Consider the following 54,201-nt stretch of genomic DNA (forward strand, 5'->3'; position numbering starts at 1 on the left):
GCTCAGCCGCCGAAATAGCGGTTCATCTTCCTGGCCAGATCGAAATCCAGCGCCGTCAGGCCGCCGGCGTCGTGCGTGTTGAGGGTCACGTTTACCGTCTTGTAGACGTTCGACCAGTCGGGATGGTGGTCCATCTTCTCCGCCGCCAGGGCGACGCGGGTCATGAAGGCAAAGGCTTCGGAGAAATTCTTGAAGGTGAAGGTGCGGGTGATCGAGCCGCCATCCTTGGCCAGCGACCAGCCTTCGAGGCCGGCAAGTTCGGCGCGGATCGCCTCTTTTGCTAGTTTCTCCCTGGCCATATCCGCCTACCGCATGATCCGCGAAGCGTCGGCGACGCCGACCAAACGGCTGGCGATGCGGTTGTCGGCACCTGAAAGCGGCCAGGCCTCCTCGACGACGTAAGGCCCGCCGCCGACCGAATCGCGCGACGACATCAGCACGAAGCGGCCGACCCGGAACGGCAGCGTCGAAAAATTGCCGCGTGCCGACAGGTACTGGGCGACATCGAGCGGGCTCGAATTGCGCAGGCGGGCCAGCGTCACATGCGGCATGAACTTGCGCGGGTCGGCCGGGATGCCGAGCCGCTGGCAGATGCGCTCGATCTCGGCCTGCAATGCGGAAAGATCGGGCGAAGCGGCGACCCCGGCCCACACCGCATGCGGCTTCTTCTGGCCGAAGGCGCCGACGCCGGACAGCGTCAGCGGGAAGGACGGGCGGTGAACACGGTCAAGCGCATTGGCGATGTCGTCGGCGACATGGCCCTCGACATCGCCGATGAAGCGCAGCGTCAGATGATAGTTTTCGACGTCGATCCAGCGGGCTCCCGGCAGGCCGCCCCTGAGCAGGGACAGCGAAAGAGCGGCATCACGCGGTATCTCGAGGGCGGTAAAAAGACGCGGCATGGGAAGCCTCCTGTCCTCGAATCGAACTCTTGCCCCTAGCGAATCATCGATATCCAAACGGGGCAAGGGGTTTGTTGGTCGCAGGCCTGCCTAAAAGCTTCCCCTGCGGAAGGTGGTGCGACGGCGAACCCTCGCCTTCAGGAATTGCCCCGGACCGCTTCAATGGTCTTCTCCACACTGGGCAGGATACCCTCGACGATGCGGTCGACGCCTCGGGCGTTTGGATGAAGGCCGTCCTCGAGTTGCAGGACGGATTGACCGGCGATGCCCTCGAGAAAGAAAGGATAGAGCGGCACGCCATATTTTTCAGCCAGTCGCGGAAAGGTCGCGTCGAAGGCGTTCTGGTAGTCGGCGCCGAGATTGGGCGCCGCGCGCATTCCGGCAAGCAAAACGGCGATCTTGCGCTGCTTCAGCTTTGCCAGCATGGCGTCCAGGTTCTTTTCCGCTATGGCGGGCGAAACGCCGCGCAGCATGTCGTTGGCGCCGAGCTCCAGGATGACCAGTTGCGTGCCGTCCGGCACCGACCAGTCGAGCCGCGACAGACCGCCGCTCGTCGTATCGCCGGAGACGCCGGCGTTGGCGACCGTGACATCGTAGCCCTTGGCGCGCAGCGCCGCCTGCAGCTTCTCGGTGAAGCCCTGACCTGGCCCGAGGCCATAACCCGCCATCAGGCTGTCGCCGAAACCGACAATGGTGAATGGTTCGGCACGCGCCGACGAAATGGCGCCGCAAATGGCGAGGAAAAGGGCGAAGGCTGCGGCAAAGGTGTGTTTGAAAGCCATGCGGCAGGCCCCATATGACCAGGAACATCTGTTGGCGAAGGCAGGTTTTCGTCTTTGTCGAGCATCGGATGCACTAGCCTTCATCCCCCATATAGGACGATTTGATTTTGGAAGAAGCCGTCATTTCGCTGCAAGACGTATCGCTGACGCTCGGTGAAGGTGGCTCCTCGGTCCATGTGCTGAAGGGCGTCAGCCTCGATATGGCGGGCGGCGAAGCGACCGGCATCGTTGGACCCTCAGGTTCGGGAAAGTCGACATTGCTGATGGTTTTGGCTGGACTTGAAAGGGTCGATTCGGGTACGGTCCGAATTGCCGGCGAGCAGCTCAACGGCAAAAGCGAAGACGAGATCGCATCGTTTCGAGGACGAAACATCGGCATCGTGTTCCAGTCGTTCCATCTCATCCCCAATATGACGGCGCTGGAAAACGTTGCCGTCCCGCTGGAGCTTGCCGGCCATGTCGATCCGTTCGACGTAGCGGCACGCGAGCTGGCGGCGGTGGGCTTGAGCGATCGCGTCACCCATTACCCCGGCGAATTGTCTGGCGGCGAGCAGCAGCGCGTGGCGATCGCCCGGGCGCTGGCGCCGTCGCCGCGCATCCTGATCGCCGACGAGCCGACCGGCAATCTCGACCAGGCAACGGGGCGGCACGTCGCCGACCTGCTGTTTGCCAAGGCGGCCGAACGCGGCATGACGCTGGTGCTGGTCACGCATGACCCGGTACTCGCGGCGCGCTGCTCGCGCCAGGTGTCGATGCGGTCGGGGCTGATCGAAGACGCGCCTAAGCCGGCCACCAGGGCTGGCAGGGTGACCGCATGATGCCGCTGGCGCGCACGCTGAGGCTCGCCTTTCGGTTTTCGCTGCGAGAAATGCGTGGCGGGCTGTCCGGCTTCCTGATCTTCCTTGCCTGCATCGCGCTCGGCGTCGCTGCGATCGGCGGCGTCAATTCGGTGGCGCAGGCTATTTCCGCCGGTGTTGCCGACCAGGGCCAGACGCTGCTCGGCGGTGATCTCCGCTTCCAGCTCAACCAACGCGATCCGACCAGAGCCGAACGCAGCTTCCTCGACCGGCTTGGCACGGTTTCGCACAGTGCCAATATGCGCTCGATGGCGAGGCTCGAGGACGGCTCCGACCAGGCGCTGGTCGAGGCCAAGGCGGTCGACGGCGCCTATCCGCTCTACGGCGCGCTGGAGACCGAGCCGGTGCTGTCGCGAGAAGATCTGTTCGGCGAAAAATCCGGGGTCTTCGGCGCCGCCGCGCCGGACCTCTTGTTCGAGCGGCTGAACCTTGGCATCGGTGACCGGCTGAAGCTCGGCAGCGCGACGTTCGAGCTGCGTGCCAGGCTGGTCAACGAGCCGGATGCAGTGTCGGATGGCTTCGGTTTTGCGCCGCGGCTGATGGTGTCGACCGACGGGCTTGCCGCTTCCGGCCTGATCCAGCCGGGCAGCCTGGTCGAGAACGCCTATAAGGTCCGCCTGCCCGGCGGCACCACTGAGGCACTGATCAAGGCGATCCAGGAGCAGGCGGCAAACCAGTTCCCGCAGGCCGGCTGGTCGATCCGCACCCGCAGCAACGCAGCACCGGCGCTGTCCTCGAATATCGAACGGTTTTCGCAATTCCTGACTCTGGTTGGGTTGACGGCGCTGGTGGTCGGCGGCGTCGGCGTGGCCAATGCGGTGCGTGCCTATCTCGACGGCAAGCGCGGCGTCATCGCCACCTTCAAGAGCCTGGGGGCTTCGGGCGGCTTCGTCTTTGCCGTCTATCTGGTGCAGATCCTGATGATCGCCGCCCTCGGCATCACGCTAGGCCTTGTGCTTGGCGCGCTGATGCCGTTCGCGGCCAGCGCCGCACTCCAATCGGTCATTCCAGTGCCGGCGGAAGGTGGGTTCTATCCCGGCGCCCTCGGCATGGCAGCGCTGTTCGGGCTGCTGGTGACGCTGGCTTTCGCCTTGCTGCCGCTCGGCCGCGCCCGCGACGTGCCGGCAACGGCGCTGTTTCGCGAAATGGGTTTCGAGGGCCGCGGTTTTCCCCGCCCGCTCTATATCGCCGCGGCATTGGGCATCGCGCTGTTGCTCGCGGTACTGGCGATCCTGTTTTCCGGCGACCGCCGTATTGCCTCGATCTTCGTTGGCGCCACGATCTTTTCGTTCCTGGTGCTGCGTGTGGTCGGCTCGCTGGTGCAGTGGGCGGCGAAGAAAAGCCCGCGCGTGCGCTCGACCGCGCTCAGGCTCGCCATCGGCAACATCCATCGGCCAGGCGCCTTGACGCCATCGGTGGTTCTGTCACTTGGCCTCGGGCTGACGTTGCTGGTGACGCTGGCGCTGATCGACGGCAATCTCAGGCGGCAGATCTCGGGCAGCCTGCCGGAACGGGCGCCGAACTTCTTCTTCGTCGATATCCAGAGCAGTGACGTCGATGCCTTCTCCGCGCTGGTCGGCAAAGAGGCACCGCAAGGCAGGCTGATCAAGGTGCCGATGTTGCGCGGCCGGGTGATGGCGCTCAACGGCGTCAATGTCGACAAGGTCAAGGTTCCGGCCGAAGGCGCCTGGGTACTGCGCGGCGACCGTGGCCTGACCTATGACGCAAAGCTGCCGGAGAATGCGACGCTGACCGAGGGCAGCTGGTGGCCGGAGAACTATGCCGGCGAGCCGCTGGTCTCGTTTTCCGCCGAGGAAGGCAAAGAGATCGGGCTGAAGCTCGGCGACACCATCACCGTCAACGTGCTCGGCCGCAACATCACGGCCAAGATCGCCAATTTCCGCCAGGTCGAATGGGAAACCATAGGCATCAATTTCGTCATGGTGTTCTCGCCCAACACGTTCGCCGGTGCGCCGCATGGCTGGTTGGCGACGCTGACCGAGACGAATGCGTCGGCAGCCGACGATGCGCATCTTCTCAACGCCGTCACGCGTGCCTTTCCCGCGGTGACGACGGTCAGGGTCAAGGACGCGCTCGAAATCGTCAACCGGCTGGTGGCGCAGCTCGGCACAGCAATCAGGGCAGCAGCGGGGGTGGCGTTGATCGCCTCGGTGCTGGTGCTGGCCGGGGCGCTCGCCGCCGGCAACCGGGCTCGCATTCACGACGCGGTGGTGCTGAAGACCCTGGGTGCGACCAGAAAAACGCTGATCGCCGCGTTTTCGCTGGAATACATGCTGATCGGCCTTGCTACCGCGATCTTCGCGCTGGCGGCGGGCGCTGTGGCGGCATGGTTCGTCGTCGCGCGCATCATGACGCTGCCATCGCACTTCATGCCCGAGGTGGCGGTGGCGACCATCGGCTTTTCGCTGGTGGTCACGGTCGGCATCGGCCTTGCCGGCACGTGGCGGGTGCTGGGCCACAAGGCGGCGCCGGTGCTGCGGAATCTTTGAGCCAGAGCCGGTTTCGATTAAATCTCGGTAATGTTCCGGGCGGGAAGGCCAATAAAACCGTATCTCCGGCACTTCACGGAGCATTACGCTTGGTTACGGTCTTGTCCTTTACGCCAAGAACCATCATATTTCGGCGCAGGCATGCTGGAGCCCCGCCAGCGGCGCCTGGGTTCAAAAGGACCTGACACCGGACGGGGCAGAAGCAATATGAGGATTTCCATGGCTGATCCCGTTCGCAATTATCAGACGCGCGCCGTGCCCGGCGCCGGCGTCGATGCTGCCATCGACCAGGGCCTGCGGGCCTACATGATTAAGGTCTACAATCTGATGGGGCTTGGCCTCCTCATCACCGGCCTTGCCGCGGTCGGCACAATCATGCTGGCCACTACCAGCGATCCCGCCTCGGCGGTCGCGACGTTGCCAAGCGGCGAGATGCTGACCTCGTTCGGCTACGCGATCTTCGGCTCGCCGCTGAAATGGCTGGTGATCTTCGCCCCGCTGGCAGCGGTGATGTTCCTGTCGTTCCGCGTCCAGTCGATGAGCGTTTCGGCCGCGCAGACGACATTCTGGGTCTACGCCGGCCTCGTCGGCCTGTCGCTGTCGTCGATCTTCCTGGTCTACACCACCGCCAGCATCTCGCAGACCTTCTTCGCCACCGCCGCCGCCTTTGGCGGGCTGTCGCTCTACGGCTACACGACCAAGCGCGATCTCTCGGCGTTCGGGTCGTTCCTGGTCATGGGCCTGGTCGGCCTGATCATCGCGATGGTGATCAACATCTTCCTGCAGTCGTCGGCGCTTTCCTTCGCCGTTTCGGCGATCGGCGTGCTGATCTTCGCTGGCCTCACCGCCTACGACACGCAGAACATCAAGGAGATGTACTTCGAGGGCGACGAGACCGATGTCGCCGGCCGCAAGGCGATCATGGGCGCATTGAGGCTCTATCTCGACTTCATCAACCTGTTTATGTTTCTGCTGCAGTTCATGGGCGACCGTCGCTAAGTACGGTTTTCCTGGACCAGCGAGTTTGGAAAGGGCGGCCCAATGGCCGCCCTTTTCTTTTGTCCCGGCTTTTGCTGTGATATAGGGCAGATGAACGACGTGCCTAAATTATGAGCAGCATCACGATACGCGCCGCGACATTGGCCGACCTTGACCAGATCACGGAAATCTATGCCGACGCGGTGATAAACGGCACGGCGAGCTACGAACTCGAACCGCCGAGCCGCGCCGAGATGGGCACGCGCTTCGACACTCTGATGGCGGGCGGCTTTCCCTATCTCGTTGCGGAAAAGGCCGGCGCCGTGCTCGGCTATGCCTATGCCGGGGCGTTCCGGCCGCGCCCGGCCTACCGCTTCGTCGTCGAGGATTCCGTCTATGTCGCGCCCGAGGCCAAAGGGCAAGGCGTCGGGCTGCTCTTGATGCAAGGGCTGATCGAAGCGGCCAAGGCGGCGGGTTTTCGCCAGATCATCGCGGTGATCGGCGACGGCCGGCCCGACAGCGCCTCGGTAAGGTTGCACGAGAAGCTCGGCTTTCGTCATTCCGGCCGCCTGGAAGGCTCAGGCTATAAGCACGGACGCTGGCTGGACACGGTTTTCATGCAGCTGCCGATCAACGGCGGTGCGTCCATCCCGCCTGATCCGCAATCGCTGCCCGAGCGCAAGTTCCGCCTGCAAAAATAAAGGGTTACGCTTCGACCAGCTTCAGTGTTCGGTCGAACACGCCAAGCACCCGGCCGAGTTCCTGGCCGCGCTTGAGGATGCGCCCGCCGGCGGCGATGACGGCGAACGCGCCTTGCCGGCGCGCCAGCTTCGGATCCTTGACGATCTGGAAAAGCGGCACTTCGCTGGTGCGGCGGAAGACGGAAAAAACGGCGCGGTCGGCGAGATGGTCGATGGCATAGTCGCGCCACTCATTGGCGGCAACCATACGGCCGTAGAGCCTGAGGATCTGGTCCAGTTCGCGCCGGTCGAACCGCACCGGCTGGTCGAGGCGTTCGCGTCTTGCCTCATGCAGCGGGATCAATATTGCGGATGCGTCCCCATCCTCCGTCCCGCTGCTGCGATCAGTCATGCCTGGATCCTCGCAATGAATCGTACGCCGACCAAAGTTGGCGCTTTCGTTGCCGAATTGCAAGGCCCGGCCGGGCAACGGCAGCACCGCGCGGTTTCTCCAGCGTCCAGTCACGTTTGCGAAACGCCTGTTGAAATTGGTGATGCTTTGCCACAATCCTGCCTTTTTTTATCCGTGCTCATGCCCCAATGTCCGACGAATTTACCGGCGTTGCCTGAGACGGTTCGGTCCGGCACCGGCTCGTAAACCCCAAGCCCCCCGCCCACGGGTCTGCGTCGGATCGAACCAACCTCGGTTTTTCCTTGGAAAGATCGGGTGCGACGATCCCAAAACCTAAATGACCGGCGTCAGAAGCAAGCTGACGCCGGTTTTTTATTAGCCGTGGCGATGCGATCCATCCAGATAGGCTGTCGTCGGAGGCTTGAGCGCGGTTATCCCTTCTCCCACAACAAGGGGAGAACGGGGGGCGCCCTATCTAAGGCTTGCGGATAAAGGCTGCGCCCAGGATCGGCCCGGGCATGCCGTCCTTGCCGACCGACTGCAGCAGCACGGCGCAGCCGCCCTTCTTGGCGATCTCGCTCATCGGCAGTTCGTAGCGCTGCGCCTTGCCGTGCCACATGCCGGCGGTCTGGATGCTGGAGACGGCGTTCCAGTAGGTCATGCTGCGGCCGCTGTTTTCGCCCTTGCCGATCTTTATCGTCTGCGGCGGATTGAAATAGACGATGACGACATGCGCGTCGGTTGGGCCGGTCACAGCGTCGCCGGCATCGATCATGACGCGATCGCTGGTCCGGCTGACCTTGATGCCGACGCGCATGCCTTCGCCGACCCTCTCCATGCGGGCCAGCGCGCCGTCGACTTCCTTGCGGCTGGCGCCGTTGACATGGCTGCGGCCGTTTATGACGGCTTGCGGGGTGTAGACGGAACGACTGCCGAAGGCGCGCATATACTCGTATTGCCGCTCGGTATTTTCCTTGCGGCTCAGCGTGTCCTGCCAGCCGAGGTAATCCCAATAATCGACATGATAGGCGAGCGCGACGATGTCCTCTTTGGCGGCGAGCTCGGCGAAGAATTCATCTGCCGGCGGACAGGAGTTGCATCCCTGGCTGGTGAAGAGCTCGACGACGCCTAATGGCTTGTCGGTTGGCTCGGCAAGGGCCCTGCCGGCAAACGCCGAGAGGGCCAGCGCAAGGGCCGCAAGCCGCAATGGTCTTCGAGATGGCATAGCCGTTCCGATCCCGCCGGTGACGCCGGCTTTGTTCTGGTTGTCGAAATATGTGGCAGAAGCGGCAGTCAACGGGAAGTCACGTTGCGGTGAAATTTTGCCGTTGCAACCGCTGGCAAGGGCGCAATAGGTGGACTTGCACTTTACGATGGAAGCGATTCGGGCGGCAATCAGCATGTGGCAATCTCTCCTGGCGCCGGTCGACCTCTATTGCGAACGGACGGGGCCGGAATTCTGGGCCGAGCCGCTCAATGCGCTGAGCAATCTGGCTTTTTTTGCCGCCGGGCTATGGGGTGTCTGGCAGGTGCGCAAGCGCGGCACCGGCACCTTCGCCGAAGTGCTGGCCTGGTGGGTGGTGGCGATCGGCGTCGGCTCGTCGCTGTTCCACACCTTTGCCAACCGTGGCACGGTCTGGGCCGACGTGCTGCCGATCGCCGGGTTCACGCTGGCCTACACGCTGTTCAACCTGCGGCGTTTTCTCGGCATGAAATGGGGCAAGGCGATGGCCATTTTCGTCGCCTTCTATGCCGTCGCCGGGCTGGTGACCTTTGCCGTGCCCGACTGGCTGCGCCAGGCGTCGAACGGGACGACCGGCTATCTGCCGCCCTTCCTGGCGCTCGCCTTCTTCGGCGCCATGGTGGCGGCCAGCGGCAACCGTGCCGGCTGGTACAATCTGGCGGGCTCGGCGATCTTCGTCGTGTCGGTCATCTGCCGGATGATCGATCCGCTGGTCTGCGGCGGCTTTCCGCTCGGCACGCATTTCCTGTGGCACATATTCAACGGGCTGATGCTCGGCGTGCTGCTGGCGGCGACAGCGCGGTTCGGAAAGCCGGGAATTAGGGCAGTAGGGCAGTAGGGCAGTAGGGCAGTAGGGCAGTAGGGCAGTAGGGGATAAGTCGCTTCTCCTTGCTTCACCCTACTGCCCTACTCCCTTATTGCCCTACTCCCTTAAGCGGCCAGATCGCGCAGCACGTATTGCAGGATGCCGCCATTCTTGAAGTAGTCGAGCTCGTCCAGCGTATCGATGCGGCAGATGATCGGAACCTCTTTGACGCTGCCGTCGCCGTAGGTGATCCTGGCGATCATCTTCTGCCGCGGCTTGATGTTGCCCAGTCCGTCGATCTCGACCAGTTCGTCGCCCTTGAGGTTGAGCGAGGCCCATGAGGTGCCTTCCTCGAAGACGAAGGGGATCACGCCCATGCCGACCAAATTGGAGCGGTGGATGCGCTCGAAGGACTGGGCGATGACCGCGCGGACGCCCAGCAAATTGGTGCCCTTGGCCGCCCAGTCACGCGACGAGCCGTTGCCATATTCGACGCCGGCGAAGATGACCAGCGGCACGCCTTCCTTCTTGTATCGCATGGCGGCGTCGTAGATCGATTCCTCTTCTTTCGACGGGTAATGGATGGTGTAGCCGCCCTCGCGGCCGTTCTCGCCCAGCATGTGGTTGCGGATGCGGATGTTGGCGAAGGTGCCGCGCATCATTACCTCATGATTGCCGCGGCGCGTGCCGTACTGGTTGAAATCGGCGACGCCGACGCCGTGGTCGGTGAGGTACTTGCCGGCCGGCGAGGCCGCCTTGATCGAACCGGCCGGCGAAATGTGGTCGGTGGTGATCTTGTCGCCGAACAGACCGAGCACACGCGCGCCCTTGATATCGCCGATCTTGCCGAAGCCCGACGTCATGCCGGCGAAATAGGGCGGGTTCTGCACATAGGTGGAATTGTCGTCCCAGGCATAGGTCTGGCCTTCCGGCGCCTTGACGTTCTGCCAGTACTCGTCGCCCTTGAAGACGTCTGCATATTTGCGGGCGAACAATTCGCGCGTGACGTTCTTCTCGATGAATTCCTGGATCTCGACCGAACTCGGCCAGATATCCTTGAGATAGACCGGATTGCCGTTGCGATCCTCGCCGAGCGGTTCGGTGGTCAGATCCTTGGTCACGGTCCCGGCCAGCGCGTGGGCGACGACCAGTGGCGGCGAGGCGAGATAGTTCGCTTGCACGTCGGGCGAGACGCGGCCTTCGAAATTGCGGTTGCCGGACAAGACTGCCGCAGCAATCAAGCCCTTATCGTTGATGGTCTTGGAGATCGGCGCCGGCAATGGGCCGGAATTGCCGATGCAGGTGGTGCAGCCGAAGCCGACCAGGTTGAAGCCGATCTGGTCGAGCTCCTTCTGCAGGCCGGATTTCTCGAGATATTCGGCGACGACCTGGCTGCCCGGCGCCAATGAGGTCTTGACCCACGGCTTCTGCTTGAGGCCGAGCCGGTTGGCATTGCGCGCCAACAGCCCGGCGCCGATCAGCACGCTCGGGTTCGATGTGTTGGTGCAGGAGGTGATGGCGGCGATGACCACATCGCCATGGCCAAGATCGTAGCTCGTGCCCTCGACGGCATAGCGCTTGTCGATTTCGGCGGCCTTCCTGTATTCGGACTCCATGGCCTTGGCGAAGCCAGCCGGAATGTCTTCAAGTGCGACCCGGCCTTCCGGCCGCTTCGGGCCGGCCATCGACGGGACGACACTGCCGAGATCGAGCTCCAGCAGGTCGGTGAAGACCGGATCGGCCGAGCCGGCATCGCGCCACAAGCCTTGCGCCTTCGAATAAGCCTCGACCAGGGCGATGCGGCCTTCGTCGCGACCGGACATGGTCAGATAGCGGAGGGTTTCGCTGTCGACCGGGAAGAAGCCGCAGGTGGCACCATATTCCGGCGCCATGTTGCCGATGGTGGCGCGATCGGCCAGCGTCATGTTGGACAGGCCCGGACCGAAGAATTCGACGAACTTGCCGACGACGCCCTTCTTGCGCAGCATCTGGGTGACTGTGAGCACCAGGTCGGTGGCGGTGACGCCTTCCCTCAGCCTGCCGGTGAGGCGAAAGCCGATGACTTCCGGCAGCAGCATGGAAACCGGCTGGCCGAGCATCGCGGCCTCCGCCTCGATGCCGCCGACGCCCCAGCCGAGCACGCCAAGACCGTTGATCATGGTGGTGTGCGAATCGGTGCCGACGCAGGTGTCGGGATAGGCGGTGGTCTCGCCGTCTTCGCTGTTGGTCCACACCACCTGGCCGAGGTACTCGAGATTGACCTGATGGCAGATGCCGGTGCCGGGCGGCACCACGCGGAAATTGCGGAACGCCTGCTGGCCCCATTTCAGGAATTTATAGCGTTCCTCGTTGCGCTCATATTCAAGCTCGACATTGCGGGCGAAAGCCAGCGGTGTACCGAATTCGTCGACGATGACCGAATGGTCGATGACCAGATCGACCGGCACCAGCGGATTGATCTTTTGCGGGTCGCCGCCGAGCGAGGCCATGGCGTCGCGCATGGCGGCAAGGTCGACCACAGCCGGAACGCCGGTGAAATCCTGCATCAGAACGCGGGCCGGGCGATAGGCGATCTCGACGCCGGCAGTGCCCCGGTCGGTCAGCCAGCCGGCGACCGCCTGGATGCTCTCCTTGGTAACGGAACGGCCGTCCTCGTTGCGCAACAGGTTCTCCAGCAGCACCTTCATCGAATAGGGCAATTGGGCAATGCCTGTGAGGCCGTTCTTTTCGGCCTCGACAAGGTCATAGTAGATGTACTCGGTGCCGCTGGCGGTCAGCGTGCGGCGGCAATTGAAGCTGTCGAGTGATTTGGACACGTGCGATCCCTAACTGTCGGTTGCCGGGAGGGAACGGACGCCAGTGGGCATGCAAATCACGCGCAAAGGTGCGGGTACGGCCATTTCCGCTGTCCGTTCCCAAGCGTCCGGGCCGTTCAAGGCGGCACGCGCGCTGGTTCGGCGCAAATTCGGTTCCCGCGCCGACCGCTGGCACGGATGATGCGGATATAGAGAATTTTCTGGAATAGTTCTAGACACGGAATCGCCATTTTTGCTGCGGCGCACCGAAGCCGCATTTGTACTTTTCGGCGAAGGGGAACGGATGCGGCTGATCGCCGAAAATCTGGGCGGCGAACGCGGCGGCGAGTCGGTATTTTCCGCCATCGAATTCGCGCTGGGGGATGGCCAGGCGCTGGTCGTCACCGGGGCGAACGGCGCCGGCAAATCGACGCTGCTCAGGATCATCGCCGGTCTGTTGCCGGTGGCGGCAGGCCGTGTGCGGTTCGAAGGTGGTGGCGAAGACTTCCCGTCGGTCGCCTCGGCCTGTCACTATCTCGGCCACCTCAACGCGATGAAGACGGCGCTGAGCGTCAAGGAGAATCTGTGCTTTTGGCGCGATTTTTCGGGCGCGGGCTCTGCGGGTGTCGAAGAGGCGCTGGAAACCGTCGGCCTGGGCCGCATCGGCCATCTGCCGTTCGGCTATCTCTCGACCGGCCAGCGCCGGCGCGCGGCGATTGCAAAACTGCTGGTCAGCCATCGGCCATTGTGGCTGCTTGATGAGCCGACCGCAGGACTGGACAAGGTTTCGGAGGAGAGAGTCGGCGAATTGATGGAGAAGCACCTCGAGAGTGGTGGGATCGTGGTCGCGGCGACGCATTTGCCGCTGGGGATCGAGCGGGCACAAGGGCTGGTGATGGGCGAGGCCGTTTGATGTTGGTGCTCTACGGCGCCCCCCTCTGTCCTGCGACGGAACTCCATCCTTTGCTTGGCCTTCACGCCTGCATCGGGACCAAACCATAATGTGGTCCCTCTTCCTGCGCGACATCCGCCTGAGCATCCGCGCCGGCGGCGGAGCGCTGACTGGAGTGATTTTCTTTCTCGCCGTCATCGCGACCATCCCCTTCGGCGTCGGTCCCGACCTGAGGCTGCTGGCCCGCATCGGCCCGGCGATCCTGTGGATTGCCGCCTTGCTTGCCTGCCTGCTCGGCCTCGACCGGCTGTTCCAGGCTGATCGGGAAGACGGCTCTCTCGATCTTCTGGTGCTTGGCAACGACCGGCAAATGCTGGTCTTGACCGTGCTGACGAAATGCCTGGCGCATTGGGCGGGAAGCGTGCTGCCGCTGGTCGTCGCCGCTCCCCTGCTTGGCCTGTTCATGAACATGGAGCCGGCCGGCATCGGCGCCACGGCGCTGACGCTGCTGGTCGGCACGCCGGCGATTACTTTCATCGGTGCCGCCGGTGCTGCGGTGGCGGTAGCGTTGCCGCGCGGCGGGCTGCTGATCTCGGTGTTGGTACTGCCGCTGACCATTCCCGTGCTGATCTTCGGCGTATCGGCAAGCTATGGCGCGGTAGCGGACCCCGATCCGTTCCTGCAGCCCTTCCTCATTCTTGCCGCGCTGACCCTGTTCCTTGCCGTGCTCGGGCCGGTGGCGGCGGCGCTGGCGCTGCGGCACGGAACGGATTGATGTGTTGGCTTCAGCTCATCCCTGCGGCGCGGCGAACAATTGCGGAGCCGATGGCGCGGCGTTAAGAGAAGACATGTCGGAACAAGGCGAGACGGACCGTTTGGAAAGCGCCGCGGAGCGAAAAGCATGAGCGTACACGCGCTTTATGTCACCGCCGCCTATGCGATCACGGCCGTGGTGCTGGGCGGGCTGATCGGCTGGATCCTGCTGGACCAGCGCGGCCGCAAGCGAGAACTCGCCGAGCTGGAAGCATCCGGCGTGCGCCGGCGCTCCGATAGGGCAGTCAAGCCATGAGCACGGAAACGGAAACACCGGCGCGCCGCCGCCTGATCGTGCTGCTGCCGCTGCTGGTCTTTCTCGGGCTGGCGGGATTGTTCCTGGCGCAGCTCTTGTCCGGGCGCGACGTGTCGGAAGTGCCGTCGGCGCTGATCGGCCTGCCGGCGCCGCAGACCAACCTGCCGGCGCTCGAGGGCACCAATTTGCCGGGCCTCGATTCAAAACAGTTCGCCGGCAAGGTGACGCTGGTCAACGTCTTCGCGTCGTGGTGCGCGCCGTGCCGCGAAGAGCACCCGGTGCTGCTGGCGCTGTCGCAGGACAGACGCTTCGTCATGGCAGCGTTGAACTACAAGGACCAGCCGGAAAACGCCCGTCGGTTCCTTGGCGATCTCGGCAATCCGTTCCAGGCGATCGGCGTCGACCAGGCCGGGCGCACGGCGATCGACTGGGGTGTCTACGGTGTGCCGGAGACCTTCGTCATCGGCAAGGATGGCAAGATCGCCTACAAGCATGTCGGGCCGCTGACGCCGGACTCGGCGCAGACGCTGCTGCTGCCGGAGATCGAGAAGGCGCTGGCCGTGCCGGGCTGATTGCCCGCCGTTTGTGATAGGTCGACCGAAGACTCAGCCGTAGATCTGCTTGTGGACCTGGTAGAGCATTTCTGAGCGGTCGGCGCGCATGTCGGCGAGGTCGCGGCTGGTGAAGCTGTCGATTTCGGCGACGAGGCGGTTGTAATGCCGGCGCTTGGCGATGCTGGCGCGAGCGCGGCTCATGAGGCTGTCGATGATCATAGCGAGTCTCCTTTTGCGCCGCATTTGCGGCCAGTTGTTCCTCCCTTGATCGATACGAAGCATGACATAGTTATGGTGCGTTGCAAAAATAAGATGTTGCAATGCACCATTGCGCTGGGCGCATAGCCGGTTAACCGGATGTCACCTGCCGTCCGGGCCAGCATTCGCTTCCACAATGCTTCTGACGCATCATCGATCTTGCCATATCGATCGCAGGCTGGCTTGATCGCGCCTCGCCAAGCGACTGCTACCGGGAGGAACCATGGCCAGCGAATTCTACGAAGTTCTCGATCCGCGCTTTTCGCGGCTGTTCAACGGCAATGCACAGGTCGACAGGCTGTTTACCGGCTGCCGATGGGCGGAAGGACCGGCCTGGTTTGCAGCCGGGCGCTATGTGGTATGGTCCGACATCCCGAACAATCGCATGCTGCGTTACGACGAGACCGACGGCAGTGTCAGCGTGTTCCGTCAGCCGTCGGGCAATTCCAACGGCAACACCGTCGACCGGCAAGGCCGGCTGGTTACTTGCGAGCATTCCGGCCGCCGTGTCAGCCGCACCGAGCATGACGGCTCGGTCATCACCATCACCGACAAATGGCGCGGCAAGCGGCTGAACTCGCCCAATGACGCGGTGGTCAAGTCCGATGGCTCGATCTGGTTCACCGATCCGAGCTACGGCATCGATACCGATTACGAGGGCGACAAGGCCGAAAGCGAGATCGGCGCCTGCCATGTCTATCGGGTCGATCCCGGCACCGGCGAGACCGAGGCGGTGATCACCGACATGGTCAGGCCCAACGGGCTCGCCTTCTCGCTCGACGAGCGCCAGCTCTATGTCGCGGACACCGGCCGCACGCATGGTGCGCAAAACCCGGCGCACATCCGGGTGTTCAATGTCGGCCAGGGCGGCAAGACGGTCTCAGGCGGAAAGGTCTTTGCCGACTGCACCGCCGGCCTGTTCGACGGTTTCAGGCTGGATGCGGACGGCCGCATCTGGACCAGCGCCGCCGACGGCATCCACTGCTACGATCCAGACGGGACGCTGATCGGCAAGGTCAAGGTACCGGAAGTCGTTGCCAATTGCGTGTTCGGCGGCAACAAGCTGAACTGCCTCTATATCGCCGGCACGACTTCGCTCTACATGGTCCGGCTCATGGTCAACGGCGCCAAAACCTACTGAGCGGCCGCCAAGCATATCCAAGGGAGGGACCCATGCCATTCGTGAACATCCGCCTGGTCAAGGAGGTGATTGCCGATGACCCGGCCGGCAAAAAGGCCGCGATCGCCGCCCAGGTGACAGCGGCCATAACCGGCGTCACCGGCCTGACCAACAACGATGTCTGGGTGGTCTTCGAGGAGGTCGCTGCACGCGACTGGTTCGTCGGCGAGACCGACGTCGAGACGCGGAGAGGCAAGGGTTGAGCGCCGCTCAGCCGACGCGGATGAACTCGGCGAAATCCGAAACGGCGCCGCGCATCGCCAGCCGGTTTTCCGGTTCCGCCAGGATTTTCTCCACCTCCGGCCGCCTCTTGCCGAGCAGCGCGATTTCGAGCGCTGCTTCCTCATAGAGCGCGAAAGACATTGTCCGCATGACCTCGACCAGTGCGGCGCGGGCAAACAGCGAGCGCGGCGAGGCATGCACCAGCATGGCTGGCTTGCCGACGGCGGCATCGCGCGACACCAGCCAGTCGAGCGCGTTCTTCAGGCCGCCTGGCACGCCGTGTGCGTATTCCGGGCAGGAGACGATGACGCCGTCAGTGGCGGTGACCGCATCGATCAGCGCCGCTGCTTGCGGCGGCGTCCGCTCGCCTTCGTCGTCGGGGTTGAAGATCGGCAGCCGACCAAGCCCGTCATAAACGGAGACGTGACAGTCCGGCGGCGCGTTTTGCGTGAGGGCCGCGACCAGGGCCGAATTGGTCGAGGCGGCGCGCAGGCTGCCGGAAATGGCGAGAATGTTCAGCAAAGGGAGCGGCTCGGCGATTCGTTGCCGGGCACGCTACCACATGGTCTGCTTGTAATCCTCGTCAAGCCAGCGGTCGGTGGCCTCCGCCGTTTCGGCAAGCGCCAGCTGGTCGCGCAGGATCTGGCCGAGCGTCGGCAGCGTCGCGCGGTCGTACCAGGTTTCGGGCTTCCACAGTTCGGAGCGCATGAAGGCCTTGGCGCAATGCATATAGGCGGCCTTGACCGTCACCACGACGACGCTTTGCGGTGCCTTGCCGTCGACCGCCAGCCGCTCGCGCAATGCCGCATCGACGGTGATGCGGGCATCGCCGTTGACACGCAGCGTCTCGTTCATGCCGGGAATGAGGAAGAGCAGCCCGACCGAGGGATTGAGAAGAATGTTCTCCAGCGTGTCGAGCCGGTTGTTGCCCGGCCGGTCGGGGATGGCGATGGTCTTCTCGTCGAGCACTGCCACAAAGCCCGGCCTGTCGCCCTTGGGCGTCACATCGGCATTGCCGGCGCCGTCGGACGAGCCGATCAGCACGAACGGGCTCTTGCCGATGAAGGAACGGCAGTGGCCGTCCAATGTCTTCAATTCCTTGCGGATCGAGCCGTCGGTCGGCCGAGGCGTCTTGTAGATCGTCCTCAGCTCGTCGCGCGTGATGATGAATTCCATCCTCGTCCCCTCCTATTCTGACGCAATTCCCAGGGGAAACCGCTGCACAGACCTTTCCTGGAATTGCTACTTGCCGGCGTTTCCCGCTTTCTCGGTCTTGTCCTCGAGCGAATGGCGCAGGATCAGCGGCATCTGGCTGAAGGTGAACAGAAGCGTGATCGGCATGATGCCCCAAACCTTGAAGGTAACCCATGTATCGGTGGAAAAATTCCGCCAGACCACTTCGTTGACAAGGGCTAGGAACAGGAAGAACAGGCCCCAGCGGAAGGTGAGCTTGCGCCAACCCTCGGCGTCGAGATTGAAGGCCGATTCGAAGACATAGCCGAGCAGCGATTTGCCGAAGAACAGGCCGCCGAGCAACACGCCGCCGAACAGCGTGTTGACGATGGTCGGCTTCATCTTGATGAAGATATCGTCTTGCAGATAGAGCGTCAGCGCGCCGAAGATGAAGACGACGACGCCCGACACCATCGGCATGATCGGCAAGGTACGGGTCAGCAGCCAGGAAGCGATCAGCGCGATCGCGGTCGCGGCCATGAACAGGCCGGTCGCGACGAAGATCGGTCCGCCGAACTCGCCCAGCGCCGGGAATTTCTGCACCAGCCATGCGCCGCGCGCATTGGCGAAGAAGAATACCATCAGCGGGCCAAGCTCCAGCACCAGCTTGAGCAGCGGATTGACGGCTTCCTTCTTCTGCTTTTGCGGGTCGGATGGGTCGCGTTCGAGAATGGGTGGGCTCATAAGGTCCTTCTTACGCATGATTCAATCCAAAAAGCCTGCACCTTATTGGGATCATGCTCGTCAAGCCACGCCAGCGATCGCCCTGGCGAATTCGCTTGCGGAAAAGGGTTCGAGGTCGTCGACCTGTTCGCCGACGCCGATGAAATAGACCGGCAATTTATGCTTTGCCGCGATCGCCACCAGAATACCGCCGCGCGCCGTGCCGTCCAGCTTGGTCATCACCAGGCCGTTGACGCCGGCGACATTGCGGAAGATCTCGACCTGGTTGAGCGCGTTCTGGCCGGTGGTGGCATCGACCGTCTGCAGCACCGTGTGCGGCGCTTCCGCATCGAGCTTGCCCAGCACGCGGACGATCTTTTCCAGTTCCGCCATCAGCTCGGTCTTGTTCTGCAGCCGCCCGGCGGTGTCGATGATCAGCACGTCGGAGCCGGCCTCCTTCGCCCGCTCGAATGCGTCATAGGCGAGGCCAGCGGCGTCGGCGCCGAGCTTCGAGGCAATGACTGGCGAGTTGGTGCGCTCGCCCCAGATCTTCAGCTGCTCGATCGCGGCTGCGCGGAAAGTATCGCCGGCGGCGAGCATCACCGAAAGGCCGCCATCGGTGAGCTTTGCGGCGAGCTTGCCGATAGTCGTTGTTTTCCCGGTGCCGTTGACGCCGACCACCAGGATGACATGCGGCTTATGGCTGAGGTCGAGTTCCAGCGGCATGGCGACATGGGACAGCACCTTCTCCACCTCGGCCGCCATGATGGCGCGGACTTCGGTATCGGAGACGTCTTTGCCGTAGCGGCTGGCGGAGAGTGCATCGGTTACGCGCAAAGCCGTCTCCATGCCGAGATCGGCGCGGATCAGCACGTCCTCCAGGTCCTGCAGCGTGTCCTCGTCGAGTTTCCGCTTGGTGAAGACGCCGGCGATGTTGCCCGACAACTCCCGGGAGGAGCGCGCAAGCCCGTCTCGCATGCGCTGGAACCAGGAGCGCCTCGGCGCCGGTTCGGGCGCCTTCTGCGGCTCGGCTTTCTGCTCGACCTTCTTGGTTACGGTGACTTTGCCGGAGGCGGGCTTTGGCTCCGGCGATGGTTGCGGGACGGCCTCCGGCTCGGGCGCGATCTCGGCGAGCGGCGGCTTCGTCTCGACGGGCGCTGGCTGGCGGATCGGCGGCGGGATTTCGGCCGGCGGCGGCGCTGGCGTGATTTCGGCAGCGGGTGCCGCGTCTTGCGCAGGTTGGCGCTGCCCCTCACCCCTACCCGTTCCGGGGCGAGCCGCTTGTCTCGCCCGTCCTTCGGACCCCCGTAAGGGACGGGGAGAGGGGGGCGTCAGCGCCGGAGCTTTTTCTTTGCCGCTTTCAAAACGAGGCTCGGCGTGACGATCAGCACCCTTCTCCCCGTCACTATAAGGGGAGAAGGTGCCTGCAGGCGGATGAGGGGCAGCGCCACGTTCGGATGGCGGAGGCTCAGTCTGGACGATTTCTGGCTGCGTCGGCTCTGCCTCAGGAATTTCCTCCGGCTCTGGCTCCGGGGCTGGCTCGGGAACGACGGGAGCGGCGTCTGACGCCGCCTGTTCGGCAGGCGCCTCTGGCTCCGGAGCGGGTTCTGGCTGGGTGTCCTGCTCGGGCGGAAGGGTCGGCGCAGGCTCGGGCTCGGCCTCTTCAACAGGCGCCGGCTGCGGCGCGGGCGCTTCCGCCTCGACCGGCGGTACGGCTTCGGTCTCGGAGCGAGGCTCTTCGCGTTTCAAAAACTCCGGAACGGTCTGCTCGGCGGCCGGCTTCAGCGCCTCCAGTTCGTCCCATTTGATCGGCGGCAGCGGTGCGGTCTCGTCGGGCCGCCCCTCGACCACTTCCTTCTTGCCGAACGAAAATATCTTCTTGAAAAAACCAGCCATGTCTTGCGCTCTCAGACGCCGCGGGCGGCAAGCGGCGCGGCGATCAGTCTGATACCGTCATGGCCGGCGATATCAGCCTCGACGATGTCGCCCGGCGCGCCCGCCGACAACACTGCCAGCGTAAACCCCTCGGTGCGGCCAAGGCCGTCACGCTCGACCAGGATCGACTGATGCGTTCCGGCGAGCGAGGCAAGATGGCGGCGATAGGCGGCCTCGCCGGCGGTGCGCAGGCGTGCCGCGCGTTGCTTGACGACGTCGCGGCGGAGCTGCGGCATGCGCGCGGCGGGCGTGCCTTCGCGCGGCGAAAACGGGAAGACATGAAGATGCGTCAGGCCGCATTCCTCGACGATCTCCAGCGAGTTTTCGAACATTGCGTCCGTCTCGGTCGGGAAGCCGGCGATGATGTCTGCGCCGAAAACGATACCGGGGCGCAGTTTGCGCACATCCTCGCAAAAGCGGATCGACTGGTCGCGGCTGTGCCGGCGCTTCATCCGCTTCAGGATCATCTCGTCACCCGATTGCAGCGACAGATGCAGATGCGGCATCAGCCTCGGCTCGGTGGCGATGGCGTCCAGCAGATCGTCGTCGGCCTCGATCGAATCGATGGAGGAAAGCCGCAGGCGTTTCATGTCGGGCGCCTGCCTCAGGATGGTCTTGACCAATTTGCCGAGCTTCGGTGCGCCAGGCAGGTTGGCGCCGAAACTGGTCATGTCGACGCCGGTCAGCACGATCTCGGCATAACCATTGCCGACGAGTCGCTTGACCTGCTCGACCACGGCGCCCATCGGCACCGAGCGCGAATTGCCGCGACCGTAGGGAATGATGCAGAAGGTGCAGCGGTGGTCGCAGCCGTTCTGCACCTGGACGAAAGCGCGTGCCCGGCCCTCGATGGCGTCGACCATGTGGGCGGCCGTCTCGCGTACCGAAAAAATATCGTTGACGCGCGCCTTTTCGGTGTCGTTGACGCCGAAATCCGGCAGCGCGCGATAGGAATGCGCCTTCAGTTTTTCCTCATTGCCGAGGACGAGGTCGACCTCGTCCATGGCGACGAAATCCTGCGGGCCGGTCTGCGCGGCGCAGCCGGTGACGATGATGCGGGCGGCCGGGTTCTCACGGCGGGCTTTTCTGATCGACTGCTTGGCCTGGCGTACAGCCTCGCCGGTGACGGCGCAGGTGTTGAAGATGATGGCGCCGCCTTCGAGGCCGCCGAGGCCCGCACTTTCGGCTTCACGCCGCATCACCTCGGATTCATAGGTGTTCAGCCGGCAACCGAAGGTGACGACCTCGATGCCCTTGTTGCCAAGAGGAGCCATCAGGCGGCGCTTTCGGTGTCGCGAGCCCACGCCCCGGTCGCCGGATCGAAGCTGCCGGAAAATTCCCATTCGGCGGCACCGGTGAGGATGACGTGGTCGTCGTCGCGCCACAGAACATGCAGCGAGCCGCCGCCGGGCGTCATCAGCGTGACGCTGCGGCCGGTGCGCCGGGTGCGGGCCGCGGCGACCACGGCGGCGCAAGCGGCCGAGCCGCAGGCCCTGGTCAGGCCGGCGCCGCGCTCCCAGGTGCGGATGATCATGGTCTCCGGCGAAGTCACCTGCGCGATGGTGATGTTGGCGCGCTCGGGGAAGATCGGGTGGTTTTCGAGCAGCGGGCCGAAGCGCTCGAGCTCGTAGGACCAGACGTCGCGGTCGACCCAGAAGATAGCGTGCGGATTGCCCATCGAGACGACCGACGGCGAATGCAGCACCGGGGCATCGATCGGGCCGATCTGCAGCTCGATCATGCGGGTGTCACGGAATTCCTCGGCCAGCGGGATGTCCTGCCAGCCAAAGCGCGGCCTGCCCATGTCGACCGAGATCATTCCGTCGGCATGTTCCTCGGCGTTTAGGATGCCGGCGACTGTTTCAAAGGCAAATGTCTTCTGGCCGGTCTCGGCGGCGAGCGCCTGGACGACACAGCGCATGCCGTTGCCGCAAGCTTGCGCGCTGGTCCCGTCGGAATTCAAGATATCGATGAAAAAGGCGGTGCCCGGCGTCCTGGCGTCGTGGATCGCCATGATCTGGTCGAACCGGGTCGACGTGTCGGCATTGAGCGCGACGGCTGCCGCAGACGTCACGCGATCGGCACGGCCACGCATATCGGCAACGATGATTTCGTTGCCGATGCCGTTCATCTTGGCGAAAGGGGCCGCGCTTGCCATCGATCGAAAGGTCTCTTGCCGGTTTGGCGCCTATATGGCGGATAGCGGCAGAAATTACCAGCGCGGCGTGATTTTCACGTCACCGCGAAGACGCCAAGCACGATCAGCAGGAAGATGATCAGCACGATGCCGATGAGGATGCGCGCGCCGGTGGCGGCGGCTCCGGCCAGTGCCGGCATGCCGAGCAGGCTCGCCGCGGCCGCGATAATCAAAAGAATGATAATCCACCTGATCATAAGAGGCACCTCGCAACCGACAGGTTTGAACAACCTACAAACGTCTATGTGATGCCTCAGGTTCCGCCGCGCTCAACCTCCGGCACGTCCCAGACTTCGCCCGGCCGCAAGGCGCGAAAACGTTGCCGCGGCAGGCCGGCAGCATCGAGCGCTTCACCGAGCTTTCTGGGCGGCTCCTCGATCGGCTCGTTGGTGAGCCGGAACGTGCCCCAGTGACAGCCGGCGGCATAGGCGGCGTTGCACAAAAGCATGCCTTGCACCGCCTCTTCCGGATCCTGGTGATGAGGCGCCATGAACCAGCGCGGCTCGTAGGCGCCGATCGGCAGGATGGCGAGGCGGAAGCCGCCGTGCTTTTGCGCCATCAGCCGGTAATTGATGCCGCCGTGGAAGCCGGTGTCGCCGGCGAAATAGATCTTTGCGTCGGGCGTCTCGACGACGAAACCCGCCCATAGCGCCATGCGCCGGTCGCGAGTACCGCGGGCCGACCAGTGATGCACCGGCTCGACATGGACGGCGACGCCATCGCCGATATCGACCCGGTCGCCCCAGTCATGCGCGGAAAGCCGCATACCGGGCACGGCGGCGCCGACGATTGTGTCGTTGCCGAGCGGCGTCAGCAGCAGCGGGTCGTGTTTTGTCTTCAGGCGCTTCAGCGTGGCGAGGTCGAGATGGTCGTAATGGTTGTGGCTGACCAGCACGAGGTCGATCGGCGGCAAATGGGAAAAGGCGATGCCGGGCGGATTGACGCGTTTCGGCCCGGCGAAGGAGAGCGGCGAGACACGCCGCGACCAGACCGGATCGGTCAGGATGTTCAGGCCTGCTGTCTGGACGAGCAGCGAGGAATGACCGACCATGGTGAGGCGCAGCGCAGAACCATCGATGCGCTCGACCGGTCTTGCCGGCGGAAACGGGCTCGGATCCGCCGTCGGCCATTTCGAGCGCTCGCGGCTCAGTTGCCACTTCAACAGATCGGCAAAGCGACCCGGCGGCCGGCCGTCGGGATTGAAGAACAAGGTGCCGTCGAAATGATCGCTGGGCGGCCCGCTGTAATAGCGGTTGGCGGCTCTCTTTCTCGCGGCCAAGAAATCGGCTCCCTGCAGCTTGCTGATCGCCAAGAGATAATGCCGGAGCCGGCCCGCACAAGCATTGAGGTGAACGCCAAGGAAACGCCAAGGATTTGACGCCAGCGCGCCGTATCGCATCAACCGGAGAGGCCGGCCAAAGGCCAAGGCGCGACGCAATTCAGGCAATGTGCATTTTGCGACAAATTTGCAACATTAGCGGCGCAAACCGTATTTTAACCATATCGGGTTGAAATTTCGCCACCTTCTCCATCTTGGTGAGGGGGACATTGCGCGGACGGCTTCCCCAGCTCGATCCGACGGAGGTTGAAGAATGAAATTTTCGAAAACCGGCCTGCTGGCCGTATCGCTGGCCGCGCTCGTTGCGAGCGGCTGTTCGACCTCGCGGTTCTCATCGATGGACGAGCAGCAGCCGGCGCCGCTGGAAGCTGCGCCTGCCGGCAAGGTGACTGCAAACCAGTTGCCGCCACCGGCGACACCCGGCGCCGCCGACCCGTCGAAATTTCCGACTGCGCCGCAGAACACGCAGGTCGCCTCGCTGCCGCCCGACGGGACGGCGCCGGCCGGTGCGGCCGACCTGACCGCCTCTAGCGTCGCTGGTGTGTGGAAAGCAAGCGTGTCCGGCCAGAGCTGTCAGGTGGCGACGCCGCAGACCAAATTCGGGTCGGGCTACCGCGCCGGACCGCTGCATTGCCCGGCGCCGATCGACGGCATCAAATCCTGGAACGTCGCCGGCAAGCAACTGACGCTCTATGACGAGAATGGCGGCACGCTGGCACGGCTTTATTCCTCGGGCGGCGAGAAATTCGACGGCCAGACTTCCAACGGCCTGCCGATCTCGCTTACAAGGTAAGAGAACGGCCCCCATTGGTACGCAATTCCGGACGGAAAACCGCTACATACTTTTCCTGGAATTGCTCTCTTTTGTTTTTTACGCAATTCCGGACAGAAAACCGCTACACACTTTTCTTGGAATTGCTCCGGAACGACGTGACCGATGCATCTGCGTGACGGCCTCCAGACCCATGCGACCGTCAAGCAGCGCTATGACCATCTGGTCGAGACGGGCGCCATCGGGCGCGATCCGGCGCAGGAGCGGATCGCCGCTGCGCTCGACCGGCTGATCGACGAGATATCGGCAAAGCGGCTGGCGCATAAATCAAGCGCGCTGGGGTGGTTGTTCGCCCGCAAGCGCGAGGGGCACGAGGCGGTCAAGGGCCTCTATATCCATGGCGGCGTCGGCCGCGGCAAGACCATGCTGATGGACATGTTCTTCGAGCTGTTGCCGGTGCGGCGCAAGCGCCGCGTGCATTTCAACGATTTCATGGCCGACGTGCAGGACCGCATCCAGAAGCACCGGCAGGCGCGTAAAGAGCGTACGGTCAAGGAGGACGACCCGATCCCGCCGGTGGCGCGCGCGCTTGCCGAGGAAGCCTGGGTGCTGTGCTTCGACGAATTTTCGGTCACCGACATCGCCGATGCGATGATCCTGTCCAGGTTGTTTTCGGCGTTGTTTGCCAATGGCGTGGTGCTGGTCGCCACCTCCAATGTCGCGCCGCAGGATCTCTACCGCGACGGCCTGAACCGTCAGTTGTTTTTGCCGTTTGTCGCTATCCTGGAGCGCCACGCGCACGTGCTGGCGCTGGACGCCGACAAGGATTACCGCCTGGACAAGCTCAGCCGCATGCCGGTCTACATCACCCCGGCCGATGCCGCCGCCGACCATGCGCTCGACGAGCTGTGGGCGGTGATGACGCATGGCAGGCCGTCGGCCGAGACGATGCTGACGGTTAAGGGCCGACATGTCGTGGTGCCGCGTGCTGCCGGCGAGGCGGCGCGGTTTTCGTTCGCCGATCTCTGCGAGAGGCCGCTCGGGGCCCGCGACTATCTTGCCATTGCCCGCCGTTTCTCGACCATCGTCATCGACCGGGTGCCGGTGCTCGGCGAAGGCAAGCGCAACGAAGCCAAGCGCTTCATCCTGCTGGTCGATACGCTCTACGATCATCATGTACGGCTGGTGATGAGCGCCGCGGCACCGCCGGCGCAGCTCTATACGGCCAAGCGCGGCAACGAAGTCTTCGAGTTCGAGCGCACCGCATCGCGGCTGATCGAGATGCAGAGCCACGACTGGCTGGAGAACTGGGCGGAGAGGCAGAGGGCGCGGGGATCATCGACCGAGGCACGGCAGGCTTAGGCGTGAGGGATAGTACAGAAGAGGCCCTGCCGCCGGCGCCTATAACCGATAAACATACATGACGAACCCCTCCGCCGGCCCACGCGGCTCTTTTCGCGACTCGTAAAGTGCGCGAGCAGCAACATTGTCCGGCTCGGTGCCGACCCACGCCTCCTCACAGCCATGCTCGCAACCGAGTGCGAACATGGCGTCGAGCATCCTCGTCGCAATGCCCTGGCGTTGAAAGGCCGGCGCCACGCCGACCTCGTCTATGTAGAGTTCGCTCACCTTGTCCGGGTGGCGGTGGATGACGGCTGCGCATTGGCCAACGACGATGCCGTCGGCGAGGGCCACGACCATGAAATGACCGGGCTCCGCAAGATAGGCGGAGAGCCGATCCGGCCTGACCGGCTCGTCGAAGACTTCGTCGGCAGCCCGCATCACAAGGACGTCATCGCCAGGAAACAGCCTTCTGATTTCCAGTGCCATTGTGTAGAATTCCTCTAGTCGGCTTCAGAATTTTGACGTTTACGTAAGTCCCATTGTTTCTAACCGATTGAAATTGTTCACTGGAAAATAATCGTTTGAATTTTTGTGCGGCCGGGGCTATTGCGTGCGGCGAATTTCGCGGTTCCGCAGCATTCCGGCCTCTTCCTCCGACGCCGTCATCAAATCGTCAAGGATTTGGGCGCCGTCATATCAAAGGGAAAACATCCTGACATGGCACGCAACAAGATAGCGCTCATCGGCTCGGGCATGATCGGCGGCACCCTCGCCCACATGGTCGGCCTCAAGGATCTCGGCGACGTCGTGCTGTTCGATATCGCCGAAGGCATCCCGCAAGGCAAGGGGCTGGACATCGCGCAGTCGTCGCCGGTCGATGGGTTCGACTCCAGGCTGACCGGCGTCAACGACTATGCCGGTATCGAGGGCGCCAACGTCTGCATCGTCACCGCCGGCGTGCCGCGCAAACCCGGCATGAGCCGCGACGATCTTCTGGGCATCAATCTGAAGGTGATGGAGCAGGTCGGCGCCGGCCTCAAGAAATACGCGCCGAAAGCCTTCGTCATCTGCATCACCAACCCGCTCGACGCCATGGTCTGGGCGCTGCAGAAGTTTTCCGGCCTGCCCAAGAGCCATGTCGTCGGCATGGCCGGCGTGCTCGACAGTTCGCGCTTCCGTTATTTCCTGGCCGAGGAATTCAAGGTCTCGGTAGAGGACGTCACCGCCTTCGTGCTCGGCGGCCATGGCGATTCCATGGTGCCGATGATCCGCTATTCGACGGTTGCCGGCATCCCGTTGCCCGACCTCATCAAGATGGGCTGGACCTCGAAGGAGCGGCTCGACCAGATCGTGCAGCGCACCCGCGACGGCGGCGCCGAGATCGTCGGCCTGCTCAAGACCGGCTCTGCCTTTTATGCGCCGGCCGCCTCGGCCATCGCCATGGCCGAAGCCTATCTCAAGGACAAGAAGCGGGTGCTGCCCTGTGCGGCGTACCTCTCCGGCCAATATGGCGTCAAGAACACCTATGTCGGCGTTCCCGTGGTGATCGGCGCCGGCGGCGTCGAGCGGATCATCGAGATCGAGCTCACAAAGAACGAGCAGAAGATGTTCGACAATTCGGTCGCGGCGGTGCAGGGCCTGTGCGACGCCTGCGTCAAGATCGCTCCACATCTCGCGGCCAAGTAAGCCGGTAACCAAGCCCGCCAAGCAAGCTGGAGACATAGCGCATGAACATCCATGAGTATCAGGGCAAGGCGCTGCTGAAAGGCTTTGGCGCACCGGTGGCCGAGGGCGTGCCGGTGTTCAAGGCGAGCGAGGCGGAAGCTGCCGCCAAGGCGCTGCCCGGCCCACTCTATGTGGTCAAGAGCCAGATCCATGCCGGCGGCCGCGGCAAGGGCAAGTTCAAGGAGCTCGGGCCCGATGCCAAGGGCGGCGTCAGGCTGGCGAAGTCGGTGGCCGAGGTCGTCGCCAACGCCAAAGAGATGCTCGGCCACACGCTGGTCACCAAGCAGACCGGCCCGTCCGGCAAGCAGGTCAACCGGCTCTATATCGAGGACGGCGCCGACATCGAGCGCGAACTCTATCTGTCGATCCTGGTCGACCGCTCGGTCGGGCGCGTCGCCTTCGTCGTCTCGACCGAGGGCGGCATGGACATCGAGGCGGTCGCCCACGACACGCCGGAAAAGATCATTACCGTCGCCATCGACCCGGAAAAGGGCGTGACGGCCGACGATGTGAAGAAGCTCAACGCCGCACTGAGGCTCGACGGCGACGCCGCCAAGGACGGCTCCACGCTGTTTCCGATCCTCTACAAGGCCTTTGTCGAGAAGGACATGAGCCTGCTCGAGGCCAACCCGCTGATCGTCATGAAGAGCGGCCGGCTGCGCGTGCTCGACGCAAAAGTGTCGTTCGACAACAATGCGTTGTTCCGTCACCCGGACGTGCTTGAATTGCGCGACACCACCGAAGAGGACGAGAAGGAGATCGAGGCGTCGAAATACGACCTCGCCTATGTCGCGCTCGACGGCAATATCGGCTGCATGGTCAACGGCGCCGGCCTCGCCATGGCGACGATGGACATCATCAAGCTCTACGGCGCCGAGCCCGCCAACTTCCTCGATGTCGGCGGCGGCGCGTCGAAAGAAAAGGTGACGGCGGCGTTCAAGATCATCACCAAGGATCCGGCGGTCAAAGGCATCCTGATCAACATCTTCGGCGGCATCATGAAGTGCGACATCATCGCCGAGGGCGTCATCGCCGCGGTCAAGGAGGTCGGCCTGCAAGTGCCGCTGGTGGTGCGGCTGGAAGGCACCAATGCCGAGCTCGGCAAGAAGATCATCAACGACAGCGGACTGAACGTGGTGTCGGCCGATGACCTCGATGACGCAGCCAAGAAGATTGTCGCGGCGGTGAAGGGCTGAGTCTGTGCCTCCGCATAAGATAAACCTCGTCGAAGCGGCCGATGCGAAGATCAAGAAGGCGTTCGATCCGCACATTGCCGGCGACGTGAATGACAGCCAGGTCAAGATCGCCAAGTTCGGCGACGTCTTCGACTGGCACGCGCATGACAATGAGGATGAAGCGTTCCTCGTGCTGCGCGGCCGCATTGCCATCGATTTCCGCGACGGCACGGTGGAGCTTTCCAGCGGCGAGTTCATCGTCGTGCCGCGCGCCGTCGACCACCGGCCGCGCTCGCTGAGCGAGGAACCTGTCGTGCTGATGTTCGAGCCGGCGACGACGCTCAACACCGGCAACGCCAAAAGCGACCTCACCGTCGCCGACCTGAAGCGGTTGTGACCATGAGCGCGCGGCCTTCCCCGATCAACGGTTTTTAAAAAGGACCATCATGTCCATTCTCGTCGACAAGAACACCAAGGTGCTGGTGCAGGGCCTGACCGGCAAGACCGGCACGTTCCACACCGAACAGGCGCTCGCCTATCACGGCACAAAGATGGTCGGCGGCATCCACCCCAAGAAGGGCGGCGAGACCTGGACCGGCGCCAAGGGCGAGACGCTGCCGATCTTCTCCACCGTTGCCGAAGGCAAGGCGAAGACCGGCGCCAATGCCTCCGTCGTCTACGTGCCGCCGGCGGGTGCTGCCGAAGCGATCCTGGAAGCGATCGAGGCCGAGATCCCGCTGATCGTCTGCATCACCGAGGGCATACCGGTGATGGACATGATCAAGGTCAAGGCAAGGCTCGACCGCTCGACATCGCGGCTGATCGGGCCGAACTGCCCCGGTGTGCTGACGCCCGACGAATGCAAGATCGGCATCATGCCCGGCAACATCTTCCGCAAGGGCTCGGTCGGCGTTGTTTCGCGCTCGGGAACGCTTACCTATGAGGCGGTGTTCCAGACCACCAATGTCGGCCTCGGCCAGACCACCGCCGTCGGCATCGGCGGCGACCCGGTCAAAGGCACGGAGTTCATAGACGTGCTGGAGATGTTCCTCGCCGACGACGAGACCAAGTCGATCATCATGATCGGTGAGATCGGCGGTTCGGCCGAGGAAGACGCCGCGCAGTTCCTCAAGGACGAGGCAAAGCGCGGCCGCAGCAAGCCGATGGCCGGCTTTATCGCCGGGCGCACCGCGCCGGCCGGCCGCACCATGGGTCATGCGGGCGCGGTCATCTCTGGCGGCAAGGGCGGTGCCGAAGACAAGATCGCGGCGATGGAATCGGCCGGCATCAAGGTTTCGCCATCGCCGGCCCGGCTCGGCACGACGCTGGTCGAGGCGATCAAAGGTTAGTGAGTAGCGAGTAGTGAATAGCGAATAGGTAAGAACAGAGTAACGGCGCGAACCAGGGAAAATCCCTACTCGCTATTCGCTACTCTCTATTCGCTCTGAAAAGGAGACGGAGCGCGGCTCCGCGGACAAAAATGGCAAGACAAGATCAGGCCAACGACCAGTTTTCGCTTACCTCTTTCCTCTATGGCGGCAATGCCGATTATATCGACGCGCTCTATGCCGCCTACGAGGACGATCCCGCTTCGGTCGATCCCGAATGGCAGGACTTCTTCGCGGCGCTGAAGGATGACGCCGGTGACGTGCGCAGGAACGCCAAGGGCGCCTCTTGGGCCAAGCCCTCCTGGCCGATGCAGGCCAATGGCGAGCTGGTCTCGGCGCTGGACGGCAATTGGGGCCTGGTCGAAAAGCACATCGAAAAGAAGGTCAAGGACAGGGCAGCCGGCAACGGCGCAGCGCTTTCCGACGCCGACGTGCATCAGGCGACGCGCGATTCCGTCCGCGCCATCATGATGATCCGCGCCTTCCGCATGCGCGGCCACCTGCACGCCAATCTCGATCCGCTTGGCATTGCCAAGCCGCTGGAGGATTATAACGAGCTGTCGCCGGAGAATTACGGCTTCACCGAAGCCGACTACGACCGGCCGATCTTCCTCGACAATGTGCTCGGGCTGGAATTCGGCACCATCCGGCAGATGCTCGATATCCTGACCCGGACCTATTGCTCGACGCTCGGCGTCGAATTCATGCATATTTCCGATCCCGAGGAGAAGGCCTGGATCCAGGCGCGCATCGAGGGTACCGACAAGGAGATCTCCTTCACCGCAGCCGGCAAGAAGGCGATCCTGCAGAAGCTTGTTGAGGCGGAAGGCTTCGAGCAATTCATCGACGTCAAGTACAAGGGTACCAAGCGCTTCGGCCTTGATGGCGGCGAGTCGCTGATCCCGGCGCTGGAGCAGATCATCAAGCGCGGCGGCCAGCTCGGCATGAAGGAGATCGTGCTCGGCATGGCGCATCGCGGCCGGCTGAACGTGCTGTCACAGGTGATGGCCAAGCCGCACCGGGCCATTTTCCACGAGTTCAAGGGCGGCTCGGCCGCGCCCGACGAGGTCGAAGGCTCGGGCGACGTGAAGTACCATCTCGGTGCTTCGTCGGATCGCGAGTTCGACGGCAACAAGGTGCATCTGTCGCTGACCGCCAATCCTTCGCATCTGGAAATCGTCGATCCGGTGGTGATGGGCAAGGCGCGCGCCAAACAGGACTATTTGTTCGGCCGCAGCCGCGAGGAGATCGTGCCGCTGGAGGAGCGTGCCAAGGTGCTGCCGTTGCTGCTGCACGGCGACGCCGCCTTTGCCGGCCAGGGCGTGATTGCCGAAATCCTCGGCCTGTCCGGCCTGCGCGGCCACCGCGTCGCCGGCACGCTGCATTTCATCATCAACAACCAGATCGGCTTCACTACCAACCCACGCTTTTCGCGTTCGTCGCCCTATCCGTCCGACGTGGCAAAGATGATCGAGGCGCCGATCTTCCACGTCAACGGCGACGATCCGGAAGCCGTGGTCCATGCCACCAAGGTGGCGATCGAATTCCGCATGAAGTTCCACAAGCCTGTCGTGGTGGACATGTTCTGCTACCGCCGCTTTGGCCACAATGAGGGCGACGAGCCCGCCTTCACCCAGCCGATCATGTATCGCAAGATCCGCAACCAGAAGACGACGGTGCAGATCTATGCCGACCGGCTGATTTCCGAAGGCCACATCACCCAGGCCGAGTTCGAAAAGATGAAGGCCGATTGGCGGGCGCATCTCGAGCAGGAATTCGAGGTCGGCCAGCATTACAAGCCGAACAAGGCCGACTGGCTGGACGGCGCGTGGTCCGGCTTGCGCTCGGCCGACAACCAGGACGAACAGCGGCGCGGCAAGACCGCCGTGCCGGTCAAGACGCTGAAGGAGATCGGCAAGAAACTGACCGAGGTGCCGAAGGATTTCGAGGCGCACAAGACGATCATCCGCTTCCTCGACAATCGCCGCCAGGCGATCGAGTCCGGCGAAGGCATCGACTGGTCGACGGCCGAGGCGCTGGCCTTCGGCGCCATCCTGCTCGACGGCAATCCGATCCGGCTGTCCGGACAGGATTCGGAGCGCGGCACCTTCTCGCAGCGCCATTCCGTGCTCTACGACCAGCGCGACGAGACACGCTATATCCCGCTCAACAATCTGTCGGCGGCGCAGGCCGGCTTCGAGGTCATCAACTCGATGTTGTCGGAAGAGGCCGTGCTCGGCTTCGAATATGGCTACTCGCTGGCCGAGCCGAAGGCGCTGACGCTGTGGGAAGCGCAGTTCGGCGACTTCGCCAACGGCGCCCAGGTGGTGTTCGACCAGTTCATCTCGTCGGGCGAGCGCAAATGGCTCAGAATGTCGGGCCTCGTCTGCCTGCTGCCGCATGGCTATGAAGGCCAGGGGCCCGAGCATTCGTCGGCCCGGCTCGAGCGCTTCCTGCAGCTTTGCGCCGAAGACAACATGCAGGTCGCCAATGTCACGACGCCGGCCAATTACTTCCACATCTTGCGCCGGCAATTGAAGCGGGACTTCCGCAAGCCGCTGATCCTGATGACGCCGAAGTCGCTGCTGCGCCACAAGCGGGCTGTGTCGACCCTCCCGGAAATGTCGGGCGAAAGCGCCTTTCACCGGCTGTTGTGGGACGACGCGCAGCTGCTGTCAGGCCAGGCCATCAAGCTCACCAAGGATTCGAAAATCCGCCGTGTCGTGCTCTGTTCGGGCAAGGTCTATTACGACCTCTACGAAGAGCGCGAGAAGCGCGGCATCAACGACATCTATTTGTTGCGCGTCGAGCAGCTCTATCCGTTCCCGGCCAAGGCGCTGATCACCGAACTGTCGCGCTTCCGTAATGCCGAGATGGTGTGGTGCCAGGAGGAGCCCAAGAACATGGGCGCCTGGTCGTTCATCGACCCGTATCTCGAATGGGTGCTGGCGCATATCGACGCCAAGCATCAGCGGGTGCGCTATACCGGCCGGCCGGCCGCCGCCTCGCCGGCGACCGGATTGATGTCGAAGCATCTCGCCCAGCTTGCCGCCTTGCTCGACGACGCGCTTGGTGAATAGAACAGAACCGAAAGAAACGGACAGGCACAATGGCAACCGAAATCCGCGTCCCGACACTTGGTGAATCCGTCACCGAGGCGACCATCGGCAAGTGGTTCAAGAAGGTCGGCGACGCGATCGCCGCCGATGAGCCGCTGGTCGAGCTCGAAACCGACAAGGTGACGGTGGAAGTGCCGGCCGCCGCCGCGGGCACGCTCGCCGAGATCGCCGTCAAGGAAGGCGAGACGGTCGGCGTCGGCGCGCTGCTCGGCACGATTTCGGCAGGCGCCGGCGCGGCAGCCAATGCCGCCGCCGCTCCGGCAACGAAGCAGGAGGCGGTGTCGCAGGCCTCGGCTCCGACTGCAGCCTCGAGCGTCAAGCAGGCTGCGGCCGAGACCGCCAAGATTGCCGGTGACGCCGGCCCGATCGAGACACGCACCATGCCGCCGGCGCCGTCGGCGGCAAAGCTGCTGGCCGAGCACAATCTCGCGGTCGACCAGGTGTCGGGCTCGGGCAAGCGCGGCCAGGTGCTGAAAGGCGACGTGCTCGACCTTATCGCCAGGGGCGCGCCGTCGCAGCCGGCAGAAATGCCCAAGGCCGCGCCTGTACCGGCACCCGTTGCCGCGCGCGCGCCGTCCGCTGCCGACGATGCGTCGCGCGAGGAGCGGGTGCGCATGACCAAGCTGCGCCAGACCATTGCGCGCCGCCTTAAAGAAGCGCAATCGACCGCCGCCATGCTGACCACCTTCAACGAGGTCGACATGAGCGCGGTGATGGCGCTGAGGAGCAAATACAAGGACGTGTTCGAGAAGAAGCACGGCGTGAAGCTCGGCTTCATGGGCTTCTTCACCAAGGCCGTCACCCATGCGCTGAAGGAGATCCCGTCGGTCAATGCCGAGATCGACGGCACCGACATCATCTTCAAGAACTACGCTCATATCGGCGTTGCCGTCGGTACAGAGAAAGGCCTTGTCGTGCCGGTTGTGCGCAATGCCGACCAGATGTCCATCGCCGAAATCGAGAAGGACATCGGCAGGCTGGGGCTTGCGGCGCGCGACGGCAAGCTCTCCGTCGCCGATATGCAAGGCGGCACGTTCACGATTTCCAACGGTGGCGTTTACGGGTCGCTGATGTCGACGCCGATCCTCAATGCGCCGCAGTCCGGCATTCTGGGTATGCACAAGATCCAGGAGCGGCCGGTGGTGGTCGGCGGCCAGATCGTCATCCGGCCGATGATGTATCTGGCGCTGTCCTACGACCACCGCATCGTCGACGGCAAGGAAGCGGTGACCTTCCTGGTGCGGGTCAAGGAAAGCCTGGAGGATCCTGAGCGGCTGGTGCTCGACCTCTAGGGGGCGGCCGACGTGGGCCGGAGCATGGATCTGCGCCGCCGGATGAGTTCGTGCCGTTTCCGGTCCGGTTTGTTTGTCACAATCTGCGCACTCGGCGTGCAGACGGTCTCCGCGGCCCTCGCCGCCTGCCCGCTCGAACTGGCCGTCTATGGCGATCCTGAGAACGCCGCCGAGATCGATTTCAGGCCGACCATGGAGTCGGCTACCGTCACCAATACCTTCAAGATGGTGCTCGACAACGGCGTCGTGCTCGACGGCATCGTCATGTGGACGGAGGGCGTGGCGCGGCCGCACGGCTCGCTGATGTACAAATGCCCGGCCGGCGACGTCACCGGCGACGAGCTCGCCGCCTGCACCGTGTGGGAGGGCGTCATCTACACTGCCGACGACCAGGGCAATATCGCGTTGCTGCCGGGCGAAGGAAAGGATGCGCCGAAGAAGCTGATCCTGCCTGACTTGGGAGCGTCGTTGCAGATGTCGGCGGCCTATGGCGCCAACGGCTTTTCCAGGGTGCCCTGGGACGTCTTTGCCCTGAAGGGATGTCAGGAATGAGCGCGAGCGGAAAGATCCTGCTGGTGACCGGCGGCAGCCGCGGCATTGGCGCCGCTACATGCAGGCTTGCCGCCAAGGCCGGCTATCGCATTGCGGTCAATTACGCGTCGAATGCAAAAGCCGCCGAAACGGTGGTCGCCGACATCGAGGCTGCTGGCGGAGAAGCCTTCACAGTCAAGGCCGATGTCGGCAGCGAGACGGACGTATTGGCTATGTTCGAGGCTGTCGATGGCCGTTTCGGTCGGCTCGACGCGCTCGTCAACAATGCCGGCGTGGTCGACCAGAGCGCGCGCGTCGACGAGTTTAGCGCTGCACGGCTGGAGCGCATGATGCGCATCAATGTAATCGCGCCGATGCTTTGCGCCCGCGAGGCGGTGAAGCGGATGTCGACCAGGCATGGCGGCAAGGGTGGCGCCATCGCCAATGTTTCTTCGATCGCGGCAAGGCTTGGCGGGCCGGGTCAATATGTCGACTACGCCGCGTCGAAGGGCGCGCTCGATTCCTTCACCATCGGGCTTGCCCGCGAAGTGGCCGGCGAAGGCATTCGTGTCAACGCGGTCAGCCCGGGCATCATCGACACCGAAATTCATGCCTCCGGCGGTCAGCCGGATCGCGCCGAGAGAATGCGCAAGGTGGTGCCCATGCAGCGCGTCGGCACCGCCGAGGAAGTCGCAGCCGCAATTCTGTGGCTGCTGTCGGACGAGGCGTCCTACACAACAGGCGCCAATCTGGAAATCGGCGGCGGCCGCTAAAGCAAAAGGGACAGTATCATGGCCTATGATGTCGTTATCATCGGATCGGGACCAGGCGGCTATGTCTGCGCCATCAAGGCGGCGCAGCTCGGTCTGAAGACGGCGGTGGTCGAAAAGGACCCGACCTTCGGCGGTACCTGCCTCAACATCGGCTGCATCCCGTCGAAGGCGCTGCTGCATGCGTCCGAGATGTTTGCCGAGGCCGGCCATTCCTTCGAGGCGCTCGGCGTCGAGATCGGCGCGCCCAAGCTCAACCTTGGGAAGATGATGGCACACAAGGATGCGACGGTAACGGCCAACGTCAATGGCGTCGCCTTCCTGTTCAAGAAGAACAAGATCGACAGTTTTCGTGGCACCGGCAAGATAGTTGCGGCCGGCAAGGTGTCGGTGACCTCCGATGACGGCAAGGTCGAGGAGATCGAGACCAAGAACATCGTCATCGCCACAGGCTCCGACGTCGCCGGCATTCCCGGCGTCGAGGTCGATTTCGATGAGAAGGTGATCGTCTCGTCGACCGGCGCGCTGTCGCTGGACAAGGTGCCGGGCCATCTGGTGGTGGTCGGCGGTGGTGTCATCGGTCTGGAGCTCGGCTCGGTATGGGCGCGGCTCGGCGCCAAGGTCACCGTGGTCGAGTTCCTCGACACCATCCTGGGGGGCATGGATGGCGAGGTCTCCAAGCAGTTCCAGCGCCTGCTGTCGAAGCAGGGCTTCGAGTTCAGGCTGGGCGCCAAGGTGACCGCCGTCGCCAAGGCCAGGAAGGGGGTGACTGTTACCTTCGAGCCGGTCAAGGGCGGAGCAGCCGAGACGATCGAGGCGGACGCGGTGCTGATTGCGACGGGACGACGGGCCTATTCGGACGCTCTCGGGCTGAAGGAGGCAGGCGTCGACGTCGATGAGCGCGGCCGGGTCAAGACCGACGGTCATCTCAGGACTAACGTGCCCGGCATCTACGCCATCGGCGATGTCATCGCCGGGCCGATGCTTGCACACAAGGCCGAGGACGAGGGCGTGGCGGTGGCCGAAACCATCGCCGGCCAGGCCGGGCATGTGAACTATGACGTGATTCCGAGCGTCGTCTACACCACGCCGGAAATCGCCTCGGTCGGCAAGACCGAAGAAGAATTGAAGAAGGCCGGCATCGACTACAAGGCCGGAAAATTCCCGTTCAGCGCCAATGGCCGGGCGCGCGCCATGCTGCACACCGACGGCTTTGTGAAAATCCTGGCCGACAAGGCCAGCGACCGTGTGCTCGGCGTCCACATCGTCGGCTTCGGCGCCGGCGAGATGATCCACGAGGCGGCCGTGCTGATGGAATTTGGCGGCTCGTCGGAAGACCTGGCCCGCACCTGTCACGCCCATCCGACAATGTCGGAAGCGGTAAAGGAGGCGGCATTGGCGACGTTCTTCAAGCCGATCCATATCTGAGCAAACGCGGTGAATCGCAAACCTTAGAGATTGGCTGAAACGTCCAAAGCGCTCGACGGCTGCTCCCAAAAACAAAACGGCCCGCTTTTCAGCGGGCCGTTCATATATCAAATCAGCAGTTTGATCACTGAGCCGGGGCAGGTGCTGGTGCCGGGGCCGGGGCCGGGGCTGGCGCAGGAGCCGGCGCGGGTGCAGGCTCTGCCGGAGCGGGAGCCGGAGCGGGTGTGGCCGGAGCTGGCGCAGGAGCCGGTTCGGCTGGTTTCATCGGCTCGGCGGGCGCTGGGGCCGGAGCTGGTGTGCTGGCTGCGGGCGGTTCGGCAGGCGCAGGTGCCTCGCTACGTCTTCCAAAAACATAATAGGCGACAATTGCCAGGATAACGACGACCAGGGCAATCAGCCAGCCGCTGCCGCCGCCGCTTGGCCGTGCGGAGCCCGGCGAGGTGAATGGGTCGTTCGGATTGGGTGTGTTCGCCATAAAAGTGTCCTCCGTGGATGAAAAACATCAAGTAATAGCCATCAACGTACAATCGTTGAATCAGTTTCACATTAGGCGTTGAAAACGCCGAAAACAGGGCAATTCTGATCCGGAATCGCTTGCAGGCATGCATTTCCACCGCAAAATGGGTTCGATCGAGCCAAACCGAACCTTTTTCAGTTTCTTGGCACGAAGCGCGGCTGGTCCGCCGTCGCGCCACGAGCAGGGGTTGACCCAGGCTTGGCGATGATTCGGTGTGCAACTCCGCCGTGTTGTTCAGTTGACGGCAGTCACGGTATAGCCGGTCTTGCGGAAACCCTCGACCAAGCCTTGCGCTCCGGGAAGGTGCATGGCGCCGACCGCCATGAAGACATTGCCGTGGGCGAGGATCGGCGCTGCACGATCAACCATCACCCTGTTGCGGCTGGTGATCATGGTCTGCTCGAATTCGGCGTAACCCGATTGGTCGTCGACCTGTTCGGGGACGACAGCCCGAAACAGCGGTACGTACATGCCAGTGTCGCCACGGCGGTAAAGCACGATCATGGTTTCGTTGACGTCGTTCACCTTGTCGCCAAGCTTCAGCGTATCGACCAGACCCTTCAGGTGAAAGGCGATCGGTAGCGAAGCCATGGCGCGCAGCTGGTCGGCGATTGTCTCCAGCCCCTCGACTGATTTGCCCGCAGCCTCGGCGTCCTTGGCAAGCTTGACGTCGAGCACCGGCGCGCCGCCAGCCTGGCGGGCGACTTCGCATGCTGGTAGCGCCACCATCGCCGACAGCAACCAAGGTTTCATCTTGGCGACGGTCGCTGGCGGGATGCCACGCGCGTCGAGCGCCTTGTCGACCACCGCCGCGTCCTCCGGCGACAGCAGCGACGAAAGCGTCGTCTTGTCGGTGAACATCATCAGATCCGGCTCTTTCAGCAATGCTGCCATCATCTTCTGCTTGTCGAGCACTTCGGTGGTCTCAATGACGACGGTGCCAGCTGCATCGAATGCCTTCTGCGCGGCGGGTGGCAGCGTGGTGACGCGCGGGTCGGTAAGGTGCATGGTGCCGAACAGGAAGGACGGTTTTTCGCCCGATTTTTCCAGCTTCCACAGCAAGCCTTTGCCGTTCGGTGTTGCTGCCGCGTCCGCCTCGATCTTGCGGTAGCCAGCCGGGTCGTTCTTTTGCAGCGCGCTCAGCATATCGGTACCGGTGCAGGCCGGGGCCTCGGCGCGTGCCTTGCCCGCGGCGAGCAGCGCGATGATGAGGAAGGAGAGGAAAAACAGGGCGTTGAGCGCGACGAGCAGCTTCAGCGACACTTGGGTCGCGCGGTCGGCGATGGCGATGAGGCGTTTCATGCTGCGCTTGTAGGCGCAAAAAGCGGCAAAACGGTTAATCAGCGCATCAAAATTGTTGCGAGATCGTCACCTATTCAAGCGTCCATCACGCACGAGGATGAGCTGCTTCGTAAATCTCGAGCAGCCTCGCGGTGTCGACGCCGGTGTATATCTGGGTTGTCGACAGGCTGGCGTGGCCGAGCAACTCCTGGATGGTGCGCAGGTCGCCGCCGCGCCCAAGCAGATGCGTGGCGAAAGAATGGCGCAGCGCATGCGGCGTCGCGGTGTCGGGCAGGTTGAGCGCCGAGCGCAGCTTGGCCATGTCGCGCTGAACGGTCGCCGGGTTGAGCGGGCCGCCGCGGGCACCGCGAAACAGCAAGCCCTTGGGATCGAGATGCCAGGGGCAGAGGCGGCGGTATTCGGCAATCGCCCGCAGCGCTACCGGCAGCACCGGCACCAGCCGCGTCTTGCCGCCCTTGCCGGTGACGCGCAGCACAGTATCACCAGGCGAGGACAGATCGGCGCCCGACAGGCCGAGCGCCTCGGAGATCCGCAAGCCGGACCCATAAAGCAGAGTCAGCACGGCGGCGTTGCGCGCGGCAATCCACGGCTCCTCCGCCAGTTGGCCTTCCACCGAGACGACGTGTTTTGCATCGCTTGCGGTCAGCGGCTTGGGCAGCGATTTCGGCTGCCGCGGCGCGCGCAAGGCTGCCGCACCTGCCGCATTGGCGAGGCCGCGCCGTTCCAGGAAACGCAGCAGCGAGCGGATGCCGGCCAGCCCGCGCCCGAGCGTGCGGGCGCCGGCGCCCTCGGCACGGCGGGCAGCGAGAAAGCCGCGCAGATCGGCCGGGCGCAGATCGGCGATGTCGGAAATACCGGGCGAGCCGCCGCAATGGCTGGTCAGGAAATGCAGGAACTGGCGCGTGTCGCGCTCATAGGCCTCGACGGTTTCGGGCGACAGCCGGCGTTCGCGCGCCAGCATCTTCAGCCAGGCCTCGCGCGCCGCCTGAAGATCGGGCTTTGCCGGTATGAGGAATTCCTGCATTGCGCTCTTCCAGTTCCCGGCCATCTTCCGGCATGCGGGTTAGGAAGCGGTGAAGAGCGGCATCATTGAAATGACGATGGGCTGGGGTTAGAGCAAGGCAAAGGATTTTCCGCAGATGAGCAAACCGCAAAACCCCGTCCAGATGGCCGTGATCGGTGCCGCGCACGGCATCAAGGGCGAATTGCGGGTCAAGAGCTTTACCGGCGACCCGCTGGCGCTGGCCGATTACGGTCCGCTCTACGCCAGGGATGGCCGCGCCTTCCAGATCGTCGACATCAGGCCTGCCAACACCGTCGTGGTGGTGCGCTTCAAAGGCGTCAACGATCGCCATGCCGCCGAGGCGCTTGCCGGCACCGAATTGTTCGTCGACCGTTCGGTGTTGCCTGATGAGGGCGAAGAGGACGAATTCTACCACGCCGATCTCGTCGGGCTGGAGGTCAAGGACGACACCGGTGCCATTATCGGCAAGGTCGTCGCCGTGCATAATTTTGGCGGCGGCGACATTCTCGACGTGACGCTGGCGGGGCGCAAAGGCGTGCTTATCCCGTTCACGCAGGCCGCTGTTCCGGAAGTGTCGATCGCCGGCGGCTTTGTCCGCATCGATCCGGCTGCGGCAGGGTTGGTCGAGGACGAGGACGGAGAATCTGCCGAGCGCGACAGCTTCGACCCCAAGGGCCGGCCGCGCGGGCCGAGGGACGCCGGAGGCAATCGATGAGTTTTTCGGCTTCGGTGCTGACGCTCTATCCCGAGATGTTTCCCGGCGCGCTTGGCCTGTCGCTGGCCGGCCGCGCGCTCGAGACCGGCATTTGGTCGCTCGAAACGATCCAGATCCGCGACTTTGCCCGCGATCGTCACCGGACCGTGGACGACACGCCGGCCGGCGGCGGCGCCGGCATGGTGATGCGGGCAGACGTGCTGGCCAGCGCTATCGACCATGCCTCGCCGGCAGGCGATCCACGTCCGCGCCTGCTGATGAGCCCTCGCGGCAAGCCGCTGACACAGCGCCGTGTGCGTGAGCTCGCCGCCGGGCCGGGTGCGGTGATCGTCTGCGGCCGCTTCGAAGGCGTCGACCAGCGGGTTATCGAATCGCGAGGCCTCGAGGAAGTCTCGATCGGCGATTTCATCCTGTCCGGCGGCGAGCCGGCGGCACTCGTGCTGCTCGACGCCGTGGTGCGCCTGCTGCCCGGCGTGATGGGCAATGCGGTATCGGGCGAGGAAGAGAGCTTTGAAAACGGCCTGCTCGAACATCCGCATTATACGCGGCCGCAGGAATTCGAGGGCCGGCCGATTCCGGAAGTGTTGATTTCGGGCAATCACAGCAAGATCGCGGCGTGGCGGCGGGCCGAAGCGGAGAGGCTGACGAAGGAGCGACGGCCGGATCTTTTAGCCGCTCAGCCCTTATCGAAATAGTAGAAGGCCAGGAACAGGCCGACGGCAATGACGAAGCCGCGCACCGCGTTCTGCGGCACGCGCCTGGCGATCCAGACGCCGGCATAGCCGCCGAGCGCGCCACCCGGGATCATGATGATCGCCTGCAGCCAGGCGATGACGCCGCCAGAGACGAAGACCAGGATGGCAACCGCAGCGATGACCACGGCCAGCATGTTCTTCAATGCGTTCAGCCGATGATAATCGCCGGACTGGGTGAGACCGAGCGTCGCCAGCATCATGACGCCCATGCCGGCGCCGAAGAAGCCGCCATAGACGGCGGTGGCGAACTGCGCCAGCGACCCGACCAGCGAACCCACGGCGGCTTCATGCTCCGGCTTGGGCGCCGGCTTCAGCCAAGGCCCGGCAGCGAACAATGCTGTTGCCGCCAGCAGCAGCCACGGCACCAAGGCGCGGAACGACGGGTTGTCGAGGCCTAGAAGGATGAGCGCGCCAGACAGCGCACCGAGAGCCGAAATGAGGCTGAGCAGCAGTGCGCCGCGCCAGAAATGCTTGATGTCGTGCCAATAGGCCAGCGTCGAGGTGATATAGCCAGGAAATTGCGTCACCGACGATGTCGCGTTGGCGACGATCGGCGGCAGGCCGGCCAGGGTCATGGCGCCAAAGGTTATGAACGTGCCGCCGCCGGCAACGGCGTTGACCGCGCCTGATAGAAAGCCGGCGAGAAAGAGCAGGACCGCGTCCAAGATTGGCATGAGGGGTGTCGTCGCTGGAGGAAAAATGCTTATCTTCCGGCTTAGAAAGCTTGACGCGCGGGCGCAACCCCCTGGACCACAAGCGATCACGGGATTGCCACAGCGGCGCCAGCCAAAAAGAAGCAGCGCCAAAAAAGAGCCAGCGAAGGCGTGACAAAGCGCCGAAATAGCTGTATGTGCGCGCCGAACCGGAAGAAAATTCTCCCGGACCCGTCAACAGTGACGGTGTAGTCGCCCCTGCCCGATGTTCTCGAACAGAAGTTCTCGAACGAAGGGCATAGCCGAGCGGTCGATGCGACTGCAAGGCGAGTGTCGGACGCTCTGACTGTCGGAAGAACAAGAAGTGGATTATTGAGATGGACATCCTCCGTCAGCTTGAGGCCGAGCAGGCCGCCAAGATCGAAGCCAAGCGCAAGCTTCCCGAATTCCAGCCCGGCGATACCGTGCGCGTTCAGGTCCGCGTGACCGAAGGCACCCGCACCCGCGTCCAGGCCTATGAGGGCGTCGTCATCGCCCGCGCCGGCGCCGGCTTCCAGGAAAATTTCACCGTCCGCAAGATCTCCTACGGCGAAGGCGTGGAGCGGGTGTTCCCGGTCTATTCGCCGATGGTCGAGGGCGTCGAGATCGTGCGCCGCGGCAAGGTGCGTCGCGCCAAGCTGTACTATCTGCGTGACCGTCGCGGCAAGTCGGCGCGTATTTCGGAAAACACCGGCGTGCGCGCCCGCAAGCTCAACGATGAAGAGCGCGATGCGCTGAACGCCGAGAAGGCGCGCATCGAGGCCGAGAAGGTGGCCGCCGCGCAGGCGCTGGCCGCCGAGAAGGCCGCGCAGGACGCCGCCGAGAAGAAGGCCGCCGACGAGGCCGCCAAGGCCGCGGAAGCAGCTGCCGCCGAATAAGACGTCGTCAAAACCCATGGTTTCGGAAAGGCGGCTTCGGCCGCCTTTTTGTTGTGCGAGGTGGATTCGATTTTGCCGGTCCGCAATCGATACGGATCGTTCCGTAATGCCGCCATTGAAAGCATCGGAAACTCATTTTCGTGCCGAGCGGCGCATCGGAGCGGCTTGCAAGGCGCCTGCGGAAAGCTAAAGTCGGCGCCGGATTTCCTGCATGCCTCGGTCGATCGAGGCGGTTCAGTTCTTGGGGAGCGTGTCATGACCAAATCGAAACTGCTGCTGGCCGGCCTGCTGGCTTGCCTTCTCTTGCCCATCGCGGCCCTGGCGCAGGCGCTGCCCGATCTTGGCGGCAGGAAAGTGGTGGTGGTGACCGAAAACGCCTATCCGCCGCTGCAGTTTATCGATGCCAACACCGGTAAGCAGATCGGTTGGGAATATGACGCGATGAACGAGATCGCCAAACGGCTGAACTTCAAGGTCGAGTACCAGAACACCTCGTGGGACGCGATGATCCAGGCGGTTTCCGACAACCAATACAACATCGGCATGACCGGCATCACCATCAAGGACGACCGCAAGCAGAAGGTCGATTTCTCCGATCCCTATATGCGCTCGGAACAGTTCATGCTGGTGCGCGGCGACGAGAAACGCTTCACCGATGCCAAGACGTTCGCTGCCTTCAAGGACGGGCTGATCGGTGCGCAGGCCGGCACTACGCCGTTCTACACCGCCGTCTACAGCGTGCTCGACGGCAATGAGCAGAACCCGCGCATAAAGCTGTTCGAGACATTCGGCGCGACGGTGCAGGCGCTGAAGGCCGGCGACGTCGATGTCGTGCTCACCGACGGCACTGCCGGCAAGGGCTATGTCGATGCGTCCAATGGCGGGCTGAAGCTGATCGGCGGGCCGCTCGGCACCGAGGATTTCGGCTTCATCTTCCCCAAGGGCTCCGACCTGGTGAAGCCGGTCAACGCGGCGATCGCCGCGCTCAAGGCCGACGGCACGCTCGACGCGCTCAACAAGAAGTGGTTCCTCGACTACAAGATGGGGCAGTAGGCCCGCTTGTTGCGCGCATTTCATGACGATTTTGCGCGGGAACTCGCGCTGACTCTGCGCTCGTACACCCCCCTCTGGCCTACCGGCCATCTCCCCCGCAAGGGGGGAGATCGGATTTCGCATCGGTTTTCGCTAATTTTCAGTGTTGCAGAACGGGCGAGGTCAAAGCTGCCGATCTCCCCTCTTGAGGGGGAGATGGCCGGCAGGCCAGAGGGGGGTGTGACAGAACGCTGCCTTCGTGACTCTGTCACCGGTACCGCTTGATGCCGTCGCCGCCTCTCGCCTCGGCCAAATCCGACTTCCCGTGGTGGCTTGCCGTGGCCGTGGCGATCGCCTTGGCCGCCGCCGTCTTCATCGTTGCCAGCGACCTCTATGCCCAGGTCTTCGCAACCGTCGCCAAGGGCATCGGCGTCACCATCTTCGTCACCGTGGTCGCCTTCGCGCTGGCTTGCGCGATCGGGCTCGGCGTCGCTCTGATGGGCCTGTCGGGCTCACGCTGGCTCAGCCAGATCGCCCGCTTCTACGTCGAGATCATCCGCGGCGTACCGATGCTGGTGCTGTTGTTCTGGATCGCCTTTGCCGGCGCGCCGGCCTTCGTCGCAGCGTGGAACGCGCTGACGGCGCCGCTGCAAAGCGCCGGCCTCTTCGGTGAGCTGCTGGTACGCGACGTCTCGCTTTTATGGCGCGCCGTCATGGCGCTGACCATCGGCTATTCCGCCTTCATCTCGGAGGTGTTCCGCGCCGGCATCCAGGCGGTCGAGAAGGGCCAGATCGAGGCGGCGAAGGCGCTCGGGCTGATGCGCACGCAGCGCTTCCGGCTGGTCGTCTTTCCGCAGGCGATCCGCACCATCCTGCCGCCGCTCGGCAATGATTTCGTCGCCATGGTCAAGGATTCCTCGCTGGTCTCGGTGCTCGGCGTCGCCGACATCACCCAGATGGGCAAGATTTACGCCGCCGGCTCGTTCCGCTTCTTCGAAACCTATTCGATCGTCGCCTATATCTATCTCATCCTGACCGTCGGCCTGTCGCTGGCCATGCGGGCGCTGGAGAAGCGGCTGCGCCACCAGCATGGGGAATAGAAGGCAGGCGAAAACGGCGCTACCATCGAGCGGACGCGACCGGGGAGGACCCATGATCATCGACAAGGCCAATGCGGCGCTTGAAGCGGTCTACACGGCCGACACGCCTGAGGCGCTCGCCAAGGCCTATGCGCAATGGGCCGCGACCTATGACGGCGAAACCGCGGCGCTCGGCTATCTCCTGCCGTTCCTGATCACCGCCTGGGTGGCGCGCTACGTGCCGCCGGGCGAAGGACCGCTGCTCGACGCCGGCTGCGGCACCGGCCTGTCGGGGCCGTCGCTCAAGGCGCTCGGCTACCACGACGTTGCCGGCCTCGACCTGTCGCAGGACATGCTGAAAATCGCCGGCGGCCGGCAGGCCTACAGCGAGCTGAAACAGGCGATACTCGGCGGGCCATTGCCCTGGCCGGACGGCTATTTCCGGGCCTTTTTCTCGACCGGCGTGTTCACCATCAGCCACGCGCCGGCGTCGGGCCTGCATGAGCTGGTGCGCATCACCCGGAAGGGCGGCCACGCCATCTTTACGGTCCGTGACCAGGTGTTTGAAAGCAGCGGGTTCAAGGCCGTGTTTGGCGAACTGGAGCAGGCGAAAAAATGGCGGCCGGTCGAGGAGAGCCCATGGTTCCGCTGCTACGCGATCGCCGAGCCCGACGCGCTGGTGAAAACCTTCGTGTTCGAGGTGCTGTGAAGCGCCTGCGAAGGCAGACGCGATTGCTGAAAAGCCAAAACATTGATATGAGCAGCGCCATGGAAGAGCTTTTTGGCGATCCGGCCTATAAAGGTTTCGTGCTGCAGGACAGGAAACGCCTGCCGTCGCGATTTTCCGCGCGCGTCTGCGGGGCGCTGACCAGCCGACTTCGCTAGGGCGGACTCGCCAGGCTGTTTCGCCGGCCGACCGGCGTCCCTTTCCCTTTTTAAATCGACGGATTTACGCACATGAGCGCACCGCGCACCCTCTACGACAAGATTTTCGACGACCATGTCGTCGACCGCCAGGACGACGGCACCTGCCTGCTCTATATCGACCGCCACCTCGTCCACGAAGTCACCAGCCCGCAGGCTTTCGAAGGCCTGCGCATTACCGGCCGCAAGGTTCGGCATCCGGAAAAGACGCTGGCTGTCGTCGACCACAACGTGTCGACTTCGCCCGAGCGAAAGTTCGGCATCAAGAACGAGGAAAGCCGCATCCAGGTCGAGGCGCTGGCCAAAAACGCCAAGGATTTCGGTATCGAATATTATTCCGAGAAGGATATCCGCCAGGGCATCGTCCACATCATCGGTCCCGAGCAGGGCTTCACGCTGCCCGGCATGACCATCGTCTGCGGCGACAGCCACACCTCGACGCATGGCGCGTTCGGGGCGCTGGCGCACGGCATCGGCACCTCGGAAGTCGAGCATGTGCTGGCGACGCAGACGCTGATCCAGCGCAAGGCCAAGAACATGCTGGTGCGCGTCGACGGCGCACTGCCGGAAGGCGTCACCGCCAAGGACATCATCCTCGCCATCATCGGCGAGATCGGCACAGCCGGGGGCACCGGCTATGTCATCGAATATGCCGGCGAGGCAATCCGTGCGCTGTCGATGGAAGGTCGGATGACGATCTGCAACATGTCGATCGAAGCCGGCGCGCGCGCCGGCCTGATCGCGCCGGACGAGACCACCTTCGCCTATGTCAAGGACAAGCCGCGCGCCCCCAAGGGCGAAGCCTGGGATGCCGCGCTCGCCTATTGGAAGACGCTGCAGTCCGACGAAGGCGCGCATTTCGACAAGGTCGTCGTGCTCGACGCGGCAAAGCTGCCGCCGATCGTCTCCTGGGGCTCCTCGCCCGAAGACGTTGTCTCGGTTCAAGGCATCGTGCCGAACCCAGACGACATCACTGATGAGAACAAGCGCACGTCCAAGCAGCGTGCACTCGACTATATGGGCCTGATACCGGGCACCAAGATCACCGATATCGAACTTGACCGCGTCTTCATCGGCTCCTGCACCAATGGCCGCATCGAGGATCTGCGCGCCGCCGCCAAGGTGATCGAAGGCAAGAAGGTCAATCCGCGGGTCAGCGCGATGATCGTGCCGGGCTCCGGTCTGGTCAAGGAACAGGCGGAGGCCGAAGGCCTCGACAAGATCTTTGTCGCGGCCGGCTTCGACTGGCGCGAGCCGGGCTGCTCGATGTGCCTTGCCATGAACGACGACCGGCTGAAGCCGCATGAGCGCTGCGCCTCGACCTCGAACCGCAATTTCGAAGGGCGCCAGGGCTTCAAGGGCCGCACCCATCTGGTGTCGCCGGCAATGGCGGCGGCGGCGGCAATTGCCGGCCATTTCGTCGACATCCGCGAGTGGAAATAGCGCAGGGCGCGCCCAGTCGGATATGAGAGTGCCCGAGCCGCAATGCGGTTCGGGCATTCTTCAGCCGGGCCGCCTGACGAATTCGTGAAATCCCTCACGTCGGCCGGGTTGGTCCTTTGCAACGACCAGCGCCAGTTGGCGCTCGTCGAAGAGTTTGAACCATTCATCCCATTCGACCAGTTCATAGCCGCCGGCATTGACCGGACGTTCGGGCTCATCCTGGTCCTGATAGGCATGCTGGCCGAAGACCAGCCTCAGCATGGGCTGCGTTCCGGCTTCGGGCGACACGTCGACGATCGCCGGAAAGCCGGCGCGCGCCGCCGCCCAAGAGCGAATTGCATCGTGATCGGTCAGCATGATCGTGTCGGCCATCGGAGCGTCTCCTGGTTGCCGTCGTGAAACGCCGCTCGCCGTTCGCGGTTCCGCCCAGCGGCTGCGTCGACGCACCTGTCGTATATTCGCTTTCGCTTAACCGCTTGTTTGGGCTTCCGCTCTAACGTCTCCTGAGGGAAGCGAGGGGAAATTACAGCGCTTGGACACCGGCCTGCTCATAGCGCTGCTCAATCCAGGCATCGCCCTCACACTCGGCACTGCATTTCTCGTGCTGTGGTTCTATCAGCGTCACCGTCCCTATCTGGCCGTGCTGGCGGCGGGCTACTCGGCCTCGGCCGCAGGCTTCCTGCTCCAGTATTTCACGCTGCCTGTCGGTATGGCGCCCACCAAGCTCATCTCGATCCTGTGCTTCACCTTTGCCACTTGCTGTCTCGCCGGCGCGGTCATTGCGCGCTATGGGCGGCGCGTGCCTTACACGGCGGTCGGCATTCTGGCCTGCGGCGGACTGGCCGCGTTCTCGTGGTTTCTTTTTGCCCGGCCGGATCTCACCTGGCGCATCCTTGCCATCAATTTCAGCTTCGGCGGCATCAGCCTGGTTGTTGCCGCCGAGTTGCGCGCGGTGCGCAACAACGGCCCGACAGAAATGGTCCTGTTCGTGCTGTCGCTGCTTTCCGGCATGAACTTCCTGGCGCGGACCCTTGCCGTCGTCATCGCGCATGGGCCGTTCACCAGCTATGAAGGGCTTTACACCTCGTCCTATTGGACGACGGCCCTGCTGTCGCATGCATTGCTGTCGCTGCTTATTGCACTTTGCCTGTTCGGCGCCGCCGCGCTCGATGTGATGAAGGCCCTGAAGACCGAAACCCTGACAGACCCGCTGTCGGGCCTGCTCAACCGCCGCGGCTTCGAGGAGCGCGCCACGCTGGTGCTGCAGCACTGTGCCACGGCCCGATTGCCGGTTACGCTGGTGCTGGCCGATCTCGATCATTTCAAGGCACTCAACGATCAGCATGGCCACGCGGCCGGGGATCGCGTCATCGTTGATTTCGCCGCCAAGCTTCTGTCGGCTGCAGGTACGCGCGGCGTTGCCGGCCGCATCGGCGGCGAAGAGTTCGCCGTGCTGTTGCCGCTCAGCGACCTTGGCGCGGCAAGACTGTATGCCGAAACCGTTCGCACGCTCTATTCGGCGGGCCGAATCGACGGGCTTCCGCCCGAGACAAGAGTGACCGCGAGCTTCGGCGTGGCCGCCCACACCAGCGACGAAGGGCTGGACCCGCTGATGCGCCGCGCCGACGAAGCGCTCTACAAAGCCAAGAGGAATGGCCGCGACAGCGTGTGCCTGTCCTATCAGCGGCCTGAAACGGTCGTCCTTCCCAATCGGACCAGTGCTGGCTGAGCATCAGCGGCGGCTTCGAATTAACGTCTTTTTCGCGCGTTGGTGATCTGCTGTTCGGGGGGAGTGCCAAAACGCCATGGGCAGCGCCAATTTCATCCTGCTGATCAACCTGTTCGTTGCCGGGCTGCTGGCGGCGGCCTTCATGACGATCGCGGTCTATGACGCCGGCCGGGTGTCGGCGCGCTGGCTGGCGTTCGGCTATGTGCTCGGCATGGCTTATTTCGCGATCGAGTTCAGCATTCCTGCCTTCGACAATGCGCGCCCCGTAGTTGTTACCGCCTTTGCCGCTTTCCTTGCCGCTACCGTCGCCTTCAATGGCGGGCTTGCCCATAAATACCGCGTTTCGCCGCCTTGGGCGCCGATGCTGTTCTTCCTGGTCTTCGCCACCCTCGCGGTCTACTTCGTCCAGGACCTGCCACGCCAATCCTTTGTGCGAATGGCGGCCTACCAGCTTCCCTATGCGGCCATGCAATTCACCGGGCTGGCGATCGTCTTGTCGTCCCGGCAAAGACGCGAGCGGCTCGACTATATGCTGATGGCTGTCCTGGCGGCCAGCACCTTGCAATTCGCCAGCAAACCCTTCATCGCCCATGCGCTTGGGGGCTGGGGTGCCAACCCGCAATCTTATGCGCAGACCAGCTATGCGTTGGTGTCGCAGTCTGTCGGCACCGTGTTCGGCCTGGCGCTGGCGCTGGTGACATTGGCTATCCTGGTCCGCGACGTGCTCGCCGAGGCGACGTCGAAATCGGAAACCGACACGCTTTCGCGGCTGCTCAACCGTGGCGGCTTCGAGCGCCATGCCGAGATCGCACTGCGTGACGCCATGCGGCGCGCCGTTCCAGCGGCACTGGTCATTGCCGATCTCGACCATTTCAAGCGCATCAACGATACTTACGGTCACGCGTCGGGCGATCGGGTCATCGAGGCCTTTGCCGGTTTTCTCCGCGATGCCGCGGCCGACCATCATGTCGCCGGACGCATCGGCGGCGAGGAATTCGCTATTTTCCTGCCGGGGACCAATCTAGCCGCCGCCCGGCTCTTTGCCGAGGGCACGCGCAGCGCCTTCGGTGCCACGCCGATCGACTGCCTGCCCGCGAATCACCGCTGCAGCGCCAGCTTCGGCGTTGCCGAGCTTGGTCCGGGCGAAAGCTTTTCCGACCTGCTGCGGCGCGCCGATAAAGCGCTCTATCAGGCGAAGGGCAGTGGTCGCGATTGCGTGCGTGTCTCTGTGGGGCCGGCCGTTGCCCTGCCGGCGCCGTCAACCAAGGGCGGCGTGGCCGTCAGCGGCAGGGGCTGAGCTCCGGCATTTCGCCGTCGGAGAGGCCGTACATATAGCTGCGGCCCTTGACGAAAACCGGCGGCCTGTAGCAGTCGCCGCCGCGGACATCGTCCGATTCGTTTTCGTAGATCACGTTGGGCTGGCCGGCGCCGGTGTAGTCGGACAATTCCTTGGCCAGCTTGCCTTCGCCGACGAGGATACGCTTGTAGCCGGCGGCGCTTTCGATGACCAGATTGCCGAAGGAATCGGCATAGACGCGGTCATGATGGCGCGCCCCGGCGAATGCCGGTGCGACGACGCCGACGGCGAGCGCCGCCAATAGGAACCAGGGAAGGCGCGATCCTGCTGAATTCGAATGCATGGCGTGCTGCTCCATTGCTGAGAGGCAAGCCTCCTCGAATCAGAAATTAACCTTTTATTAACCTTTGTTAAGAGGGCAACCGCAGTCGGGGCCAGGTCCTGGAAAATATGGTTAATACCCGATCGCCCACCGGCCATCATTCGGCCATGCCTTGTTCCCACCATCGCCGGCATCGGGCGCGACTCAAAAAGCATGAAAATCCGGGGGGCTCGATGCGCGGGGGAAAGCAGCATGAGATTACACCGCAGGTTTCGGGTGGCGCTGGCCATTCCGCCGTTACTGGCGGCCGCCGCCTGCGCGCCGCAGACTAGGGCGCCCAAGCTTAGCAATACGGCCGCCGCTTCCGTGTCGCTTGCTCCCGCCGCCAGCGAACCGACGGCACCGCAGCCGCGCATTGCTACTTACAACTGCGCCGATGGTAGCGTGATGACCATCGAGAACCTGGGCACGTCGGTGCGCGTGCTCGGCCAGGACGGCACCAGTGCCGAGCTGCCGGCCTCACCGGCCAATCAGACCAGCCGTTACGGCGAGGCGCATGACGCAATCGTGATCGACGGGCGTGACGCGCTGGTGATGAAGGGCGGTGCCTCACCGCTGGCCTGCAAGCGCTGATCCGCCCCCTTGTGGCAGCCATATTTTGCAGTGCAGCGACATTGTGCCGGCTCAAGGCGATAGTCCTAATCGATTGAAGCTGAAAATGCCGCTTTCATCAGACTAAATTACGTTTTCGAAACGGTTTTCCGGCTTTGACGCGGTGCAAAAAGAGCATTAGAAACCGGCTGTCCGAAGTCGCAACCGGAAGCGGCAATGCCGCATTCCCACCTGAGGCTCCAGAGACGCCGAACTGGGGGAGCCATGAGCAAATCACCAGCCACCCGCGAATTTGCCAGACGTGAACGGCCGCTTTCGCCGCACCTGACCGTCTATCGGCCGCCGATCACCATGACGATGTCGATCGTCCACCGCATCACCGGCGGGGCGCTCTATTTCGGCACGCTGCTGGTCGCGCTGTGGCTGATGGCGGCGGCGAGTTCGGAGGCGACCTTCAATGCCGTCAACTGGGCCTTCGGCTCGTGGCTGGGACGGCTGGTGCTGTTCGGCTACAGCTGGGCGCTGATGCACCACATGCTGGGCGGTGTGCGCCATCTGATCTGGGACACTGGGGCAGGGCTGGAAAAGCATACGGCGTCGAGGATCGCCTGGGCGACGCTGGCCGGCTCGGTCACGCTGACGCTGCTGATCTGGATCGCCGGCTACATGGCGCGGGGGAGCCTGACATGAGCGGCAAAAACACCGACATGCGTACGCCGCTGGCCAAGGTCCGCGGCCTCGGTTCCGCCCGCGAGGGCACCGGCCATTTCTGGCGCCAGCGGCTGACGGCGATCTCCAACATCCCGCTGGTCCTGTTCTTCGTCGGTTTCCTGATTGCACTCAACGGTGCCAGCTATATCGAGGTGCGCGCCGCACTTGCCGATCCATTCGTGGCACTGGTGCTGGCGCTGGTGCTGCTGTCGGTGCTCTACCACATGCGGCTCGGCATGCAGGCAATCATCGAAGACTATGTGCATGGCGAAGGCGCCAGGCTGGCGCTGCTCGCCCTCAACACATTCTTTCCCGTAGTCGTCGGCGTCGCTTCGGTCTTCGCCCTGCTTAAACTGGCATTTGGAGGCTGAGTTTTGGCCAAGGACGCGAAGAACGCCAACACGGCTTCCGCCTATAGCTATGTCGACCATAAATTCGACGTCGTGGTCGTCGGCGCCGGCGGCGCCGGCCTGCGAGCCACGCTCGGCATGGCCGAGCAGGGCCTGCGCACCGCCTGCATCACCAAGGTGTTCCCGACGCGCTCGCATACGGTTGCGGCGCAGGGCGGCATTGCCGCCTCGCTGGCCAATATGGGTCCCGACAACTGGCAGTGGCATCTCTTCGACACCGTCAAAGGCTCGGATTGGCTGGGCGACACCGACGCGCAGGAATACATGGTGCGCGAAGCGCCGGCGGCGGTCTACGAGCTCGAGCATTACGGCGTCCCCTTCAGCCGAACCGAGGACGGGAAAATCTACCAGCGGCCGTTCGGCGGCATGATGATGAATTTCGGCGAGGGGCCGCCGGTGCAGCGCACCTGCGCGGCCGCCGACCGCACCGGCCACGCCATGCTGCACACGCTCTACGGCCAGTCGCTGAAGCACAATGCGCAGTTCTTCATCGAGTATTTCGCGCTCGACCTGATCATGGAGCCGGACGGCACCTGCACCGGCGTCGTCGCCTGGAACCTCGACGACGGCACCATCCACCGCTTTTCGGCGAAAATGGTGGTGCTGGCGACCGGCGGCTATGGTCGCGCCTATTTCTCGGCCACCTCCGCGCATACCTGCACCGGCGATGGCGGCGGCATGGCCGCACGCGCAGGGCTGCCGCTGCAGGACATGGAGTTCGTGCAGTTCCACCCGACCGGCATCTACGGCGCCGGCTGCCTGATCACCGAGGGCGCGCGCGGCGAGGGCGGCTATCTCGTCAATTCCGAGGGCGAGCGCTTCATGGAACGCTACGCGCCGTCAGCCAAGGATCTGGCTTCGCGCGACGTGGTCTCGCGCTGTATGACGCTGGAGATCAGGGAGGGCCGCGGCGTCGGCCCGAAGAAGGATCATATCTTCCTGCATCTCGACCATCTCGACCCGGCCGTTCTGCACGAGAGGCTCCCGGGTATTTCGGAATCGGCAAAGATCTTTGCCGGCGTCGACCTGACCAAGGAGCCGATCCCGGTGCTGCCGACGGTCCATTACAATATGGGTGGCGTGCCGACCAATTACTGGGGTGAGGTGCTGAACCCGACGGCGTCGAATCCGGACCAGGTGTCGCCCGGGCTGATGGCGGTCGGCGAAGCCGGCTGCGCCTCGGTGCACGGCGCCAACCGGCTGGGCTCGAACTCGCTGATCGATCTGGTGGTGTTCGGCCGTGCGGCGGCGATCCGGGCCGGCCAGGTGATCGACCGGACATCGGCGATCCCTCCGCCCAACGAGGCCGCCGTCGAAAAGATCATGGACCGCTTCGACCGGCTGCGTCACGCCAACGGCTCGACGCCGACAGCGGTTTTGCGCGAAAAGATGCAGAAGGCGATGCAGGAGGACGCGGCGGTGTTCCGCACCCAGGAATCGCTGGAAAGCGGCTGCAGGCGCATTTCGCAGCTTTGGGGCGAGCTCAAGGAAGTCAAGGTGTTTGACCGCTCGATGATCTGGAACTCCGACCTGGTCGAGACGCTGGAGCTGGAAAATCTGATGGCCAACGCCATCACCACCGTCTACGGCGCCGAGGCGCGCAAGGAAAGCCGCGGCGCGCACGCGCGGGAGGACTTTTCGGCCCGCGACGACGCCAACTGGCGCAAGCACACGCTGGCCCGGCTCAACGAGGCCGGCGAGGTGGCGCT

At 63.7% G+C, this 54,201-nt stretch carries 57 protein-coding genes (1 of these 57 cut by a window edge); 36 read left to right on the forward strand and 21 right to left on the reverse strand.

Annotated elements, in window-relative coordinates; genetic code table 11:
- Positions 1-2 precede the first annotated feature (2 nt).
- The 3 genes from NKJ12_RS03070 to NKJ12_RS03080 all read right to left on the reverse strand — a co-directional run bounded on the left by NKJ12_RS03070 (position 3) and on the right by NKJ12_RS03080 (position 1,684).
- Positions 3-299 (reverse strand): 4a-hydroxytetrahydrobiopterin dehydratase, encoded by a 297-nt coding sequence (locus tag NKJ12_RS03070; RefSeq protein ID WP_254817876.1) that lies wholly within the window; start codon positions 297-299, stop codon positions 3-5.
- A gap of 6 nt (positions 300-305) precedes the next feature.
- Positions 306-902: an RNA 2',3'-cyclic phosphodiesterase gene (thpR, locus tag NKJ12_RS03075; protein WP_352701229.1), complete on the reverse strand. Its 597-nt coding sequence runs from the start codon at positions 900-902 to the stop codon at positions 306-308.
- A gap of 137 nt (positions 903-1,039) precedes the next feature.
- Positions 1,040-1,684, reverse strand: coding sequence for an arylesterase (locus NKJ12_RS03080; protein WP_352450197.1), 645 nt, complete (start codon positions 1,682-1,684; stop codon positions 1,040-1,042).
- 107 nt (positions 1,685-1,791) lie between these two features.
- Between NKJ12_RS03080 and NKJ12_RS03085 the strand changes: the two genes are divergently transcribed.
- From NKJ12_RS03085 to NKJ12_RS03100, 4 genes are all read left to right on the forward strand, one after another.
- Positions 1,792-2,502 carry an ABC transporter ATP-binding protein gene (locus NKJ12_RS03085; RefSeq protein ID WP_352701230.1) on the forward strand — a complete coding sequence of 237 codons (711 nt, stop codon included), beginning with the start codon at positions 1,792-1,794 and terminating at the stop codon, positions 2,500-2,502.
- The gene (locus tag NKJ12_RS03090; protein WP_352701416.1) at positions 2,502-5,051 is read left to right on the forward strand and encodes an ABC transporter permease; all 2,550 of its coding nucleotides are present in this window, start codon (positions 2,502-2,504) and stop codon (positions 5,049-5,051) included. Before NKJ12_RS03085 ends, NKJ12_RS03090 begins: the two co-directional genes overlap by 1 nt.
- Positions 5,052-5,270: 219 nt before the next feature.
- Complete coding sequence (locus NKJ12_RS03095) at positions 5,271-6,050, forward strand: Bax inhibitor-1/YccA family protein (protein ID WP_254817871.1); 780 nt, start codon at positions 5,271-5,273, stop codon at positions 6,048-6,050.
- Positions 6,051-6,160: 110 nt separating this feature from the next.
- Positions 6,161-6,730 carry a GNAT family N-acetyltransferase gene (locus NKJ12_RS03100; RefSeq protein ID WP_352470829.1) on the forward strand — a complete coding sequence of 190 codons (570 nt, stop codon included), beginning with the start codon at positions 6,161-6,163 and terminating at the stop codon, positions 6,728-6,730.
- Between the two features lie 4 nt (positions 6,731-6,734).
- On the opposite strand, the gene NKJ12_RS03105 is transcribed toward NKJ12_RS03100, so the two are convergent.
- Both NKJ12_RS03105 and NKJ12_RS03110 read right to left on the reverse strand, forming a co-directional pair.
- Entirely contained in the window at positions 6,735-7,121 is a 387-nt protein-coding gene (locus tag NKJ12_RS03105; RefSeq protein WP_031212724.1) for a DUF2794 domain-containing protein, read from the reverse strand.
- A gap of 475 nt (positions 7,122-7,596) precedes the next feature.
- A complete protein-coding gene (locus NKJ12_RS03110) occupies positions 7,597-8,346 on the reverse strand; it encodes a DUF1223 domain-containing protein (protein WP_352470828.1) in 750 nt (249 codons plus the stop codon).
- A 175-nt stretch (positions 8,347-8,521) separates the two neighbouring features.
- Between NKJ12_RS03110 and NKJ12_RS03115 the strand changes: the two genes are divergently transcribed.
- Positions 8,522-9,202, forward strand: a complete 681-nt coding sequence (locus NKJ12_RS03115) for a ceramidase domain-containing protein (RefSeq protein WP_352701231.1) — start codon at positions 8,522-8,524, stop codon at positions 9,200-9,202.
- 92 nt (positions 9,203-9,294) lie between these two features.
- On the opposite strand, the gene acnA is transcribed toward NKJ12_RS03115, so the two are convergent.
- On the reverse strand, positions 9,295-11,985 hold the full coding sequence (acnA, locus tag NKJ12_RS03120) for an aconitate hydratase AcnA (RefSeq protein ID WP_352701233.1): 2,691 nt from the start codon (positions 11,983-11,985) through the stop codon (positions 9,295-9,297).
- Positions 11,986-12,268: 283 nt separating this feature from the next.
- Here acnA and ccmA point away from each other — a divergent pair, with 283 nt between their 5' ends.
- The 4 genes from ccmA (at position 12,269) to NKJ12_RS03140 (ending at position 14,497) form a co-directional block, all read left to right on the forward strand.
- Entirely contained in the window at positions 12,269-12,877 is a 609-nt protein-coding gene (gene ccmA / locus NKJ12_RS03125; protein ID WP_352479675.1) for a heme ABC exporter ATP-binding protein CcmA, read from the forward strand.
- 88 nt (positions 12,878-12,965) lie between these two features.
- Complete coding sequence (gene ccmB, locus NKJ12_RS03130; RefSeq protein ID WP_352701234.1) at positions 12,966-13,631, forward strand: heme exporter protein CcmB; 666 nt, start codon at positions 12,966-12,968, stop codon at positions 13,629-13,631.
- 126 nt (positions 13,632-13,757) lie between these two features.
- On the forward strand, positions 13,758-13,925 hold the full coding sequence (gene ccmD, locus NKJ12_RS03135; RefSeq protein WP_352479673.1) for a heme exporter protein CcmD: 168 nt from the start codon (positions 13,758-13,760) through the stop codon (positions 13,923-13,925).
- The gene (locus NKJ12_RS03140; protein WP_254817862.1) at positions 13,922-14,497 is read left to right on the forward strand and encodes a DsbE family thiol:disulfide interchange protein; all 576 of its coding nucleotides are present in this window, start codon (positions 13,922-13,924) and stop codon (positions 14,495-14,497) included. Before ccmD ends, NKJ12_RS03140 begins: the two co-directional genes overlap by 4 nt.
- 33 nt (positions 14,498-14,530) lie before the next feature.
- Here the strand turns inward: NKJ12_RS03140 and NKJ12_RS03145 are convergent, their stop codons facing one another.
- On the reverse strand, positions 14,531-14,698 hold the full coding sequence (locus tag NKJ12_RS03145; protein ID WP_254817861.1) for a hypothetical protein: 168 nt from the start codon (positions 14,696-14,698) through the stop codon (positions 14,531-14,533).
- Positions 14,699-14,960: 262 nt separating this feature from the next.
- Between NKJ12_RS03145 and NKJ12_RS03150 the strand changes: the two genes are divergently transcribed.
- Together NKJ12_RS03150 and NKJ12_RS03155 are read left to right on the forward strand one after the other, a co-directional pair.
- A complete protein-coding gene (locus NKJ12_RS03150; RefSeq protein ID WP_352479671.1) occupies positions 14,961-15,878 on the forward strand; it encodes an SMP-30/gluconolactonase/LRE family protein in 918 nt (305 codons plus the stop codon).
- Between the two features lie 32 nt (positions 15,879-15,910).
- Positions 15,911-16,120: a tautomerase family protein gene (locus NKJ12_RS03155; protein ID WP_254817859.1), complete on the forward strand. Its 210-nt coding sequence runs from the start codon at positions 15,911-15,913 to the stop codon at positions 16,118-16,120.
- Between the two features lie 7 nt (positions 16,121-16,127).
- On the opposite strand, the gene NKJ12_RS03160 is transcribed toward NKJ12_RS03155, so the two are convergent.
- From NKJ12_RS03160 to NKJ12_RS03195, 8 genes are all read right to left on the reverse strand, one after another.
- On the reverse strand, positions 16,128-16,661 hold the full coding sequence (locus NKJ12_RS03160) for an NADPH-dependent FMN reductase (protein ID WP_352701235.1): 534 nt from the start codon (positions 16,659-16,661) through the stop codon (positions 16,128-16,130).
- A 33-nt stretch (positions 16,662-16,694) separates the two neighbouring features.
- Positions 16,695-17,315 carry a pyridoxamine 5'-phosphate oxidase family protein gene (locus tag NKJ12_RS03165; RefSeq protein WP_352479669.1) on the reverse strand — a complete coding sequence of 207 codons (621 nt, stop codon included), beginning with the start codon at positions 17,313-17,315 and terminating at the stop codon, positions 16,695-16,697.
- Positions 17,316-17,381: 66 nt separating this feature from the next.
- Positions 17,382-18,056 carry a septation protein A gene (locus NKJ12_RS03170; RefSeq protein WP_352701417.1) on the reverse strand — a complete coding sequence of 225 codons (675 nt, stop codon included), beginning with the start codon at positions 18,054-18,056 and terminating at the stop codon, positions 17,382-17,384.
- 60 nt (positions 18,057-18,116) lie between these two features.
- Positions 18,117-19,931 (reverse strand): signal recognition particle-docking protein FtsY, encoded by a 1,815-nt coding sequence (gene ftsY / locus NKJ12_RS03175; RefSeq protein ID WP_352701236.1) that lies wholly within the window; start codon positions 19,929-19,931, stop codon positions 18,117-18,119.
- Between the two features lie 11 nt (positions 19,932-19,942).
- Entirely contained in the window at positions 19,943-21,244 is a 1,302-nt protein-coding gene (gene mtaB / locus NKJ12_RS03180) for a tRNA (N(6)-L-threonylcarbamoyladenosine(37)-C(2))-methylthiotransferase MtaB (protein WP_352701237.1), read from the reverse strand.
- Entirely contained in the window at positions 21,244-22,128 is an 885-nt protein-coding gene (gene dapF / locus NKJ12_RS03185) for a diaminopimelate epimerase (protein ID WP_352649361.1), read from the reverse strand. Before dapF ends, mtaB begins: the two co-directional genes overlap by 1 nt.
- A 74-nt stretch (positions 22,129-22,202) precedes the next feature.
- Positions 22,203-22,364: a DUF1328 family protein gene (locus tag NKJ12_RS03190; RefSeq protein ID WP_031195454.1), complete on the reverse strand. Its 162-nt coding sequence runs from the start codon at positions 22,362-22,364 to the stop codon at positions 22,203-22,205.
- A 56-nt stretch (positions 22,365-22,420) separates the two neighbouring features.
- Complete coding sequence (locus NKJ12_RS03195; protein ID WP_352701238.1) at positions 22,421-23,446, reverse strand: MBL fold metallo-hydrolase; 1,026 nt, start codon at positions 23,444-23,446, stop codon at positions 22,421-22,423.
- A gap of 313 nt (positions 23,447-23,759) precedes the next feature.
- Here NKJ12_RS03195 and NKJ12_RS03200 point away from each other — a divergent pair, with 313 nt between their 5' ends.
- Together NKJ12_RS03200 and zapE are read left to right on the forward strand one after the other, a co-directional pair.
- Positions 23,760-24,299 (forward strand): protease inhibitor Inh/omp19 family protein, encoded by a 540-nt coding sequence (locus NKJ12_RS03200; RefSeq protein WP_352479663.1) that lies wholly within the window; start codon positions 23,760-23,762, stop codon positions 24,297-24,299.
- Between the two features lie 144 nt (positions 24,300-24,443).
- Entirely contained in the window at positions 24,444-25,640 is a 1,197-nt protein-coding gene (gene zapE / locus NKJ12_RS03205) for a cell division protein ZapE (protein ID WP_352701239.1), read from the forward strand.
- A gap of 39 nt (positions 25,641-25,679) precedes the next feature.
- On the opposite strand, the gene NKJ12_RS03210 is transcribed toward zapE, so the two are convergent.
- A complete protein-coding gene (locus tag NKJ12_RS03210) occupies positions 25,680-26,108 on the reverse strand; it encodes a GNAT family N-acetyltransferase (protein WP_352701240.1) in 429 nt (142 codons plus the stop codon).
- 231 nt (positions 26,109-26,339) lie between these two features.
- On the opposite strand from NKJ12_RS03210, the gene mdh reads away from it, so the two are divergent.
- The 10 genes from mdh (at position 26,340) to NKJ12_RS03260 (ending at position 37,428) form a co-directional block, all read left to right on the forward strand.
- Complete coding sequence (gene mdh / locus NKJ12_RS03215; protein WP_352701241.1) at positions 26,340-27,308, forward strand: malate dehydrogenase; 969 nt, start codon at positions 26,340-26,342, stop codon at positions 27,306-27,308.
- Between the two features lie 41 nt (positions 27,309-27,349).
- On the forward strand, positions 27,350-28,543 hold the full coding sequence (sucC, locus tag NKJ12_RS03220) for an ADP-forming succinate--CoA ligase subunit beta (protein ID WP_352701242.1): 1,194 nt from the start codon (positions 27,350-27,352) through the stop codon (positions 28,541-28,543).
- A 4-nt stretch (positions 28,544-28,547) separates the two neighbouring features.
- Positions 28,548-28,919 (forward strand): cupin domain-containing protein, encoded by a 372-nt coding sequence (locus NKJ12_RS03225; RefSeq protein ID WP_352701243.1) that lies wholly within the window; start codon positions 28,548-28,550, stop codon positions 28,917-28,919.
- 49 nt (positions 28,920-28,968) lie between these two features.
- Positions 28,969-29,871 (forward strand): succinate--CoA ligase subunit alpha, encoded by a 903-nt coding sequence (gene sucD, locus NKJ12_RS03230; protein ID WP_352691069.1) that lies wholly within the window; start codon positions 28,969-28,971, stop codon positions 29,869-29,871.
- A 131-nt stretch (positions 29,872-30,002) separates the two neighbouring features.
- Positions 30,003-32,990: a 2-oxoglutarate dehydrogenase E1 component gene (locus NKJ12_RS03235; RefSeq protein ID WP_254817845.1), complete on the forward strand. Its 2,988-nt coding sequence runs from the start codon at positions 30,003-30,005 to the stop codon at positions 32,988-32,990.
- Positions 32,991-33,019: 29 nt separating this feature from the next.
- Positions 33,020-34,321 (forward strand): 2-oxoglutarate dehydrogenase complex dihydrolipoyllysine-residue succinyltransferase, encoded by a 1,302-nt coding sequence (gene odhB, locus NKJ12_RS03240; RefSeq protein ID WP_352701244.1) that lies wholly within the window; start codon positions 33,020-33,022, stop codon positions 34,319-34,321.
- 96 nt (positions 34,322-34,417) lie between these two features.
- Complete coding sequence (locus NKJ12_RS03245) at positions 34,418-34,873, forward strand: hypothetical protein (protein ID WP_502894229.1); 456 nt, start codon at positions 34,418-34,420, stop codon at positions 34,871-34,873.
- The gene (locus NKJ12_RS03250; protein WP_352701245.1) at positions 34,870-35,625 is read left to right on the forward strand and encodes an SDR family oxidoreductase; all 756 of its coding nucleotides are present in this window, start codon (positions 34,870-34,872) and stop codon (positions 35,623-35,625) included. The genes NKJ12_RS03245 and NKJ12_RS03250 overlap by 4 nt, the downstream gene beginning before the upstream one ends.
- An 18-nt stretch (positions 35,626-35,643) precedes the next feature.
- Positions 35,644-37,050, forward strand: a complete 1,407-nt coding sequence (gene lpdA / locus NKJ12_RS03255) for a dihydrolipoyl dehydrogenase (protein WP_352701246.1) — start codon at positions 35,644-35,646, stop codon at positions 37,048-37,050.
- Between the two features lie 30 nt (positions 37,051-37,080).
- On the forward strand, positions 37,081-37,428 hold the full coding sequence (locus NKJ12_RS03260) for a hypothetical protein (protein WP_352701247.1): 348 nt from the start codon (positions 37,081-37,083) through the stop codon (positions 37,426-37,428).
- A 373-nt stretch (positions 37,429-37,801) separates the two neighbouring features.
- Here NKJ12_RS03260 and NKJ12_RS03265 read toward each other — a convergent pair whose 3' ends face one another.
- Positions 37,802-38,869, reverse strand: coding sequence for a TraB/GumN family protein (locus NKJ12_RS03265; RefSeq protein ID WP_352701248.1), 1,068 nt, complete (start codon positions 38,867-38,869; stop codon positions 37,802-37,804).
- A gap of 85 nt (positions 38,870-38,954) precedes the next feature.
- Entirely contained in the window at positions 38,955-39,893 is a 939-nt protein-coding gene (locus NKJ12_RS03270; protein ID WP_352701249.1) for a tyrosine recombinase XerC, read from the reverse strand.
- Positions 39,894-40,008: 115 nt separating this feature from the next.
- On the opposite strand from NKJ12_RS03270, the gene rimM reads away from it, so the two are divergent.
- Both rimM and trmD read left to right on the forward strand, forming a co-directional pair.
- Positions 40,009-40,608 carry a ribosome maturation factor RimM gene (gene rimM, locus NKJ12_RS03275; protein ID WP_352701250.1) on the forward strand — a complete coding sequence of 200 codons (600 nt, stop codon included), beginning with the start codon at positions 40,009-40,011 and terminating at the stop codon, positions 40,606-40,608.
- Complete coding sequence (gene trmD / locus NKJ12_RS03280) at positions 40,605-41,303, forward strand: tRNA (guanosine(37)-N1)-methyltransferase TrmD (RefSeq protein ID WP_352701251.1); 699 nt, start codon at positions 40,605-40,607, stop codon at positions 41,301-41,303. Before rimM ends, trmD begins: the two co-directional genes overlap by 4 nt.
- Here the strand turns inward: trmD and NKJ12_RS03285 are convergent.
- Positions 41,285-42,037, reverse strand: coding sequence for a sulfite exporter TauE/SafE family protein (locus NKJ12_RS03285; RefSeq protein ID WP_023679781.1), 753 nt, complete (start codon positions 42,035-42,037; stop codon positions 41,285-41,287). The two genes, trmD and NKJ12_RS03285, sit on opposite strands and share 19 nt — an antisense overlap.
- Positions 42,038-42,393: 356 nt before the next feature.
- On the opposite strand from NKJ12_RS03285, the gene rplS reads away from it, so the two are divergent.
- The 5 genes from rplS to leuC all read left to right on the forward strand — a co-directional run bounded on the left by rplS (position 42,394) and on the right by leuC (position 47,411).
- Positions 42,394-42,933: a 50S ribosomal protein L19 gene (gene rplS, locus NKJ12_RS03290; protein WP_254817835.1), complete on the forward strand. Its 540-nt coding sequence runs from the start codon at positions 42,394-42,396 to the stop codon at positions 42,931-42,933.
- A 255-nt stretch (positions 42,934-43,188) separates the two neighbouring features.
- Complete coding sequence (locus tag NKJ12_RS03295; RefSeq protein WP_352701252.1) at positions 43,189-43,986, forward strand: transporter substrate-binding domain-containing protein; 798 nt, start codon at positions 43,189-43,191, stop codon at positions 43,984-43,986.
- Between the two features lie 263 nt (positions 43,987-44,249).
- Positions 44,250-45,065: an amino acid ABC transporter permease gene (locus tag NKJ12_RS03300; protein WP_352701254.1), complete on the forward strand. Its 816-nt coding sequence runs from the start codon at positions 44,250-44,252 to the stop codon at positions 45,063-45,065.
- Between the two features lie 52 nt (positions 45,066-45,117).
- On the forward strand, positions 45,118-45,753 hold the full coding sequence (locus NKJ12_RS03305) for a class I SAM-dependent DNA methyltransferase (protein ID WP_352508959.1): 636 nt from the start codon (positions 45,118-45,120) through the stop codon (positions 45,751-45,753).
- A gap of 248 nt (positions 45,754-46,001) precedes the next feature.
- A complete protein-coding gene (gene leuC, locus NKJ12_RS03310) occupies positions 46,002-47,411 on the forward strand; it encodes a 3-isopropylmalate dehydratase large subunit (RefSeq protein WP_352508958.1) in 1,410 nt (469 codons plus the stop codon).
- Positions 47,412-47,471: 60 nt separating this feature from the next.
- On the opposite strand, the gene NKJ12_RS03315 is transcribed toward leuC, so the two are convergent.
- The gene (locus NKJ12_RS03315; RefSeq protein ID WP_352508957.1) at positions 47,472-47,783 is read right to left on the reverse strand and encodes a hypothetical protein; all 312 of its coding nucleotides are present in this window, start codon (positions 47,781-47,783) and stop codon (positions 47,472-47,474) included.
- Between the two features lie 160 nt (positions 47,784-47,943).
- Between NKJ12_RS03315 and NKJ12_RS03320 the strand changes: the two genes are divergently transcribed.
- Entirely contained in the window at positions 47,944-49,140 is a 1,197-nt protein-coding gene (locus NKJ12_RS03320) for a GGDEF domain-containing protein (protein WP_352701255.1), read from the forward strand.
- A gap of 76 nt (positions 49,141-49,216) precedes the next feature.
- Positions 49,217-50,437: a GGDEF domain-containing protein gene (locus NKJ12_RS03325; protein WP_352701256.1), complete on the forward strand. Its 1,221-nt coding sequence runs from the start codon at positions 49,217-49,219 to the stop codon at positions 50,435-50,437.
- Here the strand turns inward: NKJ12_RS03325 and NKJ12_RS03330 are convergent.
- Positions 50,421-50,780 (reverse strand): hypothetical protein, encoded by a 360-nt coding sequence (locus tag NKJ12_RS03330; protein WP_352479642.1) that lies wholly within the window; start codon positions 50,778-50,780, stop codon positions 50,421-50,423. The two genes, NKJ12_RS03325 and NKJ12_RS03330, sit on opposite strands and share 17 nt — an antisense overlap.
- Before the next feature lie 231 nt (positions 50,781-51,011).
- Here NKJ12_RS03330 and NKJ12_RS03335 point away from each other — a divergent pair, with 231 nt between their 5' ends.
- The 4 genes from NKJ12_RS03335 to sdhA all read left to right on the forward strand — a co-directional run.
- Positions 51,012-51,392, forward strand: coding sequence for a hypothetical protein (locus NKJ12_RS03335; protein ID WP_352701258.1), 381 nt, complete (start codon positions 51,012-51,014; stop codon positions 51,390-51,392).
- 243 nt (positions 51,393-51,635) lie between these two features.
- A complete protein-coding gene (gene sdhC / locus NKJ12_RS03340) occupies positions 51,636-52,061 on the forward strand; it encodes a succinate dehydrogenase, cytochrome b556 subunit (protein ID WP_352479640.1) in 426 nt (141 codons plus the stop codon).
- Positions 52,058-52,453 carry a succinate dehydrogenase, hydrophobic membrane anchor protein gene (sdhD, locus tag NKJ12_RS03345; protein ID WP_352701259.1) on the forward strand — a complete coding sequence of 132 codons (396 nt, stop codon included), beginning with the start codon at positions 52,058-52,060 and terminating at the stop codon, positions 52,451-52,453. The genes sdhC and sdhD overlap by 4 nt, the downstream gene beginning before the upstream one ends.
- Before the next feature lie 3 nt (positions 52,454-52,456).
- A protein-coding gene (gene sdhA / locus NKJ12_RS03350) for a succinate dehydrogenase flavoprotein subunit (RefSeq protein WP_352701260.1) crosses the window boundary here: on the forward strand, positions 52,457-54,201 show its 5' portion. It continues 94 nt past the right edge of the window; only the first 1,745 of its 1,839 coding nucleotides appear in the window; it begins with the start codon at positions 52,457-52,459; its stop codon lies off the right edge, out of view.

This window comes from Mesorhizobium sp. M0195 (assembly GCF_040322115.1).
In the GTDB taxonomy this organism is placed as follows: domain Bacteria; phylum Pseudomonadota; class Alphaproteobacteria; order Rhizobiales; family Rhizobiaceae; genus Mesorhizobium.

Excerpts from the sequence above, each read along its gene's own strand:
- leuC (WP_352508958.1), top strand. The coding sequence starts at position 46,002 with ATGAGCGCACCGCGCACCCTCTACGACAAGATTTTCGACGACCATGTC.
- NKJ12_RS03100 (WP_352470829.1), top strand. The coding sequence starts at position 6,161 with ATGAGCAGCATCACGATACGCGCCGCGACATTGGCCGACCTTGACCAG.
- mtaB (WP_352701237.1), bottom strand. The coding sequence starts at position 21,244 with ATGGCTCCTCTTGGCAACAAGGGCATCGAGGTCGTCACCTTCGGTTGC.
- NKJ12_RS03165 (WP_352479669.1), bottom strand. The coding sequence starts at position 17,315 with ATGGAATTCATCATCACGCGCGACGAGCTGAGGACGATCTACAAGACG.
- NKJ12_RS03090 (WP_352701416.1), top strand. The coding sequence starts at position 2,502 with ATGCCGCTGGCGCGCACGCTGAGGCTCGCCTTTCGGTTTTCGCTGCGA.
- NKJ12_RS03300 (WP_352701254.1), top strand. The coding sequence starts at position 44,250 with ATGCCGTCGCCGCCTCTCGCCTCGGCCAAATCCGACTTCCCGTGGTGG.
- NKJ12_RS03305 (WP_352508959.1), top strand. The coding sequence starts at position 45,118 with ATGATCATCGACAAGGCCAATGCGGCGCTTGAAGCGGTCTACACGGCC.
- NKJ12_RS03170 (WP_352701417.1), bottom strand. The coding sequence starts at position 18,056 with ATGAGCCCACCCATTCTCGAACGCGACCCATCCGACCCGCAAAAGCAG.
- NKJ12_RS03115 (WP_352701231.1), top strand. The coding sequence starts at position 8,522 with ATGTGGCAATCTCTCCTGGCGCCGGTCGACCTCTATTGCGAACGGACG.
- NKJ12_RS03235 (WP_254817845.1), top strand. The coding sequence starts at position 30,003 with ATGGCAAGACAAGATCAGGCCAACGACCAGTTTTCGCTTACCTCTTTC.
- sdhD (WP_352701259.1), top strand. The coding sequence starts at position 52,058 with ATGAGCGGCAAAAACACCGACATGCGTACGCCGCTGGCCAAGGTCCGC.
- NKJ12_RS03105 (WP_031212724.1), bottom strand. The coding sequence starts at position 7,121 with ATGACTGATCGCAGCAGCGGGACGGAGGATGGGGACGCATCCGCAATA.
- NKJ12_RS03265 (WP_352701248.1), bottom strand. The coding sequence starts at position 38,869 with ATGAAACGCCTCATCGCCATCGCCGACCGCGCGACCCAAGTGTCGCTG.
- sucD (WP_352691069.1), top strand. The coding sequence starts at position 28,969 with ATGTCCATTCTCGTCGACAAGAACACCAAGGTGCTGGTGCAGGGCCTG.
- ccmA (WP_352479675.1), top strand. The coding sequence starts at position 12,269 with ATGCGGCTGATCGCCGAAAATCTGGGCGGCGAACGCGGCGGCGAGTCG.
- NKJ12_RS03190 (WP_031195454.1), bottom strand. The coding sequence starts at position 22,364 with ATGATCAGGTGGATTATCATTCTTTTGATTATCGCGGCCGCGGCGAGC.
- NKJ12_RS03330 (WP_352479642.1), bottom strand. The coding sequence starts at position 50,780 with ATGCATTCGAATTCAGCAGGATCGCGCCTTCCCTGGTTCCTATTGGCG.
- mdh (WP_352701241.1), top strand. The coding sequence starts at position 26,340 with ATGGCACGCAACAAGATAGCGCTCATCGGCTCGGGCATGATCGGCGGC.
- ccmD (WP_352479673.1), top strand. The coding sequence starts at position 13,758 with ATGAGCGTACACGCGCTTTATGTCACCGCCGCCTATGCGATCACGGCC.
- ccmB (WP_352701234.1), top strand. The coding sequence starts at position 12,966 with ATGTGGTCCCTCTTCCTGCGCGACATCCGCCTGAGCATCCGCGCCGGC.
- NKJ12_RS03335 (WP_352701258.1), top strand. The coding sequence starts at position 51,012 with ATGAGATTACACCGCAGGTTTCGGGTGGCGCTGGCCATTCCGCCGTTA.
- ftsY (WP_352701236.1), bottom strand. The coding sequence starts at position 19,931 with ATGGCTGGTTTTTTCAAGAAGATATTTTCGTTCGGCAAGAAGGAAGTG.
- NKJ12_RS03150 (WP_352479671.1), top strand. The coding sequence starts at position 14,961 with ATGGCCAGCGAATTCTACGAAGTTCTCGATCCGCGCTTTTCGCGGCTG.
- NKJ12_RS03145 (WP_254817861.1), bottom strand. The coding sequence starts at position 14,698 with ATGATCATCGACAGCCTCATGAGCCGCGCTCGCGCCAGCATCGCCAAG.
- NKJ12_RS03285 (WP_023679781.1), bottom strand. The coding sequence starts at position 42,037 with ATGCCAATCTTGGACGCGGTCCTGCTCTTTCTCGCCGGCTTTCTATCA.
- NKJ12_RS03270 (WP_352701249.1), bottom strand. The coding sequence starts at position 39,893 with ATGCAGGAATTCCTCATACCGGCAAAGCCCGATCTTCAGGCGGCGCGC.
- NKJ12_RS03070 (WP_254817876.1), bottom strand. The coding sequence starts at position 299 with ATGGCCAGGGAGAAACTAGCAAAAGAGGCGATCCGCGCCGAACTTGCC.
- NKJ12_RS03140 (WP_254817862.1), top strand. The coding sequence starts at position 13,922 with ATGAGCACGGAAACGGAAACACCGGCGCGCCGCCGCCTGATCGTGCTG.
- dapF (WP_352649361.1), bottom strand. The coding sequence starts at position 22,128 with ATGGCAAGCGCGGCCCCTTTCGCCAAGATGAACGGCATCGGCAACGAA.
- NKJ12_RS03080 (WP_352450197.1), bottom strand. The coding sequence starts at position 1,684 with ATGGCTTTCAAACACACCTTTGCCGCAGCCTTCGCCCTTTTCCTCGCC.
- NKJ12_RS03095 (WP_254817871.1), top strand. The coding sequence starts at position 5,271 with ATGGCTGATCCCGTTCGCAATTATCAGACGCGCGCCGTGCCCGGCGCC.
- NKJ12_RS03210 (WP_352701240.1), bottom strand. The coding sequence starts at position 26,108 with ATGGCACTGGAAATCAGAAGGCTGTTTCCTGGCGATGACGTCCTTGTG.
- zapE (WP_352701239.1), top strand. The coding sequence starts at position 24,444 with ATGCATCTGCGTGACGGCCTCCAGACCCATGCGACCGTCAAGCAGCGC.
- rimM (WP_352701250.1), top strand. The coding sequence starts at position 40,009 with ATGAGCAAACCGCAAAACCCCGTCCAGATGGCCGTGATCGGTGCCGCG.
- odhB (WP_352701244.1), top strand. The coding sequence starts at position 33,020 with ATGGCAACCGAAATCCGCGTCCCGACACTTGGTGAATCCGTCACCGAG.
- sdhC (WP_352479640.1), top strand. The coding sequence starts at position 51,636 with ATGAGCAAATCACCAGCCACCCGCGAATTTGCCAGACGTGAACGGCCG.
- lpdA (WP_352701246.1), top strand. The coding sequence starts at position 35,644 with ATGGCCTATGATGTCGTTATCATCGGATCGGGACCAGGCGGCTATGTC.
- NKJ12_RS03295 (WP_352701252.1), top strand. The coding sequence starts at position 43,189 with ATGACCAAATCGAAACTGCTGCTGGCCGGCCTGCTGGCTTGCCTTCTC.
- rplS (WP_254817835.1), top strand. The coding sequence starts at position 42,394 with ATGGACATCCTCCGTCAGCTTGAGGCCGAGCAGGCCGCCAAGATCGAA.
- NKJ12_RS03315 (WP_352508957.1), bottom strand. The coding sequence starts at position 47,783 with ATGGCCGACACGATCATGCTGACCGATCACGATGCAATTCGCTCTTGG.
- NKJ12_RS03110 (WP_352470828.1), bottom strand. The coding sequence starts at position 8,346 with ATGCCATCTCGAAGACCATTGCGGCTTGCGGCCCTTGCGCTGGCCCTC.
- NKJ12_RS03325 (WP_352701256.1), top strand. The coding sequence starts at position 49,217 with ATGGGCAGCGCCAATTTCATCCTGCTGATCAACCTGTTCGTTGCCGGG.
- trmD (WP_352701251.1), top strand. The coding sequence starts at position 40,605 with ATGAGTTTTTCGGCTTCGGTGCTGACGCTCTATCCCGAGATGTTTCCC.
- thpR (WP_352701229.1), bottom strand. The coding sequence starts at position 902 with ATGCCGCGTCTTTTTACCGCCCTCGAGATACCGCGTGATGCCGCTCTT.
- sucC (WP_352701242.1), top strand. The coding sequence starts at position 27,350 with ATGAACATCCATGAGTATCAGGGCAAGGCGCTGCTGAAAGGCTTTGGC.
- NKJ12_RS03155 (WP_254817859.1), top strand. The coding sequence starts at position 15,911 with ATGCCATTCGTGAACATCCGCCTGGTCAAGGAGGTGATTGCCGATGAC.
- NKJ12_RS03250 (WP_352701245.1), top strand. The coding sequence starts at position 34,870 with ATGAGCGCGAGCGGAAAGATCCTGCTGGTGACCGGCGGCAGCCGCGGC.
- NKJ12_RS03200 (WP_352479663.1), top strand. The coding sequence starts at position 23,760 with ATGAAATTTTCGAAAACCGGCCTGCTGGCCGTATCGCTGGCCGCGCTC.